The 57,436-nt window shown below is 29.4% G+C and carries 58 protein-coding genes, 3 tRNA genes, 2 rRNA genes and 1 other annotated feature; of the genes, 15 read left to right on the top strand and 48 right to left on the bottom strand.

All coding sequences use genetic code 11. The features are described 5' to 3' along the window. The 6 genes from ACI48Q_RS13270 to ACI48Q_RS13245 form a co-directional block, all read right to left on the bottom strand. Nucleotides 1–1,180: DUF7922 domain-containing protein (locus tag ACI48Q_RS13270; RefSeq protein ID WP_474919594.1), on the bottom strand; the 1,180-nt coding region annotated here is incomplete at its 3' end. Between the two features lie 80 nt (nucleotides 1,181–1,260). Then, nucleotides 1,261–2,097 carry a 16S rRNA (adenine(1518)-N(6)/adenine(1519)-N(6))-dimethyltransferase RsmA gene (rsmA, locus tag ACI48Q_RS13265; RefSeq protein WP_474919593.1) on the bottom strand — a complete coding sequence of 279 codons (837 nt, stop codon included), beginning with the start codon at nucleotides 2,095–2,097 and terminating at the stop codon, nucleotides 1,261–1,263. Between the two features lie 2 nt (nucleotides 2,098–2,099). Continuing rightward, nucleotides 2,100–2,642 (bottom strand): ribonuclease M5, encoded by a 543-nt coding sequence (gene rnmV / locus ACI48Q_RS13260; RefSeq protein ID WP_474919592.1) that lies wholly within the window; start codon nucleotides 2,640–2,642, stop codon nucleotides 2,100–2,102. 307 nt (nucleotides 2,643–2,949) lie between these two features. After that, nucleotides 2,950–3,966 (bottom strand): 3D domain-containing protein, encoded by a 1,017-nt coding sequence (locus ACI48Q_RS13255; RefSeq protein ID WP_474919591.1) that lies wholly within the window; start codon nucleotides 3,964–3,966, stop codon nucleotides 2,950–2,952. A 250-nt stretch (nucleotides 3,967–4,216) separates the two neighbouring features. After that, the gene (locus tag ACI48Q_RS13250; protein ID WP_474919590.1) at nucleotides 4,217–4,981 is read right to left on the bottom strand and encodes a TatD family hydrolase; all 765 of its coding nucleotides are present in this window, start codon (nucleotides 4,979–4,981) and stop codon (nucleotides 4,217–4,219) included. A gap of 130 nt (nucleotides 4,982–5,111) precedes the next feature. Then, nucleotides 5,112–6,626: a DUF445 family protein gene (locus ACI48Q_RS13245; protein ID WP_474919589.1), complete on the bottom strand. Its 1,515-nt coding sequence runs from the start codon at nucleotides 6,624–6,626 to the stop codon at nucleotides 5,112–5,114. Between the two features lie 274 nt (nucleotides 6,627–6,900). Between ACI48Q_RS13245 and ACI48Q_RS13240 the strand changes: the two genes are divergently transcribed. Continuing rightward, nucleotides 6,901–7,668, top strand: coding sequence for a histidinol phosphate phosphatase (locus ACI48Q_RS13240; protein WP_474919588.1), 768 nt, complete (start codon nucleotides 6,901–6,903; stop codon nucleotides 7,666–7,668). 54 nt (nucleotides 7,669–7,722) lie between these two features. On the opposite strand, the gene ACI48Q_RS13235 is transcribed toward ACI48Q_RS13240, so the two are convergent. Together ACI48Q_RS13235 and ACI48Q_RS13230 are read right to left on the bottom strand one after the other, a co-directional pair. Then, the gene (locus tag ACI48Q_RS13235) at nucleotides 7,723–7,893 is read right to left on the bottom strand and encodes a GHKL domain-containing protein (RefSeq protein ID WP_474919587.1); all 171 of its coding nucleotides are present in this window, start codon (nucleotides 7,891–7,893) and stop codon (nucleotides 7,723–7,725) included. A gap of 402 nt (nucleotides 7,894–8,295) precedes the next feature. Then, complete coding sequence (locus ACI48Q_RS13230) at nucleotides 8,296–8,454, bottom strand: hypothetical protein (RefSeq protein ID WP_474919586.1); 159 nt, start codon at nucleotides 8,452–8,454, stop codon at nucleotides 8,296–8,298. On the opposite strand from ACI48Q_RS13230, the gene ACI48Q_RS13225 reads away from it, so the two are divergent. Further along, nucleotides 8,381–8,872, top strand: coding sequence for a lysostaphin resistance A-like protein (locus ACI48Q_RS13225; RefSeq protein WP_474919597.1), 492 nt, complete (start codon nucleotides 8,381–8,383; stop codon nucleotides 8,870–8,872). The two genes, ACI48Q_RS13230 and ACI48Q_RS13225, sit on opposite strands and share 74 nt — an antisense overlap. A 78-nt stretch (nucleotides 8,873–8,950) precedes the next feature. Beyond that, nucleotides 8,951–9,733, top strand: coding sequence for a lysostaphin resistance A-like protein (locus ACI48Q_RS13220; RefSeq protein ID WP_474919585.1), 783 nt, complete (start codon nucleotides 8,951–8,953; stop codon nucleotides 9,731–9,733). A gap of 481 nt (nucleotides 9,734–10,214) precedes the next feature. Here ACI48Q_RS13220 and ACI48Q_RS13215 read toward each other — a convergent pair. From ACI48Q_RS13215 to metG, 3 genes are all read right to left on the bottom strand, one after another. Next, nucleotides 10,215–10,289: transfer RNA gene (locus tag ACI48Q_RS13215), tRNA-Glu, on the bottom strand. A gap of 243 nt (nucleotides 10,290–10,532) precedes the next feature. After that, nucleotides 10,533–11,132, bottom strand: a complete 600-nt coding sequence (locus tag ACI48Q_RS13210; protein ID WP_474919584.1) for a nitroreductase family protein — start codon at nucleotides 11,130–11,132, stop codon at nucleotides 10,533–10,535. Between the two features lie 301 nt (nucleotides 11,133–11,433). After that, complete coding sequence (gene metG / locus ACI48Q_RS13205; RefSeq protein WP_474919583.1) at nucleotides 11,434–13,368, bottom strand: methionine--tRNA ligase; 1,935 nt, start codon at nucleotides 13,366–13,368, stop codon at nucleotides 11,434–11,436. Between the two features lie 176 nt (nucleotides 13,369–13,544). Continuing rightward, nucleotides 13,545–13,809 (bottom strand) — a binding site (T-box leader). Between the two features lie 164 nt (nucleotides 13,810–13,973). On the opposite strand from metG, the gene ACI48Q_RS13200 reads away from it, so the two are divergent. Further along, a complete protein-coding gene (locus tag ACI48Q_RS13200) occupies nucleotides 13,974–15,320 on the top strand; it encodes an MATE family efflux transporter (protein ID WP_474919596.1) in 1,347 nt (448 codons plus the stop codon). A gap of 37 nt (nucleotides 15,321–15,357) precedes the next feature. Here the strand turns inward: ACI48Q_RS13200 and ACI48Q_RS13195 are convergent, their stop codons facing one another. Together ACI48Q_RS13195 and ACI48Q_RS13190 are read right to left on the bottom strand one after the other, a co-directional pair. Beyond that, complete coding sequence (locus ACI48Q_RS13195) at nucleotides 15,358–15,891, bottom strand: spore maturation protein (protein WP_474919582.1); 534 nt, start codon at nucleotides 15,889–15,891, stop codon at nucleotides 15,358–15,360. 17 nt (nucleotides 15,892–15,908) lie between these two features. Continuing rightward, nucleotides 15,909–16,484 (bottom strand): nucleoside recognition domain-containing protein, encoded by a 576-nt coding sequence (locus ACI48Q_RS13190; RefSeq protein ID WP_474919581.1) that lies wholly within the window; start codon nucleotides 16,482–16,484, stop codon nucleotides 15,909–15,911. 289 nt (nucleotides 16,485–16,773) lie between these two features. Here ACI48Q_RS13190 and ACI48Q_RS13185 point away from each other — a divergent pair, with 289 nt between their 5' ends. After that, complete coding sequence (locus tag ACI48Q_RS13185; protein WP_474919580.1) at nucleotides 16,774–16,959, top strand: hypothetical protein; 186 nt, start codon at nucleotides 16,774–16,776, stop codon at nucleotides 16,957–16,959. Nucleotides 16,960–17,078: 119 nt separating this feature from the next. Here ACI48Q_RS13185 and ACI48Q_RS13180 read toward each other — a convergent pair whose 3' ends face one another. Further along, complete coding sequence (locus ACI48Q_RS13180) at nucleotides 17,079–18,566, bottom strand: leucyl aminopeptidase (protein ID WP_474919579.1); 1,488 nt, start codon at nucleotides 18,564–18,566, stop codon at nucleotides 17,079–17,081. A 147-nt stretch (nucleotides 18,567–18,713) separates the two neighbouring features. After that, nucleotides 18,714–19,586, bottom strand: a complete 873-nt coding sequence (locus ACI48Q_RS13175) for a YitT family protein (protein WP_474919578.1) — start codon at nucleotides 19,584–19,586, stop codon at nucleotides 18,714–18,716. A 243-nt stretch (nucleotides 19,587–19,829) separates the two neighbouring features. Between ACI48Q_RS13175 and cls the strand changes: the two genes are divergently transcribed. After that, the gene (gene cls / locus ACI48Q_RS13170) at nucleotides 19,830–21,284 is read left to right on the top strand and encodes a cardiolipin synthase (protein ID WP_474919577.1); all 1,455 of its coding nucleotides are present in this window, start codon (nucleotides 19,830–19,832) and stop codon (nucleotides 21,282–21,284) included. A gap of 257 nt (nucleotides 21,285–21,541) precedes the next feature. Here the strand turns inward: cls and ACI48Q_RS13165 are convergent, their stop codons facing one another. Further along, on the bottom strand, nucleotides 21,542–23,104 hold the full coding sequence (locus ACI48Q_RS13165) for a hypothetical protein (protein ID WP_474919576.1): 1,563 nt from the start codon (nucleotides 23,102–23,104) through the stop codon (nucleotides 21,542–21,544). A 323-nt stretch (nucleotides 23,105–23,427) separates the two neighbouring features. Between ACI48Q_RS13165 and ACI48Q_RS13160 the strand changes: the two genes are divergently transcribed. Further along, nucleotides 23,428–24,000, top strand: coding sequence for a hypothetical protein (locus tag ACI48Q_RS13160; protein WP_474919575.1), 573 nt, complete (start codon nucleotides 23,428–23,430; stop codon nucleotides 23,998–24,000). A 26-nt stretch (nucleotides 24,001–24,026) separates the two neighbouring features. Here the strand turns inward: ACI48Q_RS13160 and ACI48Q_RS13155 are convergent, their stop codons facing one another. Further along, entirely contained in the window at nucleotides 24,027–25,208 is a 1,182-nt protein-coding gene (locus ACI48Q_RS13155; RefSeq protein ID WP_474919574.1) for an N-acetylglucosaminidase, read from the bottom strand. Between the two features lie 230 nt (nucleotides 25,209–25,438). Then, nucleotides 25,439–26,605 carry an N-acetylglucosaminidase gene (locus ACI48Q_RS13150; protein WP_474919573.1) on the bottom strand — a complete coding sequence of 389 codons (1,167 nt, stop codon included), beginning with the start codon at nucleotides 26,603–26,605 and terminating at the stop codon, nucleotides 25,439–25,441. Nucleotides 26,606–26,841: 236 nt separating this feature from the next. Between ACI48Q_RS13150 and rluF the strand changes: the two genes are divergently transcribed. Next, entirely contained in the window at nucleotides 26,842–27,591 is a 750-nt protein-coding gene (gene rluF, locus ACI48Q_RS13145) for a 23S rRNA pseudouridine(2604) synthase RluF (protein ID WP_474919572.1), read from the top strand. Nucleotides 27,592–28,272: 681 nt separating this feature from the next. Beyond that, nucleotides 28,273–28,740: a 2-C-methyl-D-erythritol 2,4-cyclodiphosphate synthase gene (gene ispF / locus ACI48Q_RS13140; RefSeq protein WP_474919571.1), complete on the top strand. Its 468-nt coding sequence runs from the start codon at nucleotides 28,273–28,275 to the stop codon at nucleotides 28,738–28,740. Between the two features lie 27 nt (nucleotides 28,741–28,767). Here the strand turns inward: ispF and ACI48Q_RS13135 are convergent, their stop codons facing one another. The 13 genes from ACI48Q_RS13135 to pyrB all read right to left on the bottom strand — a co-directional run bounded on the left by ACI48Q_RS13135 (nucleotide 28,768) and on the right by pyrB (nucleotide 40,232). After that, nucleotides 28,768–29,241, bottom strand: coding sequence for a YhcN/YlaJ family sporulation lipoprotein (locus ACI48Q_RS13135; RefSeq protein WP_474919570.1), 474 nt, complete (start codon nucleotides 29,239–29,241; stop codon nucleotides 28,768–28,770). A gap of 145 nt (nucleotides 29,242–29,386) precedes the next feature. Continuing rightward, entirely contained in the window at nucleotides 29,387–30,082 is a 696-nt protein-coding gene (locus tag ACI48Q_RS13130; RefSeq protein WP_474919569.1) for a hypothetical protein, read from the bottom strand. Nucleotides 30,083–30,346: 264 nt separating this feature from the next. Beyond that, nucleotides 30,347–30,565, bottom strand: coding sequence for a hypothetical protein (locus ACI48Q_RS13125; protein WP_474919568.1), 219 nt, complete (start codon nucleotides 30,563–30,565; stop codon nucleotides 30,347–30,349). 344 nt (nucleotides 30,566–30,909) lie between these two features. Next, nucleotides 30,910–31,908, bottom strand: a complete 999-nt coding sequence (gene argF, locus ACI48Q_RS13120; RefSeq protein WP_474919567.1) for an ornithine carbamoyltransferase — start codon at nucleotides 31,906–31,908, stop codon at nucleotides 30,910–30,912. Between the two features lie 45 nt (nucleotides 31,909–31,953). Continuing rightward, nucleotides 31,954–33,156, bottom strand: a complete 1,203-nt coding sequence (arcA, locus tag ACI48Q_RS13115; RefSeq protein ID WP_474919566.1) for an arginine deiminase — start codon at nucleotides 33,154–33,156, stop codon at nucleotides 31,954–31,956. Nucleotides 33,157–33,206: 50 nt separating this feature from the next. Further along, nucleotides 33,207–34,151 carry a carbamate kinase gene (arcC, locus tag ACI48Q_RS13110; RefSeq protein WP_474919565.1) on the bottom strand — a complete coding sequence of 315 codons (945 nt, stop codon included), beginning with the start codon at nucleotides 34,149–34,151 and terminating at the stop codon, nucleotides 33,207–33,209. Nucleotides 34,152–34,466: 315 nt separating this feature from the next. Further along, nucleotides 34,467–35,042: an orotate phosphoribosyltransferase gene (pyrE, locus tag ACI48Q_RS13105; RefSeq protein WP_474919595.1), complete on the bottom strand. Its 576-nt coding sequence runs from the start codon at nucleotides 35,040–35,042 to the stop codon at nucleotides 34,467–34,469. Between the two features lie 13 nt (nucleotides 35,043–35,055). Further along, the gene (locus ACI48Q_RS13100; RefSeq protein ID WP_474919564.1) at nucleotides 35,056–35,952 is read right to left on the bottom strand and encodes a dihydroorotate dehydrogenase; all 897 of its coding nucleotides are present in this window, start codon (nucleotides 35,950–35,952) and stop codon (nucleotides 35,056–35,058) included. Next, nucleotides 35,946–36,704 carry a dihydroorotate dehydrogenase electron transfer subunit gene (locus tag ACI48Q_RS13095; protein WP_474919563.1) on the bottom strand — a complete coding sequence of 253 codons (759 nt, stop codon included), beginning with the start codon at nucleotides 36,702–36,704 and terminating at the stop codon, nucleotides 35,946–35,948. Before ACI48Q_RS13095 ends, ACI48Q_RS13100 begins: the two co-directional genes overlap by 7 nt. 41 nt (nucleotides 36,705–36,745) lie before the next feature. Next, nucleotides 36,746–37,627, bottom strand: coding sequence for an orotidine-5'-phosphate decarboxylase (gene pyrF, locus ACI48Q_RS13090; RefSeq protein WP_474919562.1), 882 nt, complete (start codon nucleotides 37,625–37,627; stop codon nucleotides 36,746–36,748). A 16-nt stretch (nucleotides 37,628–37,643) separates the two neighbouring features. Then, nucleotides 37,644–38,834 carry a dihydroorotase gene (locus ACI48Q_RS13085; protein WP_474919561.1) on the bottom strand — a complete coding sequence of 397 codons (1,191 nt, stop codon included), beginning with the start codon at nucleotides 38,832–38,834 and terminating at the stop codon, nucleotides 37,644–37,646. 17 nt (nucleotides 38,835–38,851) lie between these two features. Next, nucleotides 38,852–39,286, bottom strand: a complete 435-nt coding sequence (locus ACI48Q_RS13080; RefSeq protein WP_474919560.1) for an aspartate carbamoyltransferase regulatory subunit — start codon at nucleotides 39,284–39,286, stop codon at nucleotides 38,852–38,854. 22 nt (nucleotides 39,287–39,308) lie between these two features. Next, nucleotides 39,309–40,232 (bottom strand): aspartate carbamoyltransferase, encoded by a 924-nt coding sequence (gene pyrB / locus ACI48Q_RS13075; RefSeq protein ID WP_474919559.1) that lies wholly within the window; start codon nucleotides 40,230–40,232, stop codon nucleotides 39,309–39,311. A gap of 590 nt (nucleotides 40,233–40,822) precedes the next feature. Between pyrB and ACI48Q_RS13070 the strand changes: the two genes are divergently transcribed. Then, nucleotides 40,823–40,969, top strand: coding sequence for a hypothetical protein (locus ACI48Q_RS13070; RefSeq protein ID WP_474919558.1), 147 nt, complete (start codon nucleotides 40,823–40,825; stop codon nucleotides 40,967–40,969). 122 nt (nucleotides 40,970–41,091) lie between these two features. On the opposite strand, the gene ACI48Q_RS13065 is transcribed toward ACI48Q_RS13070, so the two are convergent. Together ACI48Q_RS13065 and ACI48Q_RS13060 are read right to left on the bottom strand one after the other, a co-directional pair. Continuing rightward, on the bottom strand, nucleotides 41,092–42,000 hold the full coding sequence (locus ACI48Q_RS13065) for an HD domain-containing protein (RefSeq protein ID WP_474919557.1): 909 nt from the start codon (nucleotides 41,998–42,000) through the stop codon (nucleotides 41,092–41,094). Between the two features lie 78 nt (nucleotides 42,001–42,078). Continuing rightward, nucleotides 42,079–42,699, bottom strand: a complete 621-nt coding sequence (locus ACI48Q_RS13060; RefSeq protein ID WP_474919556.1) for a DUF1836 domain-containing protein — start codon at nucleotides 42,697–42,699, stop codon at nucleotides 42,079–42,081. Nucleotides 42,700–43,435: 736 nt separating this feature from the next. Here ACI48Q_RS13060 and ACI48Q_RS13055 point away from each other — a divergent pair. Then, nucleotides 43,436–43,678 carry an AbrB/MazE/SpoVT family DNA-binding domain-containing protein gene (locus ACI48Q_RS13055; protein WP_474919555.1) on the top strand — a complete coding sequence of 81 codons (243 nt, stop codon included), beginning with the start codon at nucleotides 43,436–43,438 and terminating at the stop codon, nucleotides 43,676–43,678. 168 nt (nucleotides 43,679–43,846) lie between these two features. On the opposite strand, the gene ACI48Q_RS13050 is transcribed toward ACI48Q_RS13055, so the two are convergent. From ACI48Q_RS13050 to ACI48Q_RS13040, 3 genes are all read right to left on the bottom strand, one after another. Beyond that, a complete protein-coding gene (locus ACI48Q_RS13050; RefSeq protein WP_474919554.1) occupies nucleotides 43,847–45,004 on the bottom strand; it encodes a C40 family peptidase in 1,158 nt (385 codons plus the stop codon). A 250-nt stretch (nucleotides 45,005–45,254) separates the two neighbouring features. Continuing rightward, nucleotides 45,255–46,097, bottom strand: coding sequence for a 16S rRNA (cytidine(1402)-2'-O)-methyltransferase (gene rsmI / locus ACI48Q_RS13045; protein ID WP_474919553.1), 843 nt, complete (start codon nucleotides 46,095–46,097; stop codon nucleotides 45,255–45,257). A gap of 319 nt (nucleotides 46,098–46,416) precedes the next feature. Then, nucleotides 46,417–47,166 (bottom strand): tRNA1(Val) (adenine(37)-N6)-methyltransferase, encoded by a 750-nt coding sequence (locus tag ACI48Q_RS13040; RefSeq protein ID WP_474919552.1) that lies wholly within the window; start codon nucleotides 47,164–47,166, stop codon nucleotides 46,417–46,419. Nucleotides 47,167–47,652: 486 nt separating this feature from the next. Here ACI48Q_RS13040 and ACI48Q_RS13035 point away from each other — a divergent pair, with 486 nt between their 5' ends. From ACI48Q_RS13035 to ACI48Q_RS13025, 3 genes are all read left to right on the top strand, one after another. After that, nucleotides 47,653–48,012 carry a CidA/LrgA family protein gene (locus ACI48Q_RS13035; RefSeq protein WP_474919551.1) on the top strand — a complete coding sequence of 120 codons (360 nt, stop codon included), beginning with the start codon at nucleotides 47,653–47,655 and terminating at the stop codon, nucleotides 48,010–48,012. 17 nt (nucleotides 48,013–48,029) lie between these two features. Continuing rightward, nucleotides 48,030–48,722: an LrgB family protein gene (locus ACI48Q_RS13030; RefSeq protein WP_474919550.1), complete on the top strand. Its 693-nt coding sequence runs from the start codon at nucleotides 48,030–48,032 to the stop codon at nucleotides 48,720–48,722. Nucleotides 48,723–49,114: 392 nt separating this feature from the next. Next, the gene (locus ACI48Q_RS13025) at nucleotides 49,115–49,774 is read left to right on the top strand and encodes a type II toxin-antitoxin system VapC family toxin (RefSeq protein WP_474919549.1); all 660 of its coding nucleotides are present in this window, start codon (nucleotides 49,115–49,117) and stop codon (nucleotides 49,772–49,774) included. Nucleotides 49,775–49,815: 41 nt separating this feature from the next. Here the strand turns inward: ACI48Q_RS13025 and ACI48Q_RS13020 are convergent, their stop codons facing one another. The 8 genes from ACI48Q_RS13020 to ACI48Q_RS12985 all read right to left on the bottom strand — a co-directional run bounded on the left by ACI48Q_RS13020 (nucleotide 49,816) and on the right by ACI48Q_RS12985 (nucleotide 55,374). Beyond that, nucleotides 49,816–50,448 (bottom strand): LysM peptidoglycan-binding domain-containing protein, encoded by a 633-nt coding sequence (locus ACI48Q_RS13020; RefSeq protein WP_474919548.1) that lies wholly within the window; start codon nucleotides 50,446–50,448, stop codon nucleotides 49,816–49,818. A 171-nt stretch (nucleotides 50,449–50,619) separates the two neighbouring features. Beyond that, nucleotides 50,620–50,823 (bottom strand): heavy-metal-associated domain-containing protein, encoded by a 204-nt coding sequence (locus ACI48Q_RS13015; protein WP_474919547.1) that lies wholly within the window; start codon nucleotides 50,821–50,823, stop codon nucleotides 50,620–50,622. A gap of 9 nt (nucleotides 50,824–50,832) precedes the next feature. After that, nucleotides 50,833–51,741 (bottom strand): PSP1 domain-containing protein, encoded by a 909-nt coding sequence (locus tag ACI48Q_RS13010; RefSeq protein ID WP_474919546.1) that lies wholly within the window; start codon nucleotides 51,739–51,741, stop codon nucleotides 50,833–50,835. Beyond that, nucleotides 51,719–52,678, bottom strand: coding sequence for a DNA polymerase III subunit delta' (locus ACI48Q_RS13005; RefSeq protein WP_474919545.1), 960 nt, complete (start codon nucleotides 52,676–52,678; stop codon nucleotides 51,719–51,721). Before ACI48Q_RS13005 ends, ACI48Q_RS13010 begins: the two co-directional genes overlap by 23 nt. A gap of 91 nt (nucleotides 52,679–52,769) precedes the next feature. Then, nucleotides 52,770–53,099, bottom strand: coding sequence for a cyclic-di-AMP receptor (locus ACI48Q_RS13000; protein WP_474919544.1), 330 nt, complete (start codon nucleotides 53,097–53,099; stop codon nucleotides 52,770–52,772). 21 nt (nucleotides 53,100–53,120) lie between these two features. Further along, entirely contained in the window at nucleotides 53,121–53,744 is a 624-nt protein-coding gene (tmk, locus tag ACI48Q_RS12995; RefSeq protein WP_474919543.1) for a dTMP kinase, read from the bottom strand. A 17-nt stretch (nucleotides 53,745–53,761) separates the two neighbouring features. Next, entirely contained in the window at nucleotides 53,762–55,186 is a 1,425-nt protein-coding gene (locus ACI48Q_RS12990; RefSeq protein WP_474919542.1) for an aminotransferase class I/II-fold pyridoxal phosphate-dependent enzyme, read from the bottom strand. Continuing rightward, on the bottom strand, nucleotides 55,165–55,374 hold the full coding sequence (locus ACI48Q_RS12985) for a sigma factor G inhibitor Gin (protein ID WP_474919541.1): 210 nt from the start codon (nucleotides 55,372–55,374) through the stop codon (nucleotides 55,165–55,167). The genes ACI48Q_RS12990 and ACI48Q_RS12985 overlap by 22 nt, the downstream gene beginning before the upstream one ends. A 219-nt stretch (nucleotides 55,375–55,593) precedes the next feature. On the opposite strand from ACI48Q_RS12985, the gene ACI48Q_RS12980 reads away from it, so the two are divergent. Then, the gene (locus ACI48Q_RS12980) at nucleotides 55,594–56,760 is read left to right on the top strand and encodes a zinc-binding metallopeptidase family protein (RefSeq protein ID WP_474919540.1); all 1,167 of its coding nucleotides are present in this window, start codon (nucleotides 55,594–55,596) and stop codon (nucleotides 56,758–56,760) included. A gap of 82 nt (nucleotides 56,761–56,842) precedes the next feature. Here the strand turns inward: ACI48Q_RS12980 and ACI48Q_RS12975 are convergent. From ACI48Q_RS12975 to ACI48Q_RS12960, 4 genes are all read right to left on the bottom strand, one after another. Then, a tRNA-Cys gene (locus tag ACI48Q_RS12975) sits at nucleotides 56,843–56,917 on the bottom strand. A gap of 6 nt (nucleotides 56,918–56,923) precedes the next feature. After that, nucleotides 56,924–56,999 (bottom strand) — tRNA-Phe (locus tag ACI48Q_RS12970). A 41-nt stretch (nucleotides 57,000–57,040) separates the two neighbouring features. Continuing rightward, nucleotides 57,041–57,158 (bottom strand): 5S ribosomal RNA (gene rrf, locus ACI48Q_RS12965). Nucleotides 57,159–57,257: 99 nt separating this feature from the next. Next, nucleotides 57,258–57,436, bottom strand: a 23S ribosomal RNA gene (locus tag ACI48Q_RS12960); the annotation flags it as partial.

The raw sequence follows: 57,436 nt of genomic DNA, 5'->3' as shown, positions 1-57,436 counted from the left end.
AATCATGCTTCATATGGTCCTTACATTTCTTCTCTTCCTTCATTTCCATCTCATAGTCATAATCATGCTTCATATGGTCCTTACATTTCTTCTCTTCCTTCATTTCCATCTCATAGTCATAATCATGCTTCATATGGTCCTTACATTTCTTCTCTTCCTTCATTTCCATCTCATAGTCATCATTATGTTTCATATGGTCCTTACATTTTTTCTCTTCCTTCATTTCCATCTTACAATGATTTTCTTTATCTTTTGACCCTCTTATATTGTCCATATCATATTCTTCCATAACAATGTCTTCTTCACATATTGTTCCTTGAAATTGTGTCTGTTGTTGAGTCATATCCGTCATTGGGTCTGGTGTTACCATTGATCTTGGTGTCACTGTTGGCATTGGTGTTGCCATTGGTCTTGGTGTTGCTGTTGGCATTGGCATTGGTGTTGCCATTGGTCTTGGTGTCGCTGTTGGCATTGGCATTGGTGTTGCCATTGGCCTTGGTGTCGCTGTTGGCAATGCCGTTGGTATTGGCATTGACGTTGCCATCGGCATTGACGTTGCCATTGGCATTGACGTTGGCATTGGCGTTGCCATTGGTCTTGGTGTCGCTGTCGGCATTGGCATTGGCGTTGCCGTTGGTCTTGGTGTCGCTGTCGGCATTGGCATTGGCGTTGCCGTTGGTCTTGGTGTCGGCCTTGGTGTTGCCGTTGGCCTTGGTGTTTGTGACATTTGTTGATTTATTCCTGTGTTATTCTGTTTAATCACAGGATATGTCTTCCAATTACTTAAGTTTTCAGTAGTTATAAATCCAACAATTACTGGATTAATTCTATCTCCATTCATTGTAGTAACAGCTGCACCTAATACTCTTTCTGAGTCCACGTTTGTATCACCTAAATTATTTGAGTCATACTCATAAATTACATCTGCTCTTCCAGAATCATCTATGTTCAATTTACCTAAATTAATTAATCCCTTCTCATTGCCATTAACTATCAAAATCATGTGGTAAGGCCCTTTTTGTTTTCTTAAATTCTGAACATAATATGATACTTTAGTCTTCCCATTCTTTGTTTCCAATTTTGTGTATCCAGAAGGCGTTTTGTCAGAATCTACCCCGAATCCCTTCTGATCTTCTTGTAATATTATAAAAAACCTACTATAGTTCCTTTTTGCTGACAACTGCATTCCCTCCACCTATTTATATTTATACATTATAATATATGAACATAGGCGAAAAAAAATGCCATCATTTGATGGCACTACTTGATTTTACTTATTTCATTAGCAAGATTTGCAAATTCTTGTATGGATAAGGTTTCTCCTCTACGTTTAGGATCTATGTTAGCTCTATCATAAGCTGCTTCTAAGGAGACTTTCTCTATACCCAAATTTTTTGTACTATTCCACAAGGTTTTTCTTCTCATATTAAAAGACTGTCTTATTATTCCAAAAAATAATTTTTCATCCTCTACTTCCACTCTTGGCTTTTCAAGTATATCTAATCTTATAATAACAGATTCTACTTTGGGAGCTGGTATAAAACATTGTGGAGACACATACCTTATTATGGTGCTATCACAATAATATTGCACTAATAAGGAGAATGCTCCATATTCCCTTGTTCCAGGTTCTCCGTCCATTCTTTCCGCTACCTCTTTTTGAATCATTATAGTTATAGATTTTATGTTTAAACATTCTTTTAGTATGTTTGCTATTATAGGTGTTGTCACATAGTATGGAAGGTTAGCTACTATTTTAACACTTTTTTCTTCTCCTATTAACTCCTGATAGTTAATCTTTAATGCATCTTTATGTATTAGATTAAAATTATTATAATCTTTTAACTCTTCTTGTAAAATAGGTATTAGTTTTTCATCAAGTTCTATACTTGTAACCATTTTACCTCTCTCTAAAAGCTCTTTGGTTAAAGTTCCTACTCCTGGCCCAATCTCTATTACATAATCATCTTTCTGTATATCTGCACCGTCTACTATATCATCTATCACAGAATCATCAATTATGAAATTCTGTCCTAGACTTCTAGTAAATCTAAAATTATGTTTAAATACTACCTCTTTAGTATGTAGTTTCTCCATGTTTAAATCTCCTTCTCTATTTTCTTTAAGGCCTCAATAAATTCATCCTTAGATATTCCATAATTGTTTAATCTAGTTACTAATTGATTCGAATTACAATATCCTATTCCTAGTACCTTACCTATAAGATCTCTTCTCTTTTTTGAGTCCTTATCTCCTGTTAGCTTGAAAAAATACATGTCTTGCACATCAAATTCATGCCTAGCTTCTTTTATTTCACACTTAGCATTATTAAGAGCTTTTATTATTGTTTCTGGAGATGCATTTTCAACACCTATGTCATCACCTTTTCTTCCCTCACTTTGAGTTATATATGCGTGTTTTGCATCTGGTACTCTTTTAGATATTATTCTTCTTATTTTTTCTCCAGCAAAATCTGGATCAGTTAATACTATTACACCCTGTCTCTTGTGAGCCTCTTTTATTTTATCTATAGTTTTCGCATTTATACCAAATCCGCTTACTGCAATTACTTCAGCATCTACAGCTCTCTTTACTGCGGTTATATCATCTCTTCCTTCTACCACGATAACTTCTTTAATCATACCGTTCCTCCATTTTACATTGTATTATATATCAGAATTCTAATTCATTATTTATAAATTAAACTTTTCTAATTTAAATGTAAAATTTAGAATTGAGAATTTTAAAATCATGTTAAGAAATTCTACTATTAATTCTAAATTATAAATTTTACATTTTCAATTATACCCTATTTTTAATTATGTGTTAAACTTTACATAAAATTTATTAGACTATATTTAATAAATGAGGTTAATTATTGTTTTGGCTATATTATAAGATTGCACATATTGTTTTTTTCTATGCAATAAAAAATAGGAGTATGAACTCCTATTTTAGAATATAAACGTTAACCTGTTTTCTTCCCCAATTAATCATCTCTTCATAGGTATTAAGATATACATCTATCTTCTTACCTTTTATGGCTCCCCCTGTATCCTCTGCTATGGCTAATCCATATCCTTCAATATAGAGTTTTGTGCCAAGTGGGATAACTCTTGGGTCAACAGCTACTGTACTGTAGCCATTTACATCACGTCTACATTTTGTCCCTGTGGCAGTATGACTACCTGCATCCCCTCTATCTGCTGTATATGCAGTAGATGTAAGGGTTATTTTTTCACTATATGAAAATTCTCCACCACGTGAGGCTCTTACTACTCCTAATGTTCCAATATCTACTATCTTCTTCACAGGAGCTTTTTGAATCTTCTCTGATAGAACTCTTCTACTTACTTCTGTACCATTTTCATACACAACTTCTGTTGTGATTAATTTTTCACCAGGAACACCTTCCTGAACTATTTTTTCTTTTCCTTGAGTCATATCAGAATTTTTTCTTACCTCTGTTTGATAAGCTATCTGTTGAACTTGGTCTACAACCTGCTTGTTTACTCTTGTTACTTCTATTTTCATTCCACTTGATAATACAGTATCTACTGGTGGCACTATTTTGTCATCAGCAGATATCTCTATACCTTCTGCATTTAACATATCTTTTATTGTATTTTCAGCAGAAGCTATAGCTAAGGTTGCTCCATCAACATTTAGATCAACATTTATAGCCTTATTAATATAAATAACATCTCCGTCTTTAACTACACTGTCTAACGCCACGGAAACTTTATCTTTTTCCGTAACAGTTATTCCGTTGTTTTCAAAAATCTTGTTTACTTTTTTACTTAATGTTGTTATTTCTATTGCTTCACCATCAACTACTACTTTTATCTCATTTTTCATTCCAAACACTGTTACCGATGAACACAACAGAATCAAGGTCACAACGAACACTGTCTTAGGCCAGATTGAAAAGAAATTATTCAATCTATCTTTAACATTACTAATCATAAAGATTACCTCCCTACAGACAAGAGCACTTGGTTATTATATATGAATAACAGTTTTGTGTCAAATTAAGTACTCCAATCCATTGAATTGACTGTATTTCATGCATACTATGCATACTATAATAAAGGATAATAATACCAAAATAATTAAATACTAGTCTTTTCTTGGGTGGATTTATACAGGTTAATATTATATATATATTAAGGTGGATGGAATGATATTCACTTTTGTTTTTTACTATTATAATACATTATTTTAGGTTAAACAAGTCTTTTGTATTTTTTATGGTAATTTTTTCTAATTCTTCTACGTTAATGTTTCTTATATTAGCTATTTCTTCTAAAATATATTTAATATAGTCTGATTGATTTCTTTTCCCCCTAAATGGTGTTGGAGCCATATACGGACAATCAGTCTCTACTAATAGTTTATCAATTGGAACGTTCTTTGCTACTTCTTTAATAACTTTTGCATTATTAAAAGTAATTACACCAGTAATTCCAATGTAATAACCTTCCTTTAAACATTCCTTCGCAAATTCTACACTGCCCGAGAAACAGTGAACTACGCCCTTTACTTCTGGAAATTCTTTTATAATGTCCAAAGTATCCTTATGAGCTTCTCTATCGTGAATTACTACAGGTAATCTCAGCTCCTTTGCCAGATTCATTTGTGCTCTAAATACCTGTTTTTGAATTTCTTTGGATGGATTCTCATCCCAATAATAGTCTAACCCTATTTCCCCTATAGCTACTACTTTTTCTTTTTTAGCCAACTCTATTATTCTTTCTTTAACCTGTTCATTAAATTCATTTGCACATTCTGGATGTATACCTATGGCAGCATATACAAAATCATATTCTTCACTAAATCTAACAGATTCCTCTAGACCATTTAAATCAGAACCACAGTTAATAACCCCTATAACTCCATTTTCCTTTATTTCACTGAACACCTTATCTCTATCTTTTTTAAATCTACTATCATCGTAATGAGCATGTGAATCAAAAATCATTTTTTTACTCCTTTCAGCGGTACAAAGTTACATCAAAGCTATAGTTTCTTCATATAGCTTTGATATCCTTATCATTAGCTATGCCTGTAATTAGTTTAACTTCATTGTTTTTAATTAAAGTATAGTTACTTTAATACAAACTTGCTAGTATTGGTGATAATATTCCAATTAATCCTCCTAAGAGACCTCCAAGCCAAGTTATTGCACTTAACTCCTTTTTAGCAATATCTAAAATTATCTTTTCACCATATTCCACATCAAATTTATTAATATTGTCTTCAACAATTTGTGCTATGTTAAGTTTTCTAAGCAAAGCAACTCCATTAGCTTCAATAAAATTATTATATATTTTTATCACTACTTCTGACGCTTTAACTGGTAAATCAATAACTCTATTTCCCAATATATTTTTTAGTTTTAAAGTTTCTATATTCCCAATTACAGAATTACTTATATCTTCTATCCAAACTTTAGTTTGCGATGAGCTTAACATTATATCTATGGCATTTTCTAAATAATCCTTAAATTTGCTACTGTCTATATTAAATTCCTTAATAATCTCTTCTATGGAATTATAGCTATATATTTTTCCTTCAATTAGTGTGGATAATGATAATAAATTTTCTCTATTCATATTGTCTAGTATAATTCCACATATCTTATCTTCCATTGAATTTATGCCTTCTTTAGGCATAGTGTTTAATATTTCCTTCACAGATATATTCATGAATTTATCTAATGTTTCATTTATAAATAATACTATATCTACTATCTTTTTTTCTTCCTTTAACATATCTTTTATACCTTCACTAAGTTTATCAAAAATATTAGATGAATTCATAAACATAGCTACCATAGGATTTAATTTAGTGGATATTATGTCATCTATTAATTTTTTAATCTTAATTTGGTATTTTTCTTCTTCTAATAAAGATTCTAAATAGTTTGCTATCTCATATCTATTATTGAAAATCATAACTTTTAAATTAGCAATTATTTCCTCTGTTAGAACTTCATTTAACTTAATATTTTTATCACTTAAAATATTAAGCTTATTATGTATAACATCCTTTAAACTCTCTCTAAACTGTTGTGACTGCACGCATTTGTCTAGATTATCCCTTAGTATTTCCTTCAATTCTATCCCAAATTTTTCATTTAATACATATTTAGGATTTTGTTTCAATAGCTCTTTTGCTTTGCTACATACTATTTCAACTATTGCCTCTGAAAATTTAGGCTTTTTTATCTCTCTACAAATTAGTTCCACTAATGCTTCATTACCATGTTTGATTAAAGCATCATAATCTTCTCCTAATAAACCCTGTAACTCTATCTTTAATGAATTTTCTCTTTCAATAATCTCAGTTAAATTCTTTTCTACCCACTTTTTCATGGGGTCTGTTACATTGCTATTATTAATATTCTCTATCAACGCCTCCTCTGTTAATAAATGATTTGACACAGTGTCCCCAACGCTTTTTGCAATTCTTCCTCTTTCCTTTGGAATAAGTCCTGGCGTAAATGGAACCTTCATTCCTAATATTTTTTTCTCAGTATAAGGTCTAAATAACATCTTTATTGCTACCCAATTGGTAAAATAACCTATTATAGCTCCTGTAAAGCTAGCTATTATGTATTTCATTTTCATACCTCCCTTTTTATTAAATTAAGAAATACTCTCCAATTATAATTTGTCCATATTTAATTAAATTTAAGCTTACTATTGAATCTTGATAATTATAAATTATAGAACTCAAATTGTTTTATTTCAATAACATTTACAATTTAAAGGCGAAATAGTAAAATTTAAGATGTATTTGAGAATATAAAGTAGAAAATGATTAAAAATTAGAAGGAGTTTTACCTTCATTATAATCTACATTTTAAATTCTAAATTAAAAAAAGAGGTGAAATTTATGATATTTGATTGTCATTTACATACTAAATTTTCTACAGACTGCAATATGCCAATAGAAGATGGTCTTAAAAAAGCTAAAGAATATGGTATAGGATTAGTTATTACTGACCATATGGATTTAAACTGTCCTCCAGAGATCGGCTTTGTATTTGATACTGATGAATTTTTTAAAGAATATAATAAATATAGAGGAGATAACCTTCTTCTTGGTATTGAATTAGGCCTTGACTGTAATTATGCTGATAAAAATCAAGAGATTATAATTAACAATTCCTTTGATCAAATTATAGGTTCTCAACATACTATAAGCAACAGTGACTTATATGATCAAAAAACCTATGAAAATAAGGGAAAAAGATTTGTGTATGAGGAATATTTTACGGAAATAATTGATTCTGTAAAAGCTCACCCCTATATAAACACATTAGGTCATATAGACTTCATATGTAGATATAACCCCTTTGAAGATAAGGAGATGTACTACACAGAATTTTCTGACCATATAGATGAAGTTATAAAGCACTGTCTAGATAGAGATATAGTATTAGAATTAAATACAAGACGACTTACTAACGACATAGCCTTTAAAAATTTAATAGATATATATACTAGATACAGAGAGCTTGGAGGAAAACATATTACTATAGGCTCCGATGCCCACGGTGCTTCTGCTATTTATACAAATTTTGATAAAGCATTTTATTTATGTGATAAATGTGGGATAAAACCTGTGTACTTTAAAAATAGAAAACCTGAATTATTTTAGGGTTAAATATAATACTTTCTATATTTATTAAAAGCAGTATAAAAATTTTAATTTTTATACTGCTTTATGCTCTTGGTTATATATTACTAACTCTTGTCTAAATAAGTTGTTTTCAATTTCTATATTTAATAAAATATATTCTTCACTCTTTATTACTATTATATTAGGCTTTTTGTCTTCTGTTAAAATTGACGCCTCAATAGCATTATCTATTAATATACCCAATATTCTTACACTCTAAAATAAAGATTTTTTATGTTATAATTTGTAATATCAAGTAGCTATTTGCAATTTTGGATTTAGTAAATAAAAGGAGATGTACAACAATGGTTGAATTAATATTTATATTCGTAAAGGAAGGTGCATCATGGAAAACAAATTAATAGAAGATGATTTTAAACTAAGTTTAGGCAAGACTATATGGCTTCTTATTTTAAGTCGTATATCATACTCATTAATCTATGCTCCTTTTTATTTAATAGGATATTTTCAAAGTAATATAATAATAAAATCCATCTTTTTATGTTCTGGCGAAGTTTTAGGCAATATTTTTATGGTATGGTTGATTTTAAGATATATAAGAAGTGATTATCCACAGTTCAACATAAAATATATAAGTAAATTCAATTACTCATTGGTTTTTGCAATTCTATTTTTAATGATATGATATCGTTTATTTTTTAGTAATTCTTTAGCCATATTACTAGATAATATACCTATTAATAAAACTATAGAAGAAGCCTTTGATAATCTCCTTAGTATACCTATTGTAGGATTTGTTTCCATATGTGTATTAGCCCCTATATTTGAAGAAATACTCTATAGAGGTATATTATTAGAAGGGTTTTTAAATAAATATAGCCCTATGAAATCAATATTAATATCATCTGTTATTTTCGGAATAATTCATGGTAATATTCACCAATTTGTTAATGCTGCTATTATGGGATTATTTTTCGGTATTATATATTATAAAAGTAATTCTTTAATGTTATGTATTTCGGCTCATTTTTTTAATAATCTTTGGGTATATATTCCATTTGAATTACTTAATTACACTTTAACTCCATCACCTTATATACTTATTTTAGGATTGCTAATATTTATATTTAGTGGATATATTTTTTTAAAAAATGTTAAAAGTGCTAAAATTGTATGTTGTAAAAAGTTTAAAATTCTTAAGAGGACCAATAAAGTTGCTTAAACAAAAGTATAAGCTTGAATACTTGAAATGCTATTATTTTTAGGAATTTAGCTATGTAGCAATAAAGGAAGGTTGATTATGAAAAATAATTTAATAGATAATCATTTTAAACTAAGCTTAGGTAAAGGTGTATTATATGTTATATTTGGAGACATTGCATATCTACTTTTATATGCTCCTACTTATTTAATAGCAACTTCTCAAAGTAATTTTGTAATTGAAAATATTTTAGTGCTAATTGGAAAAATACTGAGTAACTTATTTATGATATGGATAATTTTAAGGTATATTAGAAGTGACCATCCTACTTTTAAAATAAAATACATACATAAACTTAATTATCCACTATTTATCTCAATTATATTTATAGTCATAGGTTATTATTTATGGTTTGATACATCTTTAGGCTTATTATTAGACCTTATACCTCAAAGTAAGCATAGAGAAGAATTCTTTGTTAGCTTGTACAAGCACCCAATGCTGACTTTTATTAATATATGTATATTAGCTCCTATATTTGAAGAATTATTGTATAGAGGTATTTTACTTGAAGGTTTTTTAAACAGATATAATTATAAGAAAGCAATTATAATATCTGCAATCATATTTGGATTAATCCATGGAAATATTCATCAATTTGTCAATGCTGGTATTTTCGGTTTATTTTTTGGTATTATATATTATAAAACTAATTCTTTAGTGTTATGTATTTTTGCACACTTTGTTAATAACTTTATTTTTTATATTCTAACCTATATAAACTTTAATTTTTCACTTTCATATACTTATACTTTCGTTTTAGGCATATTAATATTTACCTTTAGTGGATACATGTTTTTAAAGAAGGTAAAAGTCTCATAAATCATAGATACTAAACTTTAGAATTTATAGATTTATTTGTATAAACATAAAAATGTATTTATATATAAACCTTATGAGGATTTGAATGAATGCTCCAGTTTACGATATATAGATTTCAATAATGAAACTACATAATGTAAATAGGCTTTTATTTTATAAACTATTTAAATTGAACTTCATATTATTCCCGTGAATACCATTTGCAGGAATCTTAGATTTACTTAGTTTCTATGAAAGTAAAAAGCGTTAAGAAAGACAACTTGTTCGAGTGAAGCGAGTTGTTGTCTTTTAGCTTTTTACTTGAATAGAGACTTAGTAAATCAAGGTTTCGAAACGGTTGAACAGGAATAATATGAAGTTCTAATTAATCTAATTTTATATTTAAGCCTATTTGTATAATGTAGAAACTTAACTACAACTTATATATAAAAAAATCATATGTGAATTTAAACTTCACATATGATTTTCTGTTTTAATTTGATGGTGACTCCTAGGGGAATCGAACCCCTGTTACCACCGTGAGAGGGTGGTGTCTTAACCTCTTGACCAAGGAGCCATAACTACATTCCTTATTATACTCTTACTAAAATATTTCTTCAACATTTTACATATATATTTGCTATAGTAAATAGTAATGCTTAACTTCACTCCTATTTAGAATATCTATTTAGATCTTTAATTCATAAAACAATAACCTAACCATATTAATCTAGTCAGGCTATTATTCTTTATTTAAACTTTGTTTTAAACGATTATTGATTTTAGAGCTATATATTATTGCGAAGCCCTTTATTTATATTTATTCAAATATTTTAATCCTGTCTTCTATAGGTAGAAATTGTTTTTCACCAGCACCTGCTGTTGGTTTTCCAAATGGCATTTGTGAAATTAGTTGCCACTCCTGTGGTATATTCCATTGCTTCTTTACCTCATCATCTATAACAGGATTATAGTGCTGTAAAGATGCTCCCATTCCTTCTATCTCTAACAAATTCCATACAGCATATTGTAACATTCCACTTGAATGTTGAGCCCAAATAGTGAAATTCTCTTTATACAGTGGGAACTTATCTCCATAGTATCCAGTTACACTAGTATCATCAAAAAATAGAACTGTTCCATATCCATCACGGAAAGAGTTGATTTTTTCCTCAGTAGCCCCAAATTTATTATCTGGAACTATTTTTCTTAATGTATCCATTACTATATCCCATAATTTATTATGGTTTTCGCCTAATAGAACCACAGCCCTTCCACTTTGACTGTTAAATGCTGATGGTGCATGCTTCACCGCATGCTTAACAAGTTCATTGATTCTTTCATTTGAAATAGTTGCTTCTTTACAAATTCCATAGATACTTCTACGCTGTTCCATGGCAGTATAAAAATCTTTTGACATAAAATTCCCTCCTTTATCCTATAAAAATTTTAAAAGTATTTCATTGTAATAAGTTTATCCTTCTAATAAGCTTATATATCTTAAAATATCTATATTTTATACATTCTATTTTTCCTAATAAGATTCCTTCTAGTATAAATAATTGTTCAAATAAATTTACTTTTAGTACATAAATTCACAATTAAAACATCAGGCTTAGATATATTTTAAAAGAAGATAGTGGTCAGAGAAGAATTTCTCTGACCACTATTATACAACGCCTAAGTTTATTGTAACTTACATGAATGAATTGAATTAGATTTTATCTAACAATACTTCCTGAATCAATATCTCCTGGATTTACAACACAAAGCTTTGAGTCATCATCAGTAGCTGCTGAGAGAATCATACCTTGTGATATTTCTCCTCTTAGTGTTACTGGCTTTAAATTAGCCACTATAACGACATTTTTCCCTACTAACTCTTCTGGTTTGTAGTGCATTGCTATTCCTGAAATTATTTGACGAACCTCTCCACCTAAATCAACTTTAAATTTTAAAAGTTTATTAGCTTTTTTAACTGGCTCACATTCTAGCACTTTAACTACTCTTAGATCAATTTTCTCAAAATCATCTATAGTTATTTCTTCTTTAATAGGAGTAATTTCTTTTTTCTCGTTAGCTTTTCTTTGAGCTTCTACTAATTCTTCAAGCTCTTTTATTTTAGCTTCCACATCTATTCTTGGGAAAATAACTCCACCTTTATTTACTTTAGTTCCTGGTTTTGTTCCATCAAAGCTCACTAAGCTCTCCCAAGTAGTGTTTTCTGCTCTTAATTGAGCATTTATTTTCTCTCCTGTAGTTGGTAGGAATGGAGTAACTAGTGAAGATATTATTCTTAAGCTCTCACAAAGATTATATAGAACTGTGGCAAGTCTTCCCTTCTTACTTTCATCTTTACCTAGAATCCAAGGTGTAGTTTCATCTATATATTTATTGGTTCTTCTTATTAATGCCCAAACATGATCTAATGCATCACATATTTTAAGTTTTTCAATTTCTTCGTTTACTTTTTTAGGTGTAACAAGAGCTAATGATATTAATTCATCATCCACTGCTTCTTTAACCTCTGGTGCAGGTATAACTCCATCAAAGTATTTCTCAACCATAGTAACTGTTCTTGAAACTAGATTTCCTAGGTCGTTAGCTAAATCTGAGTTAGTTTTCTTTATGAATATCTCATTATTGAATAATCCATCTGAACCAAAAGGTATTTCATGCAATAAATAATATCTTACCGCATCTACTCCAAAGTGATTTACAAGTATCACTGGGTCAACTACATTACCTTTAGATTTAGACATCTTTCCTCCATCAACTAAAAGCCATCCATGACCAAATACTTGTTTTGGAAGTTCTACTCCTAATGCCATTAACATTATTGGCCAATAAATAGTATGAAATCTTAAGATATCCTTTCCTATTAGATGCACATCTGCCGGCCAATATTTCTTATAAAGCTCTGTATCTTCACTATTATACCCTAGAGCCGTAATATAGTTTGATAGTGCATCTATCCAAACATAAATTACATGACCTGGGTCAAACTCTACAGGTACTCCCCAATTAAAGGATGTTCTTGATACACATAAATCCTGAAGTCCAGGTTTTAAGAAATTATTAACCATCTCATTTTTTCTTGACTCTGGTTGAATAAATTCTGGATGAGTTTCAATATGCTCTAAAAGTCTGTCTGCATATTTAGACATTTTAAAGAAATAAGCTTCTTCCTTTGCTTTTTCTACTGGCCTTCCACAGTCAGGACATTTTCCATCCACGGCTTGAGTTTCTGTCCAGAAAGATTCACATGGAGTACAATACCATCCTTCATAGGAGCTCTTATATATATCTCCTTGGTCATATAGTTGTTTAAATATTTTTTGAACTGCATTTTTATGATAATCCTCTGTAGTTCTAATGAATTTATCATAACTTATATCCATCATACTCCAAAGATCCTTTATCCCAGCAACAATTTCATCTATATACTCTATAGGTGTAACACCTTTTTCTTCTGCTATTCTTTGAAGCTTTTGACCATGTTCATCAGTTCCTGTTAAGAACATTACATCATGTCCTGTAAATCTCTTAAATCTAGCTAATGCATCTGCTGCTACTGTTGTATATGTATTTCCTATATGTAGGTTTGCAGATGGATAATATATTGGTGTAGTAATATAAAATGGTTTTTTACTCATTGTTTTTCCTCCTCTATTCCAATGATAAATTCTCACTAATTATGTATTAATTAGTGAATTGCAACTTTCGGTTGTAGATAAGTGTGCGCTTTGCTCCCTAGTAAATGATAAAACTCTCTTAGAATTTCCATACTTACATTTAAATATAAAAAAGTCTCTATATGAATATTTATCCATATAGAGACGTATTATACACGTGGTACCACTCTATTTTGCATTTACCTTACAGTAAACACCTTATTAAGTAACTTCATACCAATTTTAAATATAAGTTTCACATTACTCTGTCTTTTATGGGTGACTATCCCTATTTCCCTAAGCAGTAGCTTTCAGAAAATCTGCTCAGAGGCCATGTTCCTGAAGTTAATTTTCGCTGGTTTTCACCTTATCCAGCTCTCTTTCGAAAACTCATTTCAGTACTCTTCTCTTCATAGCATTAATTATTCAATATTAATTTAATCATAATGTTAAAAATAATATATGTCAATAGTGAAAAATAGCCTTCGGTTGTCTTTCACTAAAACATATGACTTAGTTTCAACTATATTGTATAATTATTATTATATGTAAAATGGAGGTCTTTTATGGAATTCGTAAGAGAAAAGATGGGACTTAAAAAGGATACAATTAAAGATGTCCTTAGATTGTCACTACCCGCTGTACTTGAAATGCTTTTATACACTATGATATGGACTACTGACACTATGCTTATAGGTCAATATGGTGGTGACGTGACCGTTAGTGCTGTAGGTATTTCCTGTGAAATTATTTATACCTTTACTAATATTCTTATTGCTCAAAGTGTTTCTATCGGCATAACTTCAATTGTAGCAAGAAAATATGGAGCTAAAGAACTAGATGCCGCTAATGAATATGCTACTATTGGATTTTCAATTGGTGGATTAATAAGTATAATAACTACATTATTTATATTCATATTCAGTAAAAAGTTATTAGTGTTAGCTGGTGCCAGTTCAAGTATTATAGGCCTTGGTACTACATACATAAACATAATATGTATAGGACTACCTTTTAATATGTTAACTAGTATGTTAGCTGCTATTCAGCGTTCTTATGGAAATACTAAAACTCCTATGATAGTTTCATTTGTAATGCTAGTTATTAATCTTTCCTTAGACATTATATTAATCTTTGGATACCTAGGATTTCCTGAGCTTGGTGTAGAGGGAGCTGCTATTGCCACTACCTTAGCCAATATAGGCGGTTTTATCTATGCCTATATTTATACATGTAAAAAATCCGTTATTAAGATCAAATTTAAGTATATGTCCAAATTTAATCTTAAGAGAATAAAAAAACTCCTTACTCTTTCAATTCCTGCTGGTATGCAAGAAGCTGCTTATAGCCTGGCTAGGCTTTTTACAAGTATGATGATTATGCACTTAGGTACTATAGCTTTTGCTGCTAATCAAATCACTTTAACTTTAGAGAATATATCTTTTATGCCTGGATGGGGATTTGCTGTAGCTGCTACAAGTTTAGTTGGAAATAAAGTTGGAGAAAAGAATTATAAAAAAGCTAAAGAATATGGTAGAACTTCTACAATACTAGGTATTGGAGTTATGAGCATATTTTCTATCTTATTTTTACTTTTTCCTTCTCAACTTATAAGTTTATTTATTAATAGCAAAGATACAGAGGTTATAAAGCTTGGTTCTTATTGTCTAATGATAGCTGCTTTAGAACAACCTATGATTGGTTTATCAATGATTACTAGTGGTATATTTAAAGGACACGGAGATACTAAAACTCCATTTACTATAGCTTTCATAACCTCATGGTTTGTCAGACTCCCTCTAGTATTCTACTTTATATACATATTAAAATCATCTATAACTGTATTTTGGATAATTTGTGTAGTTCAATGGACAATAGATGGACTTCTATTGCTATATATGTACAAGAAGAAGAGTTTACTTCGAGATTGGTGATTATAAATTGTAAGGAAGTGTGCTAAAGCACACTTTCCTATTTAAATATTATCACTGTTAAGTTTACTGCTATTAATACTGCACATAAATCTACTATTAATGCTACCCATAAGCTATGTCTAATTTTTTTTATTCCTACCGCTCCAAAATAAACAGTCAGAGTATAAAATATAGTCTCTGTTGAACCCATGACAATTGAAGACAAAATACCTAAAAATGAGTCTGCACCGTAATTTTTTACTATATCTGTATATACTCCAATAGCTCCACTGCCTGATAAGGGCTTTATAAATATTAATGGTACTATTTCTGGTGGTATCCCAAAAATTGTAACAATAGGTTTTATCAAACTTATGAAATAATCCATAGCCCCTGAAGCTCTGAAGCAATTTATAGCCAATAACATGGCTAATAGATATGGAAATATCCTTACACATACCCCTAATCCCTCTTTAGCCCCTTCAACAAAACATTCATACACCTTCACCTTTGATTTAATTCCATATAATATAACAGCTCCAATTATTAGTGGAATTATTGCTTTTATTGCATATTGAAATATATTTCCCATAATTAATACCATCTCCTTTAGAAATGCTTTTGTAAGAGCTTACAAAGTATAATCCCTAATATAGATGCTAATGTAGTAGTACAAAGTGCTGGTAATATTATTGCACCTGGATTTGAAGAGTTAAATGCTGCTCTTATTGAAATTACTGTGGTGGGTACAAACTGTATACATGCAGCATTAAGGACTAAAAATAATACCATATCATTACTTGCTACATCCTTGTCCTTATTTAATCTATCCATTTCCTCCATTGCTTTTATTCCGAAAGGAGTTGCTGCATTAGATAATCCAAACATATTAGCAGTTAGGTTCATAACTATAGCACCTAGTGCTCTTTCATCTCTCCCAGCTTCTTTAAATATTAGCTTTAGGATAGGTTTCAAAGTTCTAGCTAATTTATCTGTAAGTCCACTCTTTTCTGCTATTTTCATAACTCCACACCACAGGCACATAATTCCAACTAAACCTATTACTAAGTCTACAGTTGAGGATGTGGTTGACACTATTGTCTTAGATAATACTTCTCCATTTCCTGATGCAATTCCAAATACTATTCCAATAAATAAAATTAAAAACCACACAACATTTATCATAGAGAATCCCCCTTAATTTCAGCAAATTTTCCTAAACAGCGACCTTGTATTGTCTTCTATTTATATGCTGGCTTTGCAAATAATATTTTAATAAAACGACTTTTCTTTTGTAATACTACTAACCATTAAAGGAGCCTAAATACTTTTTTAACCTCTCTTCAAGGTTACTTTATGTTTCAAAATCATATATTTGAATTTCCTTTAAAACTTAGTTGAATTTACGCATATACAGTGATAACATTTTAAATATATTATTGTAGGCTAAAATTTAAATATAAAGGAGATTTTTATGAAGGAACAAAATTTAAAGCAAGCTCAAAAAGATATTGATGAAGCACTTTCTACTATTGAAAGATTAGAAGAAGACCTTAAACTGCATCCGCTTTCAGAAAATGTAATTAAGGAGAACTTTTTACAACTTACTGAAAGATTAAATAAAATAGAAAATGTTCTTAAAGAAGAAGGAATTCTATAAAATAAGTTCTTCTTATAAGTGCACTAAATTGTTATTTATAACAAGTAAAATATAAAAATAGTAGCAACAAACTAAGTTTGTTGCTACTATTTTTATATTCTCGTCTCTATATTATCTTACTAATTAAGTTTTGCTAGCTCATATAAAAGTCTTGCTCCAAAGCCTGTTCCACCTTTAGAAGAATACTCTTTTGTTGGACTCTGACTATTAAAAGCCATAGCGGCTATATCTATATGAATCCACGGTTTATCTTCTACAAAATCACCTACGAATAGTCCTGCTGTAATTGCACCTCCACCTAATGGAGCTGTAGAATTTCTAAGATCCGCATATTCTCCTTTTATCATTTCCTTATATTCATCAAAATCTGGGAACCTCCAAACTCTTTCATGAACATTATTAGCAGCTTTTTCTAATTGTGAGTAAAACTCATCATTATTACTCAAAACCCCACTAGCTACATTTCCTATAGCTCCACCAACGGCCCCTGTTAATGTTGCTATGTCTACTACCTTTTTAGCATTTTCTTTTCTAATTATATATGTCATTGCATCTACTAATGTCAATCTTCCTTCAGCATCTGTGTTCAGTATCTCTATGGTTTTTCCAGCCATAGTGTTTATAATATCACCTGGTCTATAAGCATCTCCAGAAATTAAATTTTCACAAGCTGCAACTACTGCTATTACATTTTTCTTTAATTTCATTCTTGATATAGTTGCCATAGCTCCTATTACAGCAGCAGCTCCTCCCATGTCACACTTCATAGTCCACATTCCACCTGCAGTTTTTAAGCAATAACCACCTGCATCAAATGTTAATCCTTTTCCTACTAGGCCTAGTATATCCTCTTTATTATCTTTATCTCCTAAATATCTCATCACTATTAATCTAGGTGAATTATTTGAACCTTTACTAACAGCTAAGAAAGATTCCATTCCTAGCTTCTCTATTTCTTTTGTTTCAAATATTTCAACATCAAAGCCCGAAGATTTTCCTACCTCTTCTACTTTCTTAGCTAAGTTTTCTGGAGTTAATATGTTTGCTGGCTCATTTACTAATTCTCTAGCAAGTAAATTACCCTTTGCTAATAATATTCCTTCCTGTATTCCCTCTTCTAAAGCAATTATATCTTGATCTTGTCCAAATATAATTCTTATTTTCTCTATGTAAGTCTCTTTCTTATTTTTTTTGTATTTATCAAAATTGTATGTACTCATCATTGTAGCTTCAGTGATAGCTTTTACCTTTTCAATATTACTGCAGCAGCTTGTGCCCTCTATGCATATATCTAATTCTTTAATCTTCTGCCTTATAACCTCTTTAATTAATTTAGCTGTATTAATCCTAATGTTTTCTAAATTATTTTTTTCCTTTTCTCCTAATCCTACTAAGATAATTTTAGTTACTTCATTATTCTCAATAGATGTTAATGTATATATTTCTCCTTTTTTACCTTGAAACTCTTTATTATCTTTTAAAGAGCTTAAAATAACTCTTATTTTTTCATCAAAATATACCATATCCTTAATGTTTTCAAATAAGAATATAGCTTTTGACTTAGTATAAGTTTCTAAATCCTTATGGTTTATAACCTTGATCTCCACTTTCAATCCCCCCATAAAATTTAATAATAACTATACTTTCGATAAGTTTCTTTTATTTCCTTTATTATTTTTCCTATTATAAAAAATTTAATATACACTAAATGTTTTAATTTTCTAACTTTTACAAATATAATAGTCCTTTAGTTATTATATTTGTTGTGGTTCTGTAAAGCCTCTTCCCATAACTTCTCTGGCATCAGATATGGTTATAAATGCCTTATCATCTATTTCTCTTACTACCCTTTGTAATATTATTAATTCATTCTTTGAACATACTACAAATAATATTTTTTTATTTTCCCCAGTATACATTCCTGTACCATCTATTCCAGTAACTCCTCTATTAATTTCCATCATTAACACTTTTGAGATTTCTTCTGATTTATTAGATATTATATGTACAGCTTTCGAATAATTAATTCCGTCCACTAAGCTATTTATTATCTTAGAAATTATAAATACTGAAATTAATGCATACATAGCTTTTTCTTCACCAAAAATGAATAATCCTAAACAAATAATACATGAATCTATACATAGCATTAATATGTTCATGGGTATTTTATTAAAGAAATGCTTTATAATAATAGCTAATAGATCTGTACCTCCGGTTGTAGCACCTGCTCTTAAAACAATTCCTATACCAACACCTACAAATCCTCCTCCAAATACACTGGCAATTAGCAAATCTGATTGCACCGGCGGTATAAATCCTGTATACCATAATGCTATTGATAAATATAGTGCTGAAAAAATAGACTTACCACCAAACTTCTTTCCTTTTAATTTAATTGCTATTAAAAACAATGGTAGATTTACCACTAAATTGGTAACCCATAAAGGTACTCCTAATGTATAGTCTACAACAATTGATAATCCTGAAATTCCACCTGTAACCAACTGTTGAGGAGAAAAATATACATTTATCCCCAATGCCAAAATAGATATCCCTACCATTATCATCAAATAGCTTTTAACCTCACTATTTTTTAATAATTTACTATTTATGATTTTGTCCATAATTATTTGCAAATCCTCCTTCAATTAAAGTCACCGAGCTTTAGCTAAACGCCACAGAATCGTACTAATCACTTGGTTTATATCATAATTTGTTGCTTTTTGCAAACACTATTGATAAATTATTAAATCTTCATTGAAATTTATAAATTTAAAACTTAAACTATAGATATATGTTAGAATATAATTTCTACTATATTAAAATATCCTTATTTTAATATAAATATTTATCATTGAGAGGTTTTTATGGATAGTTATACTATTTTTATCAATATTATTAGTTTTATTTTTATGATTAATATTGCCTTTGCCATAATACTGATTATCTTCGAACGTAGAAATCCACAGAGTACCTGGATGTGGCTTATGGTAATGCTATTTATTCCTATATTAGGATTTATACTTTATTTATTCTTTGGTCAAAATATGCGACGCAAAAAATTTTTTTACCTAAAGAAAGAAGAAGAAAGCTCTATATTAAATGTAGTAAATGAGCAAAAACGCCTTATTAATAAGGAAAACATTATAAATCAGTATGATCTTATCCAACAATATCACGATGTAATTAATTTAAACCTAAGTAGTGATAATTTTATCTTTACATCAAATAATAAGGTTGAAGTTCTAAACAATGGTGATGAAAAATTTCCAAAACTAATAGAGTGCATTAAAAATGCAAAGAAATTTATACATATACAATACTATATATTTCAAAATGATGATCTAGGAAATAAAATTTTGAATCTATTAGTGGAAAAAGCTAAAGAAGGTATAGAGATAAAACTTCTATATGATGGCATGGGTTGCTTAAGAGTAAATAAAAAATTTTTTGATACTTTAAAAAAAGCTGGTGGTCAAGTATATTGTTTCTTTCCTCCTTTTGTTCCTTATATAAATGTGAGAATAAATTATAGAAATCATAGAAAAATATGTGTTATTGATGGTGAACACGGCTTTATCGGTGGATTAAATATTGGCGATGAATATTTAGGTCTCTCTAAAAAATTTGGATTTTGGCGTGATATTCACTTATATATTCAAGGTGATGCTATAGATTCTCTAGAAATAAGGTTTTTATTAGATTTTAGATTTGCTAGTAAGCAGGACTTTTTTATGGAGGACCGTTACTTCCCGACAAGAGATATTGTAGATATAACTGGTGTTCAAATAATTTCTAGTGGCCCTGATTCTCAATGGTGTTCCATAAGAAACACCTATTTAAAACTTATTAATAAAGCTCAGAATAATATATATATAGAAACGCCTTATTTTATTCCTGACGAAAGTATTTTAACTGCTTTAAAAATAGCAGCTCTATCTGGAGTTGATGTTAAAATTATAATTCCTTGTAAGCCAGACCATCCTTTTGTGTACTGGGCATCCAGATCTTACATTTGGGAATTGATAGACTCGGGAATCAAATGCTATACCTACAATAATGGATTCATTCATAGCAAAATGGTATCCGTTGACGGTAAAATATGCTCTGTAGGTACTGCTAATCTAGATATTAGAAGTTTTAGTTTGAATTTTGAAGTTAATGCAGTAATTTATGATGAAAATACTACTAAAACTATTGATACTGCTTTTGAGGAAGATCTAACTAAATGTACACTTCTTAATAAAGAAGTGTATAACAGCAGAACTGTTCTAGTTAAAATTAAAGAGGCTGTTTCTAGATTATTGTCACCAATTTTATAGAATAAATTTTACTAATAATCTTTTTTCAATTCATCTGTCCTATGGTCTTAAAATACCTAAAGCTAGATAAACATGAAGAACTAACGAAGTTAATTTTCGTTAGTTCTTTTTTGTTAGTTAAATATACTCTCATATTGAAACTCAATGATAAGCGTATATTATATGGATTGTAATAATAATACTTTATATTAGCTCACTACTGTACAAGTAGGCTTTGTTTTGGTAAAGTTTTAAAATTAGACTTCATATTATTACTATTATACTATATATGGCACATACACCATTAACGTCAATATTGCATCTAATATTATAGCTATAGAAAAGCTTATTATCATTACATTCTCTAACTCTCTTTTGTAGATAATATATCCCAATCCAAAAGTTAAGATTGATATAGCTATACAAATTATTATTCCTACTCCTACAGTTGCAATAGCACTTGGTAATAGATATGCTTTACTTCCATAGCACATATTTATAATTTGATAGGTTTTATATATACCAGTTATAACTGCTAATGATAAAAATGCTATCTTCTTCTTCTTCTCTGATAAAGAATAATCAAAAAAGCTTATTCCCCCTGCTATTACTAATGGAAACATAATCCACTGAAGTCCCATTATAAATAAATATGCCAAACTACTTGCAAGTCCCTGAAACATATATATTAAGGAAATCTTCTTTTCACTACTTCTAAGGGTATTGTTTACTAACTTAAAATCCTCATTAGTGGATTGGATATTGATATTATATTTATTAGCATCAACAAAACGAATATAAGTTAAATAGTCTTCTTGCCCATAAGGGTACATACTTAATTCTCTTCCTCTTGTTACTATTTCTTTATTCTTAACTTCTCCATCTTTTATAATATAAGATATTATGTTGCTTTGCTCATATTTCTTTCCAAAGACAACACTAGTTGTGCAATAAAATTTAGCTCCCTCTTCAGAGTAAGCCCCTACATTTTTCACTAGATATTTTTCTCCCTCAACATATAATGGCTTTATATCATGTGATGACCCATCTAATTTAAATTGTAACATTCTTGCTCCAGTGAATTCAGTTCCAACTGATTCCTCTAATACTATATATCCATATTTTCCATCACTAGAGCAGGATATTCCACTATAGTGAACCTTATCAGACTGCTTAATATTAACTATTAATTGAGGTGTAGAGCTTACGCCATTTTTTATGGTGAAAAATTTAAAGGCTTTATCACTATTTAGGTAACAAACTAGAATTCCTTCAGAAGTCTCGCTTACAACTAACTCCTTTATATTATTTTCTGGAATAGTTATTCTATTATTTTCTTTGGTTTCTATATATTCTATGGTATCATTTACTTTCCTTACTAAGGATGAGCTATTGGCTTGAGCCATCAAGCTTACTCCTTTAATTATTTTTTTATCTACTATATTTAAAGCCTTATCTAAATATATTTCTTCCGCATACTCTTCCTGTGATTTAGTTGAGTTATAGGCTAAGATATATCCATTCTCAGTCTCTAAAAATACCATTTTTTTTATCAATTCTTCATCCACATCATAATCTTTTGTTTTTATAACCTTACCCATTAAATCAGTTTCTGTAATATGTAGTTTTTTTTCGCCATCATAGGCTACTAACAATCTGTCCTTTTCTTTAATCAATACTGGATTATTTATTGATTCTGATTGCCCAATAGTAACTTCTTTACTCCATTTTTCTGATGGAGGTTGTGAAAATAAATTCTCATTATATTTATAATTGAAAAATAAAATTCCAAAAAACACAATAACCATGGCAGAATATAGTGCATATCTTAATTTTTTCATATATCTATCCCCTTTATATTTAGCAATTTATTCAAATTTATATTAATTATACTATCAAATATTAAAATATTCAATTTATTGATTTTATTCCCAAGCCTTAGGGTTCTGCTTAAATTTAGGCTTTGTTTTAAATGGTTGTTGATTTTAGAAAATTTTTCAATTTTTATATTGATTATATGCTTATTTATTAAAATATTCAATTTATTCTGTTATTTTCTTTGTAGTTGTTTATATTTTGTTGATTCATTGTTGAAATGTATAAATTTTTCTTTTAATATTAACTTATAAGATATAATAAATTTATTAGAGTTGGGAAGGTTTATATGGATAAAAGTGGAAGAGTACTGAATTTTGATGATGAAAAAGTTTATATTGTCACTACTGATAAGGAATTTGCAACTGTTACTAGAAATTCTACTATGCCAGTTAAGGGTAAGCTTTACACTGGGAAAACCTTTATTGATTATTCAAAGCCTATAAAATTATTATCTATAATTATTTCAATTTGTATAACTGCCTTAATAATAATAAATGTAGTATTTTTTACTTCCAGAGCATCTATTGTTATAGAGTTAAATACTAATATAAAAATAGATATGAATAGAAATAAAATAGTTAAAGTAGATGGTATAGGTATAAATTCCATAGATATAGTTCAATCAACCCCTATTAAAGGTACAAACCTTAATGATGGTCTTATTGTTCTGTTTGACAACGCTCTAAAACAAAAGCTTATACCTACCCTTAGCGCATATGATAGAGGAACTATTTACATTTATGTTACTAAAGGAAAAAAGAAGGAACCTCTTAATTTTACAAAATTTACACAGTATGCAGATGAACACAACTATGATGTAATTGTAAATCGAAATGATAATAAAATTTCATCAGAATAAATAAAGGTTGTCCATTTGGACAACCTTTATTTATATCTAGGTATTTCAAATTCTAGTTGTGCATTAGGGCATGCATCTAATATACTTTTCAAATTTTTTATTTGTTTATATGCCCAAGCTATGTCTGTAGCATACTGATGCCATGGATCAGTATAATTATGAATATTCCACTTCATTTCATACAACGTATCTTGGTCAGCTATACTAGAATTTGTGCTGTGTATATAGCCTTCTGCTATCCACTTAGCCCCTCCAATTATTGCATCTGTTGGAGTGAACCAGCCCTCATCATAAGCTCGCTTCGCCCCTAAGTTTATTGGATCATTATCATGTGCGCCTATTCCAAAAAAGTTATAAACCTTAACTATAGTTCCATCCGGTGTAGTATAATCTACTCCTTTTGCCAGCTGTGAATTTCCATTGCTAGTTTCTAATATAGCATGCGATACTAGATATGCTGGATTAACATCATGTAATTTACTAGCAGCTAAAAAGTCTTGTCCTTTTCCAGCTAATATTCCTTTAGAATCAAATAGAGAGTTCAGATTTTCTGCAGTTATTCCCTCTATATAGGTAAGCTTCATAAATTGATATATAGCATAATCATCCACCATAAGTCTTTCTGTATCCATATACATCTTTATATCATTTTTTTCAGCTTGTCCAGTATATCCAAAAGAACGATATATTGGAGGCTTCTTTGCATATTGCTTATCTACAAATGCATCTAGTGTATAATTTAAATCATTATAAGTTATCTCTCCTAATGATTCATTTACACTACTTCCTGGCTTAATTGGTGTTGAGAATTCTTTTATTGCCGCCTGTTCTACAAGCTTTCCTTCACTATTTGCAAGAGAATGCTTTACTGTTATAGTATAGGTTTTATTATACGCATATCCATCTTTTGGTGGATTAATTACAACTGTATTATTAGGCTTATCATAACTAATAGATACTCCATTAACAGCAACACCATTACCATCTGTAACCACCACATATTCCCATATTTTATTAGCCATTTTACTATCAACTGCTTGATTTAGCTTTACTCTCCAAATCTTATTTACATCTGTATTGATATTATGCTCTAAATCTAAAAAACTAGCAGATGCTTGTACACTTTTTTCACTGAATGGAGTTACTATCCCAAATAAACCTATTACTAATACTGATGCTAATACTATTTTTGTTATTATTTTTTTCATATGTCCCCCTAAAATATAATTAGAATATTTTCTTGTTCTTTTGCATAAATTTTTCTCGTTTTTCTTAATTATACAAAAATTCATCCTAAAATGACATATGAAAACTAAAATTAAAATTAAATAATAGTTTATATATATGTTGTAATAATATATAGTTCTAAAATCAACAATCATTTAAAACAAAGCCTAAATATAAAATTAGATTAATTAGAACTTCATAAAATAAAAGCCTATTTGTATAATGGTATTTCAAACTCCAATTGTGCATTAGGACATCCAGCTAATATATTCTTTATATATTCCACCTGTTTATATGACCATGCTATATCTGTAGCATATTGATGCGATGGATTATTAAAGTTGTGAACATTCCATTTCATTTCATAAAGAGTATTTTGTTGCAAACTGTTATTTATATATGAATTTCCTATAAATTTAGCTCCTCCCATAATTGCATCCTTAGGAGTAAACCATCCTTCTTCATATGCCCTTTTAGCTCCTAAGTTTATAGGATCTACATCATGAGCACCTATGCCGAAGAAATTGTAAACTTTAACTAAAGTACCATCAGGAGCTTTAAAATCTACTCCTTTTGCAAGTTCTGATGTTCCATTTCCTGTTTCATGTATGGCATGTGCAACTAAATATGCCGGATTTATATTGTAAACTTTAGCAGCTTCCATAAAATTTTCTCCTGTATGTGCTAAAATTCCATTTGTTGAAAATGCATTATTTAAGTTCTCTGCAGTTATCCCTTCAATGTAATTAAGTTTTAAAAATTGATATATGCTATAATCACTAACTTTAATTCTATCTGGATCCATATATACTTTTATATCATTCTTTTCTGCATATCCTCCATAATATGGCCTTACTATATAAGAATTTATATTCATTTGCTTGTCTATAAAATCATCTAAGGTATAATCTAGATTATAATACGTGATTTTACCTAATGTTGTATTAACCTCACTGCCAGGCTTAACAGGTGTAGAGAATTCCTTTACTACTGGTTGCTCTATAGCTTTTCCATCTTTATTAGTTAATGTATCCTTTACTGTTATAGTAAATGTAGACCCGTATCTATATCCCTCCTTAGGTGGATTGATAATAATACTTTTACTTGCTTTATCATAGCTAATACTTACATCTGAAACAGCTACTCCACTATAAGTGTATGCAACTACCACATGCTTCTGTATTTCACTTGCTGTTTTTTCATCTAATTCACTACTTAACTTTATTTTCCATACCTTATTAATATCTGCCTCTAGCTCATGGTTCAAATCTAACACTTTTGTTACAGCTTGTACATTTAAATCGCCAATTGGAGTTATTAATGTGAAAACCATAAATACCAACAATAAGCTTATAATTCGCTTTCTTTTTTTAAACATTCTTATCCTAATCCCCTTCCCTTAAATATTAAATTGAATTGTATTTGTTTATACTATATATTAATATATAGCAATGCTACTAACAGCAGTAACATTTTTCAAATAAATTTACATGCTTCTAATCTGTATAATCTTTATTGCCTATGTAGGTGTTTATCTTATTATACAGTATTATTTTAACATTTGTACATATATGTAAGTAATTCAATTTTTGAAACTATAATGGAGATGATGTTTTGGATAATAACAATAATGATAAAAATTTAGTAAGACTAAATAAGTATATTAGTGAAAGTGGTTTATGTTCTAGAAGAGAGGCTGATAAATTTATAGAAAATGGCTTAGTAAAAATAAATAATGAAAAGGCTCTTATTGGAAGTAAAGTTTCTTCTACTGACGTTGTATGGGTCAATGGTACAGTAATTAAACCCAAAAGCAATAAAATATATATAGCACTTAATAAACCTGTTGGAATTACTTGCACAACTGAATTAAAAGTTAAAGGAAATATTGTTGATTTTGTTGGTCATTCTGAAAGGTTATTTCCTATTGGAAGACTTGATAAACCATCTGAAGGACTTATTTTTTTAACTAATGATGGAGATATAGTTAATAAGGTGTTAAGAGCTGGTAATAATCATGAAAAGGAATATATAGTATCAGTTGATAAGCCTATAACAAGAGAGTTTATTCAATCAATGAGTAATGGTGTTCCTGTTTTAGGCACTATTACTAAGAAATGTACAGTAAATAAAATAGGTAGATGTACATTTAATATTCTTCTTACTCAAGGTCTAAATAGACAGATAAGAAGAATGTGTGAATATCTAGGTTACTCTGTAACTAGCTTAAGGCGAATTCGTATTATGAACGTATCCTTAGGAAATCTTCCCATTGGAAAATGGAGATATCTTACACAAAAAGAATTAGATGAATTAAATACATTAATTTCATATTCTATTGGAACTGAAGATGCATCTATATAGTTCATCTATAAGTTATCAACATTATCCACAATCCTAATGTTGATAACTTGTTAGTTAGTAATAATTATTTATGAGTTGCACCTATTTACAAATATTTTGCCTTACATACCTTGAATTGTTTATTAAAGTTTAATATAACTCAAGTTTTATTTTAATAATAGATTACTTATTCTCCATGACAGTTGTAAATTTTACAAATTTATATAATACTCACACTCTATGTGAATAAGTCATGAATAAAATTATGTTACTCTATTTTTATTACATTAAATGGATTAAAAACTATTATTTATCAACATTGTCCACAATTTGCTTGTTGATAACTTGTTAAATCTTATGTTGATATATATTTTTTAGGTATTTTGTTAGTTTCAGATATAAAACAGCACTAAAAATATCCAAATTATTGAAAATTATTTTTTACTTTTTCACATTATCCACAATTTTGTGGATAAATTGTTGAAAACTCTAAAATAGTAACATGAATGTGTTGTATTAATTAGCGCATTCATTTATATTTTATTTATACCCATTGTCTTATATTGTAAATATTTTGTTTTAAGTCGTATAATTATATTTATCTAAGACTTAATATAGCCTACTATCCACAGATTATGGGTATTATTTAAACTAAAAAATCTACTATAATATTTTACTTAATAATAAGAAAGGATGATTTATATGAGAATAGGTATGGGATATGACGTTCATAGACTTGTTGAAAATAGAGATTTAATTATTGGTGGTATAAAAATCCCTCATAAAAAGGGACTTTTAGGACATTCTGATGCTGATGTACTAACTCATGCTATAATGGATAGTTTATTAGGGGCAGCTGCTCTTGGGGATATAGGAAAACATTTTCCTGATACTGATGGTAACTATCAAGGTATTTCTAGTATTTTATTACTTAAGCATGTTGGAGAATTATTAAAAGAAAATAATTATGTAATAGAAAATATCGATGCAACGATAATTGCCCAAAAACCAAAGATGGCCCCACATATCTATCTTATGAGAGAAAACATAAGTAGTGCTCTTAATATAGATATATCTCAAATCAATATTAAGGCTACCACTGAGGAAGGCCTTGGCTTTACTGGTAACGAAGAAGGTATTTCATCTCAGAGTATATGTCTTCTTAAATAAAAGACGCTATAGCGTCTTTTATTTAATCTAAATTCCAATAATCTCCCTTAAATCTTTTTTTAACTCTTCAAATTTTTTTACATCAATAAAATTATCTAGGAGGTCCTCTATAATTTCGTAGGATTCTTTTTTACTAGTTATAGCTATATCTATGACTTCTGGATATATTACCTTCACTTTTTCCTCTATCTGCTTATATAAATTTGGACTTATTTCTTTTGATTCTTCCATCAATCTTACTCCAATAAGAACTGATCTTTCATTTATAAATGCAGAGCTCTCCTTTACTTCACTTAATTGTTTTACTTCACTTATTATTTTGTTACTTAACTCTATAGTTCTTGCTCTTTCTTCTTTTGTCGGTTCATTACCTTCTTGTATTCCGGATAAAGAAAAACCCAAATCTTTATTGCTATTGCCCTTACTACATCCTGTTAAACCTATTGCCACAATAATAATTAAAATTATTACACTTAATAATGAATTATATCTCCTCTTCATAACATTAAGTCACCTCCTAATCTTTAGTTATTTATTCTCTCATCCCATTAAACATATTTTCCCCAAGGCTCACTAAAATAACCTCTTTAAATTTATATAAATAAAAAGCTGTTTCTTTTTATAAAGAATCAGCTTTTTATAAAAATTATTTTCTATAATTTATTTTACCTAAGTCAGGTACATGTTCAAAATCCTTTATAGCCTCATTGTTATATAGAAATTGAACACCATCTATCCACTTTCCGCCATATTCCTTCTGAAGAAGAGTCTCTATTAATGATATTGAAGTAATATTTCCTCCTGCAGAACCTTGAAATTGATTATTTACCCATGTATGACCCTTTAATTTGCTTCTATTGGTAATTCCCTCATTCTCTTTAGATTCCTTTAAGTTAATCACCGCAACACTCTTTCCATCTATATTTTTAACCTCTAAAACCTCTATGGGAAGACCTTGAAAACAGGATTTAGATAACTCTTTTGCTATAGCATTAAGTTTTTCTTTTAATTCTAAATCATTTTGAATATATACATCTGAAGCTATTTTTTTACTATAATCATCTATATCAGCAGTGTATATATTGAATGTAGTATCGCTAGTTTTATTTTTATCTACTACACTACCACTTTTCTCTTCAGCAGTTTTTAGCTTTTCATTAAGTGCTTGAGTTTGTACTGTTAATTCATTAACTTGTTTCTCTAATTGCGCCTTTTGTTCATTAACTAGTCTTACTTCTTCATTCAATCTAGCATTCTCTTCATTTAATTTATTTGAACATCCAGTAAAAAAAGAAACAATAATCAAACTGCTCAAAATTAATCCAATAGTTCTTTTATTCATTTTTAATCCTCCTTTAAATAAATTACGAAGTAATTTATTTAGTGAATTGCACTTAATGTGCAGAGAAGTGTTCACTTTGTTCACAGATAGGTTTTGCTTAGGCAAAATCTTTCTTTCTGACGAAGTCAACCCTCTGCGCTAAAGACGCAATTCACTGGCGAAGCCAATTCACTATACCCGTGGCATGCTTCTCTGCGACCATAGATCGCAATTCACTAAATAAAATGCTTTACATTTTATTTATATTGTACCATTTTTATATACTTATTCAACACAGTCTTTAAATACATCTCTTTTGATATAGTACTTTCCTTCCTTATTCTCTAAATCAAATTCCGTTATGGTAGTTACTCTTTCGGCTTTTTCAATATGGAATATATATCCATAAACTTGTCTTTTCCTAAAGTAAATTTTTGATGTTTTAACTACTCTCACTTTAAGTCCATCTTTATCATAAATAAAAACTGGCATATCCTTAATCATATAAACTCTCCTCACACTTGATGTAATTGATACTATATAATATTAAACTATGTTGATATTTATGATAGAATTTTCATACTGTACACAAGCTTTTAAACTTAGAATAAATTTAATAAAAAAACTAATTAATTTTAATAGGATATTAAAACTAATTAGTTTTTATAATTGGCTTTGTTTTAAATGGTTTGTGAGTAATAATATGTGATCCATTATCAACACTATATTAAAACAAAGCCTCATACTTATATTCGTTTATAGATATCTGTTAACTTTCCTTGTAATCTAGTCAGTTTCCAATACTCTAAGAACATATCTCCTATAGCCTTTTAATAGACGCCTATGCCTTAGTTACCTAATGTAGCTACCATTACAGCTTTAATTGTATGCATTCTATTCTCAGCCTCATCAAATACTATTGAAGCTTCACTCTCAAATACATCATCAGTTACTTCCATTCCATTTAGTCCATATTTCTCAAATATGTCTTTACCTACTTTAGTTTTAACATCATGGAATGCAGGTAAACAATGCATAAATTTAGTATTTTTATTTCCTGTTAATGACATCATTTCACTATTAACTTGATATGGTCTTAAAAGTTCAATTCTTTCTGCCCAAACTTCGTCTGGTTCGCCCATAGATACCCATACATCTGTATAGATTACATCAGCGTCTTTAACACCTTCTGCCACATTATCACTTAACATGATTTTTGCACCTGTTTCTTTAGCTATAGCTTCACATTTAGCTACAAGTTCTGCTTCTGGGAATAAGCTTTTCGGAGAAACTATTCTAAAGTCCATACCCATTTTAGCTGCTCCTATCATTAGAGCATTAGCCATGTTATTTCTACCGTCTCCAGCATATACAAAAACTATTTGATTTAATGGTTTTGAGAAATGCTCTTTTATTGTTAAGAAATCTGCTAAAATTTGAGTTGGATGATCTTCTGTTGTTAATCCATTCCAAACTGGAACTCCAGAATATCTAGCAAGTTCTTCCACAACCTCTTGTCCGTAACCTCTATATTCTATTCCATCATACATTCTTCCTAAAACTCTAGCTGTATCTGCTATTGATTCTTTTTTACCCATCTGGCTTCCTGTTGGTCCAAGATATGTAACATGAGCACCTTGGTCATGTGCTGCAACCTCAAATGCACATCTTGTTCTAGTAGAATCTTTTTCAAATATTAATGCTATATTTTTTCCTACTAATTTTTGTTGTTCTGTCCCAGTATATTTAGCTTTTTTTAAATCTTGAGAAAGCTCTAAGAAATAATTTATTTCTTTTGGTGAAAAATCCATTAATGTTAAAAAATGTCTGTTTCTTAAATTAAACATGAAATTACCCCCCTGATTTATTGTAAATTAAATTTTTATAGTAAGTTATAAATCTTCTCTAACAAATGGCATTGACATACATCTTGGACCTCCACGGCCTCTTGAAAGTTCACTTGAAGGCATTTGAAGCACATCTATATTATTTTTATCTAACAATTCATTTGTTACATAGTTTCTTTCATAAGTTATAACTTTACCTGGAGATATAGCTAATGTATTAGAGCCGTCATTCCACTGCTCTCTTCCTGAAATTATCCTATCTCCACCACCACATCTTATTAAAGAAATATCTTTATTTAGGTGCATGGATAATATTTTCTCTAAGGTACCCTCTTCTTCCTTAGCTACTATTTCTCCACTTTCCCCACGGCTTAAAGCTATAACTTTTAAAGTAGCTTCTATGGCTGGATGTATGGTAAATTTATCATAATCTATCATGGTAAATACTGTGTCTAAATGCATAAATGCTCTGATTTTTGGTATATCAAAGATAAGTACTGTTTTAAAATTTTCATCCCTACTAAATATGTTTTTAGCAAGAGTAAACACTGATTCCTTATCCGTTCTTTCACTATAACCAACAGCAATAGTTTCCTTGGATAATATAAGCTCATCTCCACCCTCTATATTGGTACCAAGATCTCTGTCATACCATAGAGGTATATCTGAATTTTTATAATTAGGATGATATTTAAATATATATTTCCCAAAGATAGTTTCCCTTCTCCTAGTAGGTCTTTTCATTGAATTTAAAGAAATACCTTTGCCTATACATGCAAAAGGATCTCTTGTAAAATATAGATTAGGCATAGGATCTAATACAAATGGATAATCACTAACATTTTCCACCATACAGAGGTCTTTTTTTCTTACTCCTGCCATTATGGTATCTATCATTTCTTTATCAGGCTTAGTCAATAAGAAGTTTTTTGCCTCTTTTGCTATACTTGCTTCAGCGATTCCACTTTCTTTTATTACCTCATTTAAAAATAAATCCTTTACATTACTTTCTTTAATAGCTTCTGCAGCTAATTTTTCTAGATATAAGACCTCTACCCCTTCACCTCTAAGTAAGTTAGCAAACCCATCATGTTCCTCTCTTGCTACTTTAAGATATGGAATATCATCAAACAATAATCTATCCAAATATTCTGGAATAAGATTTTCTATTTCATGACCTGGTCTGTGTAGAAGTACAGTTTTTAACTTACCTATTTCAGAGTAAACATGTATCTTAGAATTATTCATAGTCCTACTCCTTTCTACTTTTTACTCTATCTAATATTTACTTAGTATTATTAATATATTATTTTAGTACCAGATAGTCCTTTAAGAGCTTCTTTCGATTTTGAAAGTGAAGCTATCATTGCCATCCTATCTTTATTGTGCATTACAAATTTTTTGCAAGCCTCAACTTTTGGTAACATGCTTCCTGGTGCGAATTGACCTTCTGCAATATATCTATCAATTTCTTCAAGATTAATTACATCTAAAGCCTTTTGATTTGGTTTATTAAAATTTACACAAACTCTATCTACAGCTGTTAAAATTAACAGGCAATCTGCATCAAGTATCTCAGCAAGTTTTTCTGCTGCAAAATCCTTATCTATCACTGCTGCAACGCCTTTTACATCTCCGTCTTCTCTTATAACTGGTATTCCGCCACCACCACAAGAGATTATTACATTTCCTAAATTAACCAGATCCTTTATTATATCTTTTTCTATTACATCTATTGGCTTAGGAGATGCTACTACTCTTCTATAGCCTCTTCCTGCATCTTCTTTCATTATATAGCCTTGTTCACTCTCTAATTTTTCTGCCATTTCTTTAGTATAGAAAGATCCAATTGGCTTAGTTGGATTTTGGAATCCACTATCCTCTTTATCTACTACCACTTGAGTAACTACAGTTGCAACTGGTTTGCTTATTCCTCTTTTGCTTAATTCAGTTGCTATAGCATTTTGAAGATGATACCCTATATACCCCTGTGAAAAAGATCCACATACATCAAATGGGAATAATACATTTGTTTCATTTTGTTTTATGGCATCTTCAACGGTAGCAACTATTTGTCCAACCTGTGGACCATTTCCATGAACTATGGAAACAGTATGCCCTTCCTCTATCAAATCAACAATTGATACTGCAGTTTCTTTACAAGTTTGTAATTGTGCCTCAGCTGTTTTATTTTTAGGATCAGCTTGTAATGCATTTCCACCTAACGCTAACACTATTCTCATAATTTTCAATTACACCCCTTTCACTTTTTGAATTGTTAATCCCTTTGTTTTCATAGTATATCTAGGGATAATTTATGTCAATATTTCGTATTTTCATCATATTCTGAATTTAATGCATAATAATTTACTATTTTAAGGATTATATGCCTAATTATTTCATACTTTCAGCTGTTCCCTTACATTTATTTGAATAAATATAAAGATAAACTGCATAAAAAATTTTTATGCAGTTTATACATAGTTTTATTAATAGTCCTATTAAGTGAAGTTTTGTAGTAAATTAATCTTTAATAGCTACTTGTACAACTTCTATAATTATTTTATATTTCTACTACCAGGCTTGATATAAGGTATATTCTCCTTACATAATGGACATTCTTCTTTATCAAAGCTCTCTATTTCTAATTTACATGCAGCATATACTGGTAAATCTAGTGCATAATTTTCTACTCTTCTATCAACTATACAGCAAACACCTAATATTTCTGCCCCTAATTCCTTCAACACCTTCACTACCTCTAATGTTGATTTGCCAGTAGTTATTACATCTTCTGTAATTAATATCCTCTGACCTGGTTTTACTTCAAATCCTCTGCTTAAAGTCATAACTCCATCTTTTCTTTCAGTGAATATTCCTGGTTTCCCGAGCTGCCTTGCTAACTCATAGGATACTATTACACCACCCATAGCTGGTCCTACTAATAAATCTATATTTAAATTCTTTATTTGTTCTGTGACTATGGATAGTACTTTTTCCGCTTCACTAGGATGTTGTAATAATTTTGCGCATTGACAATATCTATTGCTGTGTCTTCCAGATGATAATAGAAAATGTCCTTCCATTAATGCATCACATTGTTTTAGTATATCTATAACCTTAGTCTGATTTATCATATTTTTCCTCCTATATAATTCCTCTTATTTCATCTAAATTTTTAATTCCTTCATTTATCATAAACTTCTTAATTCCCTCTATTATATCCACAGCTGCTGTTGGATTCATAAAATTTGCTGTTCCAATCTGTACTGCTGCTGATCCTGCCATTATAAACTCTACAGCATCTTGCCAAGTTGTTATTCCTCCGAGTCCAATAACAGGCACTGTACTCTCTTTGCATACTTCATGAACCATTCTTAAAGCTATTGGCTTTATAGCAGGTCCTGAAAATCCAGCATATACATTGTCAAAAATTGCTTTTCTCTTTTTATAGTCTATGGCCATTCCCTTAAATGTATTAACCATTGATAGAGCATCTGCTCCTCCTTTTATACAACTTAAAGCCATGTCTACTATATTTTCTGCATTTGGTGATAGTTTAACTATTAAAGGCTTATTACAAGCAGTCTTTACTTCTCTCACAGCCTCATAAGCTATCTGCGATTTTATACCTAGTGCCATTCCTCCCTGTTTTACATTAGGACAGGATATATTAAGCTCAATTAAATCTATATCTTCATTATTTAATCTCTCTATTATTCTTATATATTCATCAATAGTAGCTCCACCTACATTAGCTATTATGTTAGTATTGAATTCTTTCATTTTAGGAAGTTCATTTTCTATGAAATTATCTACTCCTGGGTTCTGCAATCCTACACTATTAAGCATTCCCGCTGTGGTCTCAACCATTCTAACTCCATAATTCCCAGCTCTGCTATCCAATGTTAACCCTTTTGTACATATTCCTCCTAACTCTGATACATCATACAAGGCATTATATTCTTCTCCGAAACCAAAGGTCCCTGATGCTGTTATGATAGGATTTTTAAATTCTTTTCCACATATATTTATCTCTAACATATTAACTCCTTTAAATCGAAATCATCTCCACCAAATACTGGTCCATCTTTACAGGTTCTTTTATTTCCATGAATAGTTTTACATGTACAAACTAGACAAGCACCAATTCCACAGGCCATTTTCTTTTCTTCAGATATATATACCTTTACTCCTGCTTCCTTGCACATTTTTACTATCTTATACATCATTACCTCAGGACCGCAACAAAGTACCACATCATAGCTCTCAGGGCGTAATAAATCTATTATATAACCTTTGTATCCTTTACTTCCATCCTCTGTAGCAATACATATTTCCTGGGAATTTATCTCCAATTCATCTATGCCATAAACTTCATTTCTAAACCCTGAATATACATGAACTATTGAATCTTTCAATTCATCTGCTAAGTATTTCATGGGAGCAATCCCAATTCCTCCAGTGACTAAAGCAACTTTCTTACCACCTAATCCTTCTATATTAAAGCCATTTCCTAATGGTCCAATAAGTTTTAATTCATCTCCATTAGATAACTTACTTAAAAGCTCTGTTCCTTGACCAACTAGCTGGTATAAAAACTCTATGGAATCCTCTTTTATATTATGTATACTTATAGGTCTCCATAATATTGGTTCTTTATCCCAACTTCTAATCATATAAAACTGTCCTGGCTTTCCTTTAAAGCTACCTTTTATACTTAACTTAAAAATCCCTTTTGAAATCTCTATATTCTCTTCAACATTCGATATTATATATCTATAATTGTTATTCATAAATACTCCTTTTAAGCAAAATACATAATAGTATCTTTTAGTTAAATTTCTTTATTTAACCCTTTTATTGCATTTAATATTTCATTCTTCATTCTTATAGCTTCTTCTCTTGCATATTTTGCAAAATTTTTCTCACCATCTTCTTTACCTTTATATGCTAACATAATACCTCTTGAGGAGTTTACTACTCCACCATTTCCATCTTTTAAATAAAGTGCTACGTCCTCTGCTTTTCCTCCTTGTGCACCATAGCCAGGTATTAATAAGAATGTGGAATCTAATGCATTTCTGATTTGTATTCCTTCGTCTACATGTGTGCAACCTACAACTCCTCCTATTGAGCTATATCCACATTCTCCAATAAATTTCTTTCCAAGTTTATTTATTTTTTCTCCAACTATATTAAAAATTTTTTTATTAGCAGCGCTATCTATATATTGGATATCTTTACTTCCCATATTCGAAGTCCTTACTAATACAAATATACCCTTCTCTTTATCCTGTACATAAGGTAAATATGGTTCTATACTATCTAATCCCATATAAGGATTTAAAGTTACAAAGTCAACTTCGAACTCTCCACCAAAGTGAGCCTTGGCGTACATTTCTGCTGTTTTTGAAATATCTCCTCTTTTAATATCCCCTATGGATATTGCTCCTTTTTCTCTTATATATTGAACTGTTCTAGCATATGCCTTCATTCCTTCTATACCATAAGCTTCATAATAAGCTATCTGTGGCTTATAACATGCAACACAATCTAAAGTTGCATCTATTATTTCTTTATTAAAATTAAATATAGCTTCCTCTATATTATTAAACTTTTCAAAGAAAGTTTTAGGTATATATTCAATGTCTGTATCTAATCCTAAACATACATGCCCTTTTTCTTCTATAATTTTATATAATCTATCTATAATCATTTATTTATCTCCCAGCCTAATTATTTTCAAATACAACTTTTCCACCCTTTATTGTGGTTAATATTTTTCCAAATACCATCTCTCCATTGAATGGAGTATTTTTCCCTTTAGATATAAAATTATGAGAGTTTATTTCATATTCGCAATCTAAATCTATTATAACTAAATCCCCATCATATCCTATATCTATAGTACCTTTTTTTACCCCCAAAATATTACTTGGTCTTTTACTCATAATTTCACTTAATTTACATAAATCTATATGTCCTTCTTTTACAAGCTTTGTATAACATACAGAAAATGCCGTTTCTATTCCTGATATTCCTGGTGCTCCATTTTTCTTGTCCTCTTCACTATGTGGTGCATGGTCTGTAGCTATACTGTCAACAAATCCATCTTTAATAGCTTTAATTAAGTAATCTATATCTTCTTTTTCTCTTAAAGGTGGATTAACCCTATACTTTACATCATTAGTTAATGCTAAGTGATGAGGTGCTACTTCACAAGTAACTTTATTTCCTTTTTGTTTTGCTTTTATTATATATTCCATAGATTCTTTAGTGCTTACATGTGAAAAGTGCACTTTACATCCAGCATGTTGTGCTAAGGTGATATTTCTCCAGGTCATGGTGTTTTCTGACAATCTCATATCTATATTAGAAAGATTGTGATTTTCACAATGACACATAACTGTTATATCCTTTTCTTTTGCTTTACACATAGCATTTAACATTACATTACTATGCATAACATCTTTTCCATCTTCAGATATAACCTTTACTTTTCCTTTTTCTATGTTATCTAAATGAGTTAAATCATCCCCACTAAAGTTATTTGTTATGGAAATCACTTGATTAACCTCTACAAGTCCAACTTTTTTTGCCCTTTGCTCTACGTATTCAGCTATTTCCACTGTACTGCATACTGGATTGGTATTTGCCATAAGGTTTACCATAACATATCCACCTTTTACTGCTGCCTTAGATCCACTTTCTATATCTTCCTTATAAGTATGGCCTGGCTCTCTAAAGTGAACATGTAAGTCAATAAATCCAGGCATTATAATTTTTCCCTGAGCATCTATTACTTTACAATCTTTATCTAAATCGAGTCCCACTTCACTTATAATTCCATCTTTTATATAAATATCACCTAAAAAATTACCGCTCCAATCAACAATAGTACCATTCTTTATACAAACATCCATAATCTCACCTCTAGTTTCTAATATAGTGAACTTATCTTTTGTAAATCATCACAATAGTGGCATCTATACTCTCTTGTATTTTCATCCACTAAATAATGAATATGCTTAATATTAGGTTCTACTGATGTTACACATCTTGGATTTTTGCATTTAATTATATTAATAACCTTTTCTGGCAACTGTAACTTAATTTTTTCCTTTATAATCTCATCTTCTATTACATCTATAGTTATATTAGGGTCTATCAACCCTATTATTTGATAATCTATATCTATTACATTTTCTATTTTAATAATATCTTTTGTTCCAAGTTTTTCACTATGAGCATTCATAATAAGTGCCACTGAAAAATCAGCTTTATCTAAGTTTAAAAAGTTATATATCTTAATTCCTTCTCCTGCCTTTATGTGATCTATTACAACTCCGTTTTTTATACTATTTATAGTTAACATAACTTCTACCTCCATATACCTATTAGTAAATTCCTAAAAGTTTAAGTATTAATGCCATTCTTACATACATTCCATACTTAGCTTGTTTAAAATAAATTGCTCTACTATCATTATCTACTTCATAATCAATTTCATTTACCCTTGGTAATGGATGAAGAACTATCATATCCTTCTTAGCTAATTTCATTTTTAAATTATCTAATATATAGGTATCTTTAAGTTTTATATAATCTTCTTCATTAAAAAATCTTTCTCTTTGTACTCTTGTCATATATAGAATATCTATCTCTTCCATAGCTTCTTCCATAGTTCTTACCTGTTTAAATTCTATATTTTTCTTTTGCAATACTTCCTTTTTTATATACTCTGGGATTTCTAATTCTTGTGGAGATATTAATATGAATTTATTGTTATTATATCTTGATAAGGCTTTTATTAATGAGTGAACAGTCCTACCGAACTTTAAGTCACCACAGCACCCTATAGTTAAATTATCTAATCTTCCTTTAGTTTTTCTTATGGTCAATAAATCTGTTAATGTCTGAGTTGGGTGTTGATGACCACCATCTCCAGCATTTATTACAGGAATTTCACTATATTGAGCAGCTATTTGTGGTGCTCCTTCTTTTGGATGTCGCATAACAGCTATATCCGCATAGCATGCAACTGTTCTAATTGTATCTGCAATACTTTCCCCTTTTGCTGTTGAACTAGAATTTGGCTCTGAAAACCCTATTATTTGTCCTCCAAGTCTCAACATTGCAGCTTCAAAACTAAATCTTGTTCTTGTGCTTGGCTCATAAAAAAGTGTAGCCAATAGATTTCCATAGCATGCATGAGCAAAATTTTTCGGTTCTTCGACAATCTTATCTGCTAAATTAAATATTTCGTCTAACTCTTCTAATGTAAAATCCATAGGTTCTATTAAATTTCTTCCTTTTAACATTACAAACATCTCCTTTTTAACCTCTCTGGGATAATTTAAAGGTAACTAAATAAAAAACGCCTTCCATTTAAAGGAAGGCGTTGCATTCACAACTATTTGCTAATTTAGATAATATATAATAATTATATTTAATTATAAGCATAATATAATTATCTAACTTTCATCTTCCTTTAGTGATATCTCAGTATCACTTTTAAAAGGATATACTATTAAATTTTCATTGTTATAAGTTTACTCTCTTTTTTATTAGCTGTCAATATAAATTAAAATAATTTAATTATTTAAACCTGTTGAATTTGATTGAAAATAGCCGTAAAATATTAATAGGATTTATATCACTATTTCTATATATTTTAATATAATGATGTAATATAGTTATAAAAATTCTTATGTTTTATAACTAAAACATAAATTAATCTAAAGGAGGCTATTCTATTATGAAAATAACTTTTGATGAACAAACCAAAAATGTTTTGTTGAAAAAATTAACTGAGGAAAACAAACCTGCTGTTAGGCTCGCTATTGCTGGTTTTGGCTGAGGTGGCCCTACTTTAAGTGTTGCTCTGGATGAGCAAAATGAAAATGATTTAGTGGAAAATATAGAAGGTTTAACCTTTATAGTAGATAAAGATGAGGAGTATATTTTTGAAGAGTGTTCTATCGCTTATAAAAAAACTCTATTTGGAGAAACCTTTAAGGTTGTGTCAGCTGCTATAGGAGAAAGTACATGTAGTTAACAAAAGGTTCTGGGATTTAATTCCTAGAACCTTTTACTTATATCATCTATTATCTTTTTAGGTTATTTTCTTTTTAAATCTATACTGTAAATTTTATATTTACAGATTTTATCTACACTCATTTAAACAAGTAATCTTGTTCCTATTTTTTTATTATATTCCGACCATGTATCCTTTAATGTAGCATCTTTTATCTGGGATACTTTATTCATAGTAGCATCTACATAGTCTGCATAATGAACTATGAATGCCTCTTCAGTATTTGGTGGTTTTGGTGATCCATATTCTACACGTCCATGATGCTGAACTATGCATCCTTTAAGCCGATTTTTAAAACTTTCACTATAAATTTCTGGATTTTTCTTAAACGCTTCTTCTATCATAGTTATTCCAATAACTATATGACCTTCCATTTCTCCAATCATAGATGTTGAAAAAGGTCCATCCACAGAATATTCATATATTTTCCCTATATCATGTAGTTTAGCAGCCAAAATGGCTATGTCTTTATATCTACAATTATATCTATATGCAAGTACTTTTGCTAAATATGTTACATTTAATGTGTGCTCTGCTAGACCTCCTATGTAATTGTGATGTTGGCTAAGTCCCCCTATGGCAATTTTAAACTCATTCAGAAATTTTTCATCTTTAAAAAAGTAATCATTTAGACTTTGTGCCTCTATTGTAGTAAATTCCTCTACTGTCAAAGATTCTAATTCTTCCATAATATAATTTATGTCTTTTTTTACTGAAGGCAAAAAATCTTCAAGTTCATAATCTTCTTCTATAATTAATTTATCAAAGTTGATTATAAAGTTATGATTAATAGGAACTAATATTACATCTCCTATATTTAAATTTAAAGCTTTTATTGAAGTTGTACTTACTTTTATATCTGAAGTGCTATCTCCTAAAACATATGTAGTTCTTTCTTCACTATCTTTAAATCTCTTCTTTATCATAAGCAAAATATTAATTTCTATGTTATTATCCATTTTTCTTATTTGCTCTAAATAATATTGCTTCATAACCTCATCTCCTCATAAAAATTTATATTTTTATTCTTTCATAAGGAGCTTGTTTTTATCCTTTATTAATTATAATGTTTAGTTGTATTTATCACCAAACTCTTTCACAATAGTAGTTGCTAATTTTTTAATACTACTAGCATGAGCTACTAAACTCATAACTACTAAGAAAATTACTATTCTTTCTTGCTCTTCATCATTAAACTCATAACTATTAAAATATTTTAAGATACTTTCATCTTTAAAAGTTTCACTATCTATAAAATTCATAGTTAAACTTTGTTTTTGTAAATGACAAAATAATTTGTAAGTATCTTCCCATGATAATATGTCATCTGCTCTATTGTTAATATCATTAAATGCCAATCTAAAGATTTTTTTAATCTCATCGGTAGTAAGTATTGGTCTCATATATCCAAGAAGTGCTAGTTGTGCTAAATGTAATTTAGTATATCCTCTCTTCTTACCATCCTCTGGTTTTGATAACACTTCACTTTTTATATAATTTTGAAGTATATTATTAGTAAAATTATCATGTTCAAATTTATCATTTAAATAGTCTTTAACTTGGGATAAAAACAAATCATATTGCGGAAGCTCATCATATGCTATTATACTTTTCCCAGAAATTTCATTTACTATTTCACTTACTCTATTTAATATATTATCAACATTATTATTCCTATTGTCTTTTTCCATATTTAACCCTCTCTTTGTATAATTTATTTTATATTTCATATTATAAGATATAATAGATTGATTTACTATTAAAATATTTTCAATAATTAAATATTATTGAAAATTTTTTATTTTAATTTTTATTTATTTGCTTAATCTAAAAGTTATTAACATTATACACATTTATACTTGCCTTTTAAATATAGTTATTAACATAACTTGTTGATTATTTTAATAATAAAAATCTCCTAAATACCTTACACTTATTCACTTTATAATGTGTTATAAAAAGTTATCAACATTATCCACATTTATACATAAATAAAAAATTATAATATTATGAAATTTCTTGGAGTAATGTGCTGTTTTATCTTTGTTTTTTGTTGATTTTTGTTGATTTAATGTCTAATTTACCGAAAAAAATATTTGCTAAAACCACTTTTTGTGTTAAAATAGTTAATTATTAGGTTTTATTTATTTTTTTACCATAGAATTATAACTTATAAATATATATAGTTTTATTAAATCTATCATGGTTTTCATTTTACTATGAATAAATTAAAGAGTTATAGCTTTTAGTGTAAAAAACTGTATATTTTCTACAAAACTTATTGACATTTGTTTTAATATGTATTATATTATATGTATAATATGTAATTAAATAGTAAATATGAATAAATAGTAAATCTTTTTTATATTATTTACTAAATACTTTAAAAATATTAAAATCATAGTTATCACAAGGGGGAATTTTAAAATGAAATCAACTGGTGTAGTAAGAAAAGTCGACGAATTAGGAAGGATAGTTATTCCTGTAGAGTTAAGAAGAACTTTAAATATCGGTGAGAAAGACGCTTTAGAAATATATGTGGATGGTGATCAGATAATATTAAAAAAATATGAACCAGCATGCATATTCTGTGGAGATGCTCGTGACGTAGTTAATTATAAAGCTAAAAACATTTGTAAAGAATGTTTAAATTCTTTAAGAACTGAATAATTTTTAAAAAAGTTCTAGATAAAATCGCCATATTGTAGTGGCGATTTTATCTTTTTAACGTATATATAGTATAGATACGTTAATTGAATAAATATATATTTAGAAATTTTATTATTAATAAGAATAAAACCAGCGAATACTCTACTGGTTTTATTATAAATAACAATATTAATCTACATGTCTCTTTGCCGTTAGGTAGTCGCCTCTAGTAAGTGGAGATATTTTAACAACTTCATTATCTTGTGGTGCATGAATATAACTGTTATTCCCAACGTATATTCCAACGTGAGTAGCATAACCACCACTTCCAAAAAACACTAAATCTCCTGGCTGAAGCTGATTTCTAGGAACATAAGTTCCAGAACCCATTTGTGAATTAGCTGTTCTTGATATTCCTATACCAACAGCCTTGTACACATATCTAGTAAATCCTGAACAATCGAAGGTATTTGGTCCATTACCGCCCCATTGATATGGAACGCCTAAAAATTCTTTTGCATATTGAACTATAGCAACTCCTGATACATTCGATGGTACTGTTGGAGTAGTACTATCCTCACCCTCATCCTCATCACCTCTATTAGGTCTGCTAGGTTTGTCAGGTTTGTTATTATTTGAGCTTTGCATAGAATTTATTTGATCCATAGTTTGTTTTAACTGCGCTTCATTTTCTTTCATTGCAGCTTCAAATACACCTATATTATCTTTAGCTACAGCTATAGCTTTGTCATGTTCAACCTTCTTCTCTTCAAGCTTTGCTAGCTTTTGTTCATTCCCTTGTTGAAGTGCCTCTAGATTGTTGTTTTGACCTTCTAGATCAGTTTTTTCTTGTTGTAACGCTATCTTCTTGTCAGTTAGGCTTGTCATAACTTCCTTGTCATAACTTATAATTCTAGTAACATTATCTAGTCTAGAAATAAAATCTGAAAATCCATTTGAATCTAAAAGAATTTCAATATAACTATCCATACCATTCATATACATAGCTCTCATTCTTTTATTGAATAAGCCTTCTTCCTCTACTATAGAGTTTTGAGTGTCTTGTACTTTTTTTTCACTTTGCTTTATTTTATTTTGAGTATCTTGAATTTTTTTATTTGTGTCTTCTATATCTATATGGATGTCCATCATTTCAGCATTAACTTTTTGTATAGCAGCTTCAATTTCGTCAACTTTTTCCTGAGCACTCTTATAGCTATTTTTGCTCTCCTGAAGCTTTTTTTCATATTCTTGTTTATTCGAATATGGATCTGCAAAAACTGTTGTTCCAATACCTGTTGTTGCAAGTGTTAAAGCTAAAGCTAACGATATCGATTTTTTATTCAAGAAAATCCCTCCCCCTCTTAAGTTTAATTACAAATACAATTATAACATCATATTATTTCTAATCTCAAGGTTTTTGATGAAATTTTAAAGATTAAAAATTCATTTTTGAGAATTTTTTCCAATTTATCTATATATATTCTATAATTACCCATATAATTCCTTTTATCTTTTGTAGTTTATTCTATCTTTTCATATTAATTCTTTTAATGTTATTATATAAATTTATTATTATTATGTTATTAATTAATTTTTATATATCTAACGAGTATTTATAAACATCTGATTTAGGCATATTTCTTTCTTTTGCCACTACTTTTATAGATTCCTTTTTACTAATTCCATTTTTTATATGAAATTTTATATGCTCTTCTATAGTCATATGTTCCCATTGACTTCTTTTTTCTGTTAATATTTCCTCTGGATTTTTTCCTTCCATAACAATAACAAATTCTCCTCTTGGAGAGTTTTCATTAAAGTGTTTAATACATTCATCTAAATTATTTCTTATTATGTCTTCATATAATTTAGTTAGTTCTCTACAAATAGCTACCTTTCTATTCCCAAAAGTATTTAATAAAAATTCTAAAGTTGCCAATATTCTGTGAGGAGCCTCATATAATATTATAGTTTCCTCTCTATTAATTAGGCTTTCACACACTTCTCTTCTACTCTTATTGTCTCTTGGCAAAAAACCCATGAAGGTGAATTTATCTGTATCTAATCCCGAATACACTAATGCCGTAGTAAACGCTGTAGCTCCTGGTAATACCTCTATTTCTATATTTTCTTCAATACATTTTTTAATAATAATTGCTCCCGGATCTGATACTCCTGGAGTCCCAGCATCACTTATTATTGCAACTTTCTTCCCTTCAATAAGTGATTTTACTATATCATTACTTCTTCCATTCTCATTATGCTTATGATAACTTACAAGAGACTTTTTAATACCAAAATGATTAAGTAATTTTAAACTTTGCCTGGTATCTTCACATCCTATCAAATCTACTTCCTTTAATACTTCTAAAGCTCTTAAAGTTATATCTTTTAAGTTCCCTATAGGTGTAGGTACTATATATAATTTTCCACTCATTTGTATTCATCTCCTTTTAAATAAAATGCGAAGTAATTTATATAGGTAAGGGCAACCGTAGGTTGCAGGTAAGGAGTGCCTTTGGCACAGGTAAGGCGTTCGCTTCGCTCACAGGTGAAGGTAGCTTTTTCATAGGCAAAAGCAGTTATATTGCGACTTTGTCACTTTAATATATAAAATCATCTTTGCTGATTTTCCGCCTTTCTTGCAACCTTCGGTTGCTTCTTACCTGTCACAAAGTGACGTCTTACCACGAACGCAGTGAGTATTTACCCATACCTACGGCACATTTACCTAAAATAAAATGCTTCACATTTTTTTATAGTATTAATTCTTTAGAGTCATATATTTCTCTGAGTTCTTTCGAATAACTTTCATCATCTAAATGTATATATAGAGGATCCTCTATTTTTAGGAATGCTCCTCCATCTCTTTGTCCTTCAACTAAAACTATGTTTGGTGATTTTCCTGGCTTTGGATGTATAAATCTTATTCTTTTAGGTTCTATTTTATATTTTCTCATCAAAGTTAATATATCTACAATTCTTTCTGGTCTATGAACCATGAATAATTTTCCATTATCCTTTAGCACTATTCTAGCTGCTATTATAACGTCTTCTAGATTACAACATATTTCATGCCTAGCTATTGCATTTTTATCGTCTCTATTCACTATTCCTGAATTACATAGCTTATATGGGGGATTTACTGTTACTACATCAGCTCTTTCTAGCTTTTTTAGGGCGAGAGTATTTTTTAGATCCTCATGTTTAAAACTTACTTTATCTTTTAAGTTATTATATTTAGCTGTTCTGTTAGCCATATCTACAAATTCTTCTTGTATTTCTATTCCCATTATACTTTTTGCATTGCTCTTTCCTGCTATTATAAATGGTACTATACCTGTCCCACTGCATAAATCAATTACTATACTATTGTTTTTTACTCTAGCAAAGTTGGCTAATAATACTGCATCAACCCCAAATCTAAAACCATCCTTTTTCTGAATTATATGTATCCCTTTTAATTGTAAATTGTCTAATGTTTCATCATCTCTTAATATACTCATGATGCCTTCCTTTCTTATCATAGCTTCTAAGTTCACTAAAATAAAACTACATAATACATTATATATTAAACCCATACCTTTATTAAGTAAAAAAATGAACATCTTAGAAAGATGTTCATTTTTTTATGGGGGGAAAGCAATGTGTGGCTATAATCATTTCCTTAATCTTAGTAAAATACATTGCTATGAAACACATTGCATTTAAGGGTTTATATTATTGATTTAATTTATCATTAATATTATTGTCAACATATCTTATAAATATTCACCTATATATTACCTTTTCAAAATATTTTTTTAGATTTATAATATGTATGTTATACTCATTAATAAATACCTATATATGTAAAAATTGACTGTTTTGTTAAATATAATACATATAGTATATAAAAAATATTCTATTTATAATTTTCATATACATCTTAAGTATTAATTTCTTACATTGATTTTTATGTTTTAAACAAAACGAAAGGAATAACAATTTTTATGAAAATATTTAAAGAATTCGCCCTAATTTTGATAATTACCTTCATAGGAGAATTTATAAGTAAAGTTTTTTCTCTATCTTTGCCTGGAAGTGTAATTGGAATGCTATTTTTATTAGCACTTTTACTAACTAAAATAATTAGATTAGAACAAATTGAACTGGTATCAAATTTCTTTCTGGATAATTTAGCTTTTTTCTTTTTACCAGCAGGGGTTGGCATTATCTCAGCTTTCAGTCTCCTAAAAGGAAATACCTTTAAAATAATATTTATTATAGTTATCTCTACTTTAGTAGTATTGATAACTACAGCTTTAACTATAGAACTATCAATTAAAATCCTATCAAAAAAAGATAAATAATAAACATGAGGTGAAAAATGGACAAACTATTACAATCTCCTATATTTGGTATACTTTTATCTTTATTAGCTTACATTTTAGGAGTATATATAAACAAAAAAACTAAAATTTCTTTTCTTAATCCTTTACTTATATCTATATCTATAATTGTGTTCTTATTATTAGGTTTCAATATTCCCCTCGATAACTACAATAATGGTGGAAATATTATTGGATTCTTCTTGACTCCAGCCACTGTGGTTTTAGCTATTCCTTTATATAAAAAAATTGAACATTTAAAATCTCATGCATTGCCTATAATACTAGGTATCATAGTAGGATGTATTTCAGGCATAATTTGCATAATATTACTTGGTAAATGTTTAAATTTAGATGAAACATTAATATTATCACTTATACCTAAATCTGTAACTACACCTATTGGAATAGAACTTTCTAATAATATATCTGGAATTCCATCAATAACTGTAGCTGCAATAATTATTACAGGAGTACTTGGTGCTGTATTAAGTCCTGCTATTTTAAAACTTTTTAAAATCAAAAATAAAGTATCTATTGGTGTCTCTATTGGCACTAGCGCTCATGCTCTAGGAACAACAAAGGCAATTGAATTAGGTGAGCTAGAAGGCGCTATGAGTAGTGTATCTATCGGTATAGCAGGTATAGTTACTGTAATAGTAGCACCTATACTTATAAATATATTTTTTTAGTGAAATGTGAAGTAATTTATTTAGGTAAGGGCAACCGTAGGTTGCAGGTAAGAGGCTCACTTTGTTCGCAGGGAAGGAGTGCCTTTTACACAGGTAAGGAGTTCGCAAAGCTCACAGGTAAAGGTAGCTTTTGCATATGCAAAAGCAGTTATATTGCGACTTTGTCGCTTTAAAATATAAAATTAGCTTTGCTGATTTTCCACCTTCCCTGCAACCTTCGGTTGCTTCTTACCTGTCACAAAGTGACGCCTTACCACGAACGCAGTGAGTATTTACCTATACCTACGGCATCTTTACCTAAAATAAAGTGTTTCACACTTTATTTAAAATCTGTAATAAGTATTCAGTTTTAATAATAAAATTAAATATATTGTTACTAGAAAGGAGCATTTATGAAAATAATACTATATCCTTTTTCTTCAATAAAATTTGATGATAGCACACGAATCCTTCTCGATGCTTCTTTTTTGTTGAGCTTAGTTTACGACGATGATATAAAACACAGTGAATGTATTGAAATATTTAAAAAATTAATAACTAATAAATGTGAACTATTAATCACCAATATAATTTCGGCCGAAGTGCTTAATCAAATTATGTACAAAATTTTTATGTTGGATATGCAGCATAAGGTATTAAAATCAAAACCATTTAATACTGAAACTAAAATAAGAGAAATTTTAAATTCCTTTAATAAATATGATAAAAAAATTATAAGGGAAAAAAAAATTGATAGACTTAGAGAAATTCCATATAAGAAATATTTTGATAATATTTCTAAAAATATGTCTAAAAGAGAACTTCTTAGTATCTATTACAAAACTGCAGTAAAAATGCATAATCAGTTGGAAACAACAGTTAATTTTAATTATGTAGAAATTACAAAGAGTTCAATGACTAAAACTAAAGAAATTATGTCCAATAGCTTGTTATCTATAAATGACTCTACTCATTTAGCGGTATGTGAGCAACATGATATAGGATATCTATTAACTTTGGATAATGATTTCATATATGCCGAAATTAGTCCAATAAATATATTGAAAATATAACCTTATAATAAACATTCATTATAAGGTTATATTTTTTACTACTATTTAATTGGAATACAAATAACGTCTGATGCCTTTATTGAATTTTCATCAGTAATATTATTATGAGCTTTTAATTCTTTTATAGCTTCAGTTAAGTCTGTTTTAGGTAAATTTTCTTTGGCTATTTTATATAGTGTATCTCCAGCTTTAATAGTATATTTTGTATGTTCATCATGACCAATTTTACTATTATTAACTGCTATTTCCTCTAAAGCTATTTCATAAGGTATTACTAATTTTTTACCTTCTACTATAGGGTCTTTTTCTGTCATAGAATTGTTATCTAAAATACTTTTTACAACATCCTTTGTATCATGGTTTGGCATATAAGCTCTAGCTATACTATATAAAGTGTCATCTTTCTTTATTACATAGTATCCTTCTTTTACATCCTCTTTTGAAAACTTGATTTCTTTATCATTTGAAGTTTGTTTCGAATTAGAATCTTGTTTCAAATTATCACTATTCTTTGTAGTCTCATTGCCATTATCTTTATTTTGTTCAGTAGTTATGTTACTATTTTTAGAGTTAGATGTTTCATTATTACCACCAATATAACTTATAGTAAAAAATATTCCTGTAAGCACCACTGCACATGTAACAATAATAGCTATTTGTTTTTTTAATTTCATAAAAACACCTCTTTGTTAATATTTACATCTTAATACTTAACATTTTTATGAAATTTATACATATATTATTGAATTATTTCCAAAATACTTAATTTATTCTTATATAAATATATATAAGACTGCATATTACTGCAGTCTTACCTTAATTATTTGTTTAATATATAGTTATTGCTATATAACAGTATATCCAACATCTTCAATAGAAGTTATTAAATCTTCGATAGTTATAAAATAATCATCAAATACTATTTCTACCTCTTTTTTTTCAGGATGTATTCCACAAGCGATAACTCCCTCATTATTAGAAATTGCACTCCTTATGTTATTAACATCTTTAGAAGTTATCATGTCACAAACCTTAATTACCGTCTTCATTTTCCCCTCCTAAATTTCTTTAAATAACTCTTTAATTAAATCTGCATCCTCAATATGATTCTCTAATTCTTTAATATCTACATCACTTATAATGTCTTCATAACTTCCTGAAATCAATGTTGTCTCCTCTATCTTTACAACTTTAATATCATCTTCTCCATCTTTAATTTTTACTTTAACTTTAACACTCTCTTTCACCACACTATTAGATACTACTTCTCCTTTTCCATAAGGTGTATCTACTATTGATCCCACTTTAGGTAAGCGTTTTCTTATCTCTTCATAGGTTTCTTGTTCATAGTTTAAGCAACACATAAGTCTTCCACATATTCCTGATATCTTTGTTGGATTCAAAGATAAGTTTTGTTCTTTTGCCATTTTTATTGATACTGGCGCAAATTCTCCTAAAAATGTAGAACAGCATAGGCTTCTTCCACAAGGACCTAATCCACCCGTCATCTTGGCTTCATCTCTTACACCAATTTGTCTTAACTCTATCCTAGTTCTAAATACCGCTGCTAAGTCTTTTACTAGCTCTCTAAAATCAACTCTTCCATCTGCGGTAAAATAGAATATAACCTTATTATTATCAAATGTATACTCTACATCTATAAGCTTCATATTTAACTGATGTTTCTCTATTTTCTCTAAGCATACACTCAATGCTTCTTTTTCTTTTTCTTTGTTTAATGCATTAGCTTCCTTATCTTCATCTGTAGCTATTCTTATTACATTTTTTAACGGTGCTACTATTTCATCTTCTCCAATATTTTTTTTCCCTGTAACACACTCACCAAACTCTACTCCTCTTGCAGTCTCAACGACTACGAAATCACCTTTCTTTATATCTAAATCCATAGGACTAAAATAATATATTTTTCCGGCCTTTTTAAATCTAACTCCTATAACTGTTACCATTATAAACCTCCTGTATGTTTAAAAGCATTGAAGAAAAGGATAATGCTAAATTAACATTGTTTTTTAACATTGTTCTTGTACCATCTATTATATTTATAATATCATTTAATTTGTTTGCTGAAAATACATTGGCCAAATCTTTGACTTCTCTTATTTTATCTATATTAATGATTAGTTCTTCCTCCCCAACCTCTTTGTATATAATTATATCTCTAAGTATATTTATAAACAAACTTATTATTTCCTCCCATTGTTTAGAATATGATTCAAAAAAATCTTCATTTTCAATCCATTCTTCATCTGAGCCCTTACTAATATTTAATAATATTTCTAAAATTTTATCTCTTATTATGTTAAAATCTTCGCTCTCAATAAACATCTCTGCTTTTCCTGGAATTCCCTCTGAAAACTCACAGGCAGCTTCTATTTTCATCTCTTCAATATCTTGATATTTATGTTTAATAATAGTTTTCACTTCTTCTTTTTTTAGAGGTTTAAGCTTATGGATCTGACATCTAGACTTTATGGTATCTAGCACATCTTCTAATCCCTCACATAATAAAAGCATATATACATTTGCTGGTGGCTCTTCTATAGTTTTTAGAAATGCATTCTGCCCCTGAAATGTAATCTTATCAGTATTATGTATTATTATTACCTTTTTATCCCCCTCATAGGGTTTTTTATTTGCTTCTTCTATGATATTCCTTATTGCTTTTACACCTATGGAGTTTTTTCCTTTTTCTAATTTCCATTCTATTATATCTACATGGCTTTTTAATTCTTCAATGCCTAATAGTTTTAGAGCTATGAAGTTGGCCAATTTACTTTTTCCTATACCCTTTTCTCCTGCAAATATATGTGCATGTGAAAAGTTATTATTCTCAATTGCTTTTAATATATCACTCTTTACTTTATCATGTCCAATAATATTCATAACTCCTCCTATATATAATAAATAATGTACAATAAGATTCCCTTATTGTACATTATTGATAATTTATTGATATATTATAACTCTTTAATGATTAGAATCTTAAGAAATTATCTACATCAACCACAAATACAGTAGCTCCACCTATATTTACCTCTACTGGATAGGGTACATAAACTCCTGTTGAACCTGCAACTGGTGATGGTGATGACACTAACTGTTTTCTTACCTTACAAATTTCCTCTATATTATCTAACACTTTCTGTACTTTCTCTTTTTCTACCCCTATCATTAATGTAGTATTTCCTGCCTTTAGAAATCCCCCTGTAGTAGCGAGTTTCGTAACTCTAAATCCATTATCCGTTAATACATCAACTAGGTCTATTGCATCATCGTCTTGTACTATTGCCATTATTAATTTCATAACAATCCCTCCCTATTCTTATTATATCCCTATTTTATTTTCAATATGGGAAATGATTTGTCTGTGAACTTCTTCAATAGAATTATCACCATCTATTAATATAATTTTATCACATAATTTACTAATATTTGAATAACCTTCATAAACTTTTTTATGAAAATTTAATCCTACATTTTCTAGCCTATCTAATTCCCTTTCCTTCATCTTTCTTTCTATTCCTTTTTCATAAGGTATTTGTATCATAAACACTAAATCAGCTTCTAGTCCTCTAAGTGCAGCATCATTTATACCTTTTATGATATCTGTACCCAAATTACGTCCAATACCCTGATATACCATAGAAGAATAAACAAATCTATCACATAATACTACTTTTCCACTATTTATAGCAGGCTTTATTACTTCATTAGTTAATTGAGCTCTCGATGCTGCATAAAGTAATGCTTCACACATATCATCCATCTCACTATTTTTATTATCTAAAATAATATTTCTTATCTTTTCACTTATTGGAGTACCACCTGGCTCTCTAGTTCTTATGACTTCTATTTGTCTATTCATAAAATATTTTTCTAAAAGCTCCATTTGAGTAGTTTTTCCACTCCCATCTGGCCCCTCTAATGCTATTAATAATCCTTTATCCATGGTCTTTCCTCCAAATCTTATTCTTTAAGTATGGTTAGTTCATTATCCTCTACTCCCAAAAGAGTTACATTACTATCTATATAATATTGTATTATATCAATAATTTCTTTAGTTATAAACTCCCCTGGCATAACTAGCGGTATACCTGGAGGATAAGGAACTATTGCATGTCCACATATTTCATTAACTCCCTGAATTATTTTCACTTTTTCCTTTTTACTATCTATTACTTCATAAGGCATCATTTTCATTTTCGGTATATTAGATTCTATGGCTTTAACTATTTTCGCTTTTAATTTATTTATATCACATTTTTCTAAAGCTTTATATAGTAATTCAAAATCGCTTCTAGAATTTCCAGGAGAAAATATCAACACTACATTTCTTTCATCACTCATTTCACATTGAATATTTTGCTCCTTTAAATAACTTAGAAGTTTATGTCCACTAAAGCCTTTAGGTAGATTAATTACATATCTAGTTTTATCTATATCATAAATATTTTCATCTATCAGATCTTTCTCTCCTATAATATGATATACTCCTAGCCTATTTATTTTCTGTTTAAATTCTTGGCATAAGGCTAATAACTCAGCGTAATATTTCCGTCCATATTTCTCCATAAAATATCTACTGAAATCCATAGTTGCTAAAAATAGATATGATGGACTTGTACTTAAAAACATACTAACATAAAAATTAGCTTTATCTATATAATCTTTATTCCCTATGTGAAGATATGCAGTTTGAGTTAAGCTCGGTAAAGTTTTATGAGCACTCTGCACTGCCATATCTACACCTAGCTTCATAGGATTTTCGGGCAATTCCTCTATAACCCCAAAATGAGCCCCATGAGCACAATCTACTAAAACCTTCATATTGTGCTCTTTAGCCTTTAAAACTATTTTTTTTAAATCACAGCATATACCATAGTAATTAGGATAAGTGATTATTATACCTTTAGCATCTTTATTCTCTTCAATTAGATTAAATAAATAATCTTCATCTATAGATAAACTTGTATTAAACTTATCACTTATCCTATTTTTTATATAAATGGGTCTTAGTTTTCTAAGTATAATTCCATTGTATACTGATCTATGACAGTTTCTCTCTACAATAATTTTATCACCTTCATCAAAGCTAGCAAATATCATGGCTAAATTTCCTGAAGTACTTCCATTAACTAGAAAATAAGATTTTTCACTGCTATAATAATCACTTAAATATTCTTGCGCTTCTTGAATTACTCCACTTGGATTATGGAGATTATCTACTCCATCTACTTCTGTTATATCCAAATCGATGAAGTTATCTAGTATCTCTTTGCCTTCTTTAATATTATAAAAAGCTCTTCCCATTTTGTGACCTGGTGTCGCGAAATATGAATTGCTTTCTTTAGAATATTTAAGCAAAGCTTCTACAATTGGTAGTTTTGACACTCCTTATCCACTCCTCTAATTACAAGTTGAGATAAATTTTTCTTTATAGAATTTTTATAGAACTCATAAAAATCTGTGTCTATACTTGTTTCTAATAATCTTTGTTCACAACTTGGGCAAATTCCTTTTCCATAAAGAATTATACCACTTTCTAGAGGCTTTCTGCATATTATACAACATTTACTCATATTTTATCCCCCTTAACTTTCGATAATAAGATTCTTTTAATTATAGCCCCCTACATTATATATTATTCAGCTTGATGCCTTTTCTAAATTTGTCCAAAAAAAATATTTCACTTTATAATTCTCAGTATTTCTACTATATGCAACAAATCATTACCTCTATAAATATAATTCTATTGGTTATACTAATTATATATAAAATATTCATAAGGGGGCTTTTAAGTGAAACAGCAAGTACTCAGTTTTTTATCAACTATCAAAGATGAAATTTTAAATATCAATAAGTCTTTATATGATGCTAAAGAAAACTCCTTTAAAGAATTTAATTCATCACATTATCTAATATCTCTACTAAAAAAATATAACTTTAAAGTAGAGGAGAATTTTTTAGATATTACCAATGCCTTTTATGGAAAATTTGGAAATGGTTACCCTCAAGTATGCTACATATGTAAATATAGCACTGGTGATGATCGGGGTCATGTTTTTGGAAATAATGCTAATGCTGCAATTAGTATTGGTGCTGCAATTGGATTATCTCATGTAATAGATAAAATAGGAGGTACTGTAATCGTAGTGGGCTGTCCTGGTAATTACTCAAATGGCTCTGAAATAATTATGAGTCATGAAAATGTATTTAAGGACACTTCTGTTATATTTGCTCCTCACGTTGATAATATCACCTCTATGGGTGGTGACTCTCAATCATGTATACCTTTGGAATTATCTTTCAAAAATAAAAATGCTAGTGGAGACAAAGCTAAAAGTACTGCATTAGATATGAGCCTCCATACTATACATTTTATTAATCAGCTAGTTCAACAAAGTTGCAATCACTGTTATTTAGATCATATTTCTATGAAATGTGATAATGCTCCAAGAGAATATCCTTCAAACGCTCTAATTAAATTTGAACTTAAATCTAACACCTATGCCCTAGGAGAAGTTATGGAAAATAATATTAGAGAATATATAAAGTGTTTAGAAAAAATAGCTGATATAGATTGTAAGATAAGACTTTATGAATTGCCCTGTAAGGAGCTAATAAATAATGAAGTAGTAAGTAAAATATTCTCTAATAATTTAAAAGAATGCGGCTTAATAAATTTATCTTCTAATAAAAATGTTTTATATCCACTTTCAATAGGAAATGTCAGTCATACAACACCAACCATATATCCATCTATTTCAATTGTTGAAGACAGTTCTATTTCCTGTCCTTCCTTAGAATTTATGGAATGTACTATTAGTGATTTTGGTAAAAATAATATATGGAAGGGAATTGAAGCTCTTTCTATAAGTGCAATTGACTTTATTGAACGAAAAGAGTTACTTGACGAAAGTATTAAATTGCTAAATGATAGAATAAATTGCACTAAAAATATATAATCTATATTTTTATAATAAATCTTCATAAAAAATCTTAAAAATAAAAAAACCTTTAGAATTTAAATATCCTAAAGGTTTTAAATGGAGGCGCCACCCAGATTTGAACTGGGGAATAAAGGTGTTGCAGACCTTTGCCTTACCACTTGGCTATAGCGCCACACTATGGTGGCTCGAGCAGGAATCGAACCAGCGACACGAGGATTTTCAGTCCTCTGCTCTACCGACTGAGCTATCGAGCCATACACACATGCCTCCAAGCCTTAACTTGGAGGCAATATTTACTTGGCGACCACTTACCCTCCCACAGAGCTTCCCCTGCAGTACTCTCAGCCGTCCAAGGCTTAACTGGCGTGTTCGGTATGGGAACGAGTGTATCCCTTGGACGCATTATCACCAAATTAAAATCGTATAACCTCACATTACTGTTTGGTTCTATCAATTTTATATTGAGATGTTCTCTCAAAATTACATAGTAAACATAAGAACTTCGTCATTATTAGGTCAAGCCCTCGACTTATTAGTATGAGTCAGCTGAACATGTTACCATGCTTACACCCCTCACCTATCAACCTGGTGTTCTTCCAGGAGTCTTACTGACTTACGTCATGGGAAATCTCATCTTAGGGTGGGCTTCACGCTTAGATGCTTTCAGCGTTTATCCCTTCCCAACATAGCT

It is taken from the genome of Clostridium sp. LXY-7 (assembly GCF_056172015.1).
This window is presented reverse-complemented; position numbering and strand designations above follow the sequence as displayed.

Coding starts and splice junctions, on each gene's coding strand:
- ACI48Q_RS13155 (WP_474919574.1), bottom strand. CDS start 25,208: ATGAAAAAAATAATAACAAAAATAGTATTAGCATCAGTATTAGTAATA.
- ACI48Q_RS13100 (WP_474919564.1), bottom strand. CDS start 35,952: ATGTTAGAGATAAATATATGTGGAAAAGAATTTAAAAATCCTATCATA.
- ACI48Q_RS13245 (WP_474919589.1), bottom strand. CDS start 6,626: ATGAAATACATAATAGCTAGCTTTACAGGAGCTATAATAGGTTATTTT.
- metG (WP_474919583.1), bottom strand. CDS start 13,368: ATGAGTAAAAAACCATTTTATATTACTACACCAATATATTATCCATCT.
- ACI48Q_RS13185 (WP_474919580.1), top strand. CDS start 16,774: ATGAAGGAACAAAATTTAAAGCAAGCTCAAAAAGATATTGATGAAGCA.
- ACI48Q_RS13010 (WP_474919546.1), bottom strand. CDS start 51,741: ATGGTAACAGTTATAGGAGTTAGATTTAAAAAGGCCGGAAAAATATAT.
- ACI48Q_RS13065 (WP_474919557.1), bottom strand. CDS start 42,000: ATGAAGCAATATTATTTAGAGCAAATAAGAAAAATGGATAATAACATA.
- ACI48Q_RS13085 (WP_474919561.1), bottom strand. CDS start 38,834: ATGGATGTTTGTATAAAGAATGGTACTATTGTTGATTGGAGCGGTAAT.
- ACI48Q_RS13160 (WP_474919575.1), top strand. CDS start 23,428: ATGGATAAAAGTGGAAGAGTACTGAATTTTGATGATGAAAAAGTTTAT.
- ACI48Q_RS13220 (WP_474919585.1), top strand. CDS start 8,951: ATGAAAAATAATTTAATAGATAATCATTTTAAACTAAGCTTAGGTAAA.
- ispF (WP_474919571.1), top strand. CDS start 28,273: ATGAGAATAGGTATGGGATATGACGTTCATAGACTTGTTGAAAATAGA.
- ACI48Q_RS13005 (WP_474919545.1), bottom strand. CDS start 52,678: ATGAATATTATTGGACATGATAAAGTAAAGAGTGATATATTAAAAGCA.
- ACI48Q_RS13015 (WP_474919547.1), bottom strand. CDS start 50,823: ATGAAGACGGTAATTAAGGTTTGTGACATGATAACTTCTAAAGATGTT.
- ACI48Q_RS13175 (WP_474919578.1), bottom strand. CDS start 19,586: ATGGACAAAATCATAAATAGTAAATTATTAAAAAATAGTGAGGTTAAA.
- argF (WP_474919567.1), bottom strand. CDS start 31,908: ATGTTTAATTTAAGAAACAGACATTTTTTAACATTAATGGATTTTTCA.
- ACI48Q_RS13060 (WP_474919556.1), bottom strand. CDS start 42,699: ATGGAAAAAGACAATAGGAATAATAATGTTGATAATATATTAAATAGA.
- cls (WP_474919577.1), top strand. CDS start 19,830: ATGGATAGTTATACTATTTTTATCAATATTATTAGTTTTATTTTTATG.
- ACI48Q_RS13095 (WP_474919563.1), bottom strand. CDS start 36,704: ATGAATAACAATTATAGATATATAATATCGAATGTTGAAGAGAATATA.
- ACI48Q_RS13190 (WP_474919581.1), bottom strand. CDS start 16,484: ATGATAAATGTTGTGTGGTTTTTAATTTTATTTATTGGAATAGTATTT.
- ACI48Q_RS13055 (WP_474919555.1), top strand. CDS start 43,436: ATGAAATCAACTGGTGTAGTAAGAAAAGTCGACGAATTAGGAAGGATA.
- ACI48Q_RS13135 (WP_474919570.1), bottom strand. CDS start 29,241: ATGAAGAGGAGATATAATTCATTATTAAGTGTAATAATTTTAATTATT.
- ACI48Q_RS13125 (WP_474919568.1), bottom strand. CDS start 30,565: ATGATTAAGGATATGCCAGTTTTTATTTATGATAAAGATGGACTTAAA.
- rnmV (WP_474919592.1), bottom strand. CDS start 2,642: ATGATTAAAGAAGTTATCGTGGTAGAAGGAAGAGATGATATAACCGCA.
- ACI48Q_RS13030 (WP_474919550.1), top strand. CDS start 48,030: ATGGACAAACTATTACAATCTCCTATATTTGGTATACTTTTATCTTTA.
- rsmI (WP_474919553.1), bottom strand. CDS start 46,097: ATGAGTGGAAAATTATATATAGTACCTACACCTATAGGGAACTTAAAA.
- ACI48Q_RS13025 (WP_474919549.1), top strand. CDS start 49,115: ATGAAAATAATACTATATCCTTTTTCTTCAATAAAATTTGATGATAGC.
- ACI48Q_RS13130 (WP_474919569.1), bottom strand. CDS start 30,082: ATGAATAAAAGAACTATTGGATTAATTTTGAGCAGTTTGATTATTGTT.
- ACI48Q_RS13035 (WP_474919551.1), top strand. CDS start 47,653: ATGAAAATATTTAAAGAATTCGCCCTAATTTTGATAATTACCTTCATA.
- tmk (WP_474919543.1), bottom strand. CDS start 53,744: ATGGATAAAGGATTATTAATAGCATTAGAGGGGCCAGATGGGAGTGGA.
- ACI48Q_RS13020 (WP_474919548.1), bottom strand. CDS start 50,448: ATGAAATTAAAAAAACAAATAGCTATTATTGTTACATGTGCAGTGGTG.
- pyrB (WP_474919559.1), bottom strand. CDS start 40,232: ATGTTAAAAGGAAGAAATTTAATAGAACCTATGGATTTTACATTAGAA.
- rsmA (WP_474919593.1), bottom strand. CDS start 2,097: ATGGAGAAACTACATACTAAAGAGGTAGTATTTAAACATAATTTTAGA.
- ACI48Q_RS13165 (WP_474919576.1), bottom strand. CDS start 23,104: ATGAAAAAATTAAGATATGCACTATATTCTGCCATGGTTATTGTGTTT.
- ACI48Q_RS13150 (WP_474919573.1), bottom strand. CDS start 26,605: ATGTTTAAAAAAAGAAAGCGAATTATAAGCTTATTGTTGGTATTTATG.
- ACI48Q_RS13210 (WP_474919584.1), bottom strand. CDS start 11,132: ATGTCAAAAGATTTTTATACTGCCATGGAACAGCGTAGAAGTATCTAT.
- ACI48Q_RS13230 (WP_474919586.1), bottom strand. CDS start 8,454: ATGGAAACAAATCCTACAATAGGTATACTAAGGAGATTATCAAAGGCT.
- ACI48Q_RS13195 (WP_474919582.1), bottom strand. CDS start 15,891: ATGGGAAATATATTTCAATATGCAATAAAAGCAATAATTCCACTAATA.
- ACI48Q_RS13240 (WP_474919588.1), top strand. CDS start 6,901: ATGATATTTGATTGTCATTTACATACTAAATTTTCTACAGACTGCAAT.
- ACI48Q_RS13255 (WP_474919591.1), bottom strand. CDS start 3,966: ATGATTAGTAATGTTAAAGATAGATTGAATAATTTCTTTTCAATCTGG.
- ACI48Q_RS13000 (WP_474919544.1), bottom strand. CDS start 53,099: ATGAAATTAATAATGGCAATAGTACAAGACGATGATGCAATAGACCTA.
- ACI48Q_RS13200 (WP_474919596.1), top strand. CDS start 13,974: ATGGGACTTAAAAAGGATACAATTAAAGATGTCCTTAGATTGTCACTA.
- arcC (WP_474919565.1), bottom strand. CDS start 34,151: ATGAGAATAGTGTTAGCGTTAGGTGGAAATGCATTACAAGCTGATCCT.
- ACI48Q_RS12985 (WP_474919541.1), bottom strand. CDS start 55,374: ATGAGTAAATGTTGTATAATATGCAGAAAGCCTCTAGAAAGTGGTATA.
- ACI48Q_RS13250 (WP_474919590.1), bottom strand. CDS start 4,981: ATGATTTTTGATTCACATGCTCATTACGATGATAGTAGATTTAAAAAA.
- ACI48Q_RS13080 (WP_474919560.1), bottom strand. CDS start 39,286: ATGTTAACTATAAATAGTATAAAAAACGGAGTTGTAATAGATCACATA.
- ACI48Q_RS13040 (WP_474919552.1), bottom strand. CDS start 47,166: ATGAGTATATTAAGAGATGATGAAACATTAGACAATTTACAATTAAAA.
- pyrF (WP_474919562.1), bottom strand. CDS start 37,627: ATGATTATAGATAGATTATATAAAATTATAGAAGAAAAAGGGCATGTA.
- arcA (WP_474919566.1), bottom strand. CDS start 33,156: ATGAATAATTCTAAGATACATGTTTACTCTGAAATAGGTAAGTTAAAA.